At 62.6% G+C, this 57671-nt stretch carries 49 protein-coding genes and 1 tRNA gene (2 of these 50 only partly in view); 26 read left to right on the plus strand and 24 right to left on the minus strand.

The window, feature by feature from the left end:
• The 7 genes from HJC04_RS09325 to HJC04_RS09355 all read left to right on the plus strand — a co-directional run.
• Nucleotides 1–716 carry the 3' portion of a sugar ABC transporter substrate-binding protein gene (locus HJC04_RS09325; protein ID WP_184460047.1) on the plus strand. Its footprint begins 304 nt before the window's first position, so only the last 716 of its 1020 coding nucleotides appear in the window; its start codon lies off the left edge, out of view; it ends in the stop codon at nucleotides 714–716.
• 151 nt (nucleotides 717–867) lie between these two features.
• A complete protein-coding gene (locus HJC04_RS09330; protein WP_210629379.1) occupies nucleotides 868–1932 on the plus strand; it encodes an ABC transporter permease in 1065 nt (354 codons plus the stop codon).
• Between the two features lie 2 nt (nucleotides 1933–1934).
• Nucleotides 1935–2717: an ATP-binding cassette domain-containing protein gene (locus HJC04_RS09335; RefSeq protein WP_210631700.1), complete on the plus strand. Its 783-nt coding sequence runs from the start codon at nucleotides 1935–1937 to the stop codon at nucleotides 2715–2717.
• A complete protein-coding gene (locus HJC04_RS09340; protein ID WP_210629378.1) occupies nucleotides 2714–3346 on the plus strand; it encodes a nucleoside triphosphate hydrolase in 633 nt (210 codons plus the stop codon). Before HJC04_RS09335 ends, HJC04_RS09340 begins: the two co-directional genes overlap by 4 nt.
• Nucleotides 3347–3505: 159 nt before the next feature.
• Nucleotides 3506–4546, plus strand: coding sequence for a dihydroorotase (pyrC, locus tag HJC04_RS09345; RefSeq protein WP_210629377.1), 1041 nt, complete (start codon nucleotides 3506–3508; stop codon nucleotides 4544–4546).
• 184 nt (nucleotides 4547–4730) lie between these two features.
• Nucleotides 4731–5909 (plus strand): GGDEF domain-containing protein, encoded by a 1179-nt coding sequence (locus HJC04_RS09350; protein WP_221145853.1) that lies wholly within the window; start codon nucleotides 4731–4733, stop codon nucleotides 5907–5909.
• A 187-nt stretch (nucleotides 5910–6096) separates the two neighbouring features.
• The gene (locus HJC04_RS09355) at nucleotides 6097–6633 is read left to right on the plus strand and encodes a glyoxalase superfamily protein (RefSeq protein WP_210629375.1); all 537 of its coding nucleotides are present in this window, start codon (nucleotides 6097–6099) and stop codon (nucleotides 6631–6633) included.
• A 268-nt stretch (nucleotides 6634–6901) separates the two neighbouring features.
• On the opposite strand, the gene HJC04_RS09360 is transcribed toward HJC04_RS09355, so the two are convergent.
• Complete coding sequence (locus HJC04_RS09360) at nucleotides 6902–7384, minus strand: DUF1772 domain-containing protein (protein WP_210629374.1); 483 nt, start codon at nucleotides 7382–7384, stop codon at nucleotides 6902–6904.
• A gap of 96 nt (nucleotides 7385–7480) precedes the next feature.
• Between HJC04_RS09360 and HJC04_RS09365 the strand changes: the two genes are divergently transcribed.
• The 3 genes from HJC04_RS09365 (at nucleotide 7481) to HJC04_RS09375 (ending at nucleotide 9885) form a co-directional block, all read left to right on the plus strand.
• Nucleotides 7481–8137: a TetR/AcrR family transcriptional regulator gene (locus HJC04_RS09365; RefSeq protein ID WP_221145855.1), complete on the plus strand. Its 657-nt coding sequence runs from the start codon at nucleotides 7481–7483 to the stop codon at nucleotides 8135–8137.
• 69 nt (nucleotides 8138–8206) lie between these two features.
• The gene (locus tag HJC04_RS09370; RefSeq protein WP_210629372.1) at nucleotides 8207–8896 is read left to right on the plus strand and encodes an orotate phosphoribosyltransferase; all 690 of its coding nucleotides are present in this window, start codon (nucleotides 8207–8209) and stop codon (nucleotides 8894–8896) included.
• Nucleotides 8897–8958: 62 nt separating this feature from the next.
• Nucleotides 8959–9885 carry a carbohydrate kinase gene (locus HJC04_RS09375; protein ID WP_210629371.1) on the plus strand — a complete coding sequence of 309 codons (927 nt, stop codon included), beginning with the start codon at nucleotides 8959–8961 and terminating at the stop codon, nucleotides 9883–9885.
• Nucleotides 9886–10063: 178 nt separating this feature from the next.
• On the opposite strand, the gene otsA is transcribed toward HJC04_RS09375, so the two are convergent.
• From otsA to HJC04_RS09390, 3 genes are all read right to left on the minus strand, one after another.
• The gene (gene otsA / locus HJC04_RS09380; RefSeq protein ID WP_221145857.1) at nucleotides 10064–11479 is read right to left on the minus strand and encodes an alpha,alpha-trehalose-phosphate synthase (UDP-forming); all 1416 of its coding nucleotides are present in this window, start codon (nucleotides 11477–11479) and stop codon (nucleotides 10064–10066) included.
• A gap of 646 nt (nucleotides 11480–12125) precedes the next feature.
• Nucleotides 12126–13751 carry a glucose-6-phosphate isomerase gene (gene pgi / locus HJC04_RS09385; protein WP_210629369.1) on the minus strand — a complete coding sequence of 542 codons (1626 nt, stop codon included), beginning with the start codon at nucleotides 13749–13751 and terminating at the stop codon, nucleotides 12126–12128.
• A gap of 136 nt (nucleotides 13752–13887) precedes the next feature.
• On the minus strand, nucleotides 13888–15588 hold the full coding sequence (locus HJC04_RS09390; RefSeq protein WP_221145859.1) for a long-chain fatty acid--CoA ligase: 1701 nt from the start codon (nucleotides 15586–15588) through the stop codon (nucleotides 13888–13890).
• A gap of 259 nt (nucleotides 15589–15847) precedes the next feature.
• Here HJC04_RS09390 and HJC04_RS09395 point away from each other — a divergent pair, with 259 nt between their 5' ends.
• Complete coding sequence (locus tag HJC04_RS09395) at nucleotides 15848–16240, plus strand: PRC-barrel domain-containing protein (RefSeq protein WP_037143114.1); 393 nt, start codon at nucleotides 15848–15850, stop codon at nucleotides 16238–16240.
• 149 nt (nucleotides 16241–16389) lie between these two features.
• Here the strand turns inward: HJC04_RS09395 and HJC04_RS09400 are convergent, their stop codons facing one another.
• The 6 genes from HJC04_RS09400 to HJC04_RS09425 form a co-directional block, all read right to left on the minus strand.
• A complete protein-coding gene (locus HJC04_RS09400) occupies nucleotides 16390–18843 on the minus strand; it encodes a glycoside hydrolase family 2 protein (protein ID WP_221145861.1) in 2454 nt (817 codons plus the stop codon).
• 65 nt (nucleotides 18844–18908) lie between these two features.
• Complete coding sequence (locus tag HJC04_RS09405; protein WP_210629366.1) at nucleotides 18909–19304, minus strand: VOC family protein; 396 nt, start codon at nucleotides 19302–19304, stop codon at nucleotides 18909–18911.
• A 47-nt stretch (nucleotides 19305–19351) separates the two neighbouring features.
• Nucleotides 19352–20101 carry an ABC transporter permease gene (locus tag HJC04_RS09410; RefSeq protein WP_210629365.1) on the minus strand — a complete coding sequence of 250 codons (750 nt, stop codon included), beginning with the start codon at nucleotides 20099–20101 and terminating at the stop codon, nucleotides 19352–19354.
• Nucleotides 20098–21042 carry an ABC transporter ATP-binding protein gene (locus HJC04_RS09415; protein WP_221145863.1) on the minus strand — a complete coding sequence of 315 codons (945 nt, stop codon included), beginning with the start codon at nucleotides 21040–21042 and terminating at the stop codon, nucleotides 20098–20100. The genes HJC04_RS09410 and HJC04_RS09415 overlap by 4 nt, the downstream gene beginning before the upstream one ends.
• On the minus strand, nucleotides 21039–22205 hold the full coding sequence (locus HJC04_RS09420; RefSeq protein WP_210629363.1) for an ABC transporter permease: 1167 nt from the start codon (nucleotides 22203–22205) through the stop codon (nucleotides 21039–21041). The genes HJC04_RS09415 and HJC04_RS09420 overlap by 4 nt, the downstream gene beginning before the upstream one ends.
• A gap of 71 nt (nucleotides 22206–22276) precedes the next feature.
• The gene (locus HJC04_RS09425) at nucleotides 22277–23185 is read right to left on the minus strand and encodes an ABC transporter substrate-binding protein (RefSeq protein WP_210629362.1); all 909 of its coding nucleotides are present in this window, start codon (nucleotides 23183–23185) and stop codon (nucleotides 22277–22279) included.
• 412 nt (nucleotides 23186–23597) lie between these two features.
• Between HJC04_RS09425 and HJC04_RS09430 the strand changes: the two genes are divergently transcribed.
• Nucleotides 23598–24836: a LysR family transcriptional regulator gene (locus HJC04_RS09430; protein WP_221145865.1), complete on the plus strand. Its 1239-nt coding sequence runs from the start codon at nucleotides 23598–23600 to the stop codon at nucleotides 24834–24836.
• On the plus strand, nucleotides 24833–25558 hold the full coding sequence (locus HJC04_RS09435; RefSeq protein ID WP_210629360.1) for a copper homeostasis protein CutC: 726 nt from the start codon (nucleotides 24833–24835) through the stop codon (nucleotides 25556–25558). The genes HJC04_RS09430 and HJC04_RS09435 overlap by 4 nt, the downstream gene beginning before the upstream one ends.
• A 308-nt stretch (nucleotides 25559–25866) precedes the next feature.
• Here HJC04_RS09435 and HJC04_RS09440 read toward each other — a convergent pair whose 3' ends face one another.
• From HJC04_RS09440 to HJC04_RS09470, 7 genes are all read right to left on the minus strand, one after another.
• On the minus strand, nucleotides 25867–26886 hold the full coding sequence (locus HJC04_RS09440) for a zinc-binding alcohol dehydrogenase family protein (protein WP_210629359.1): 1020 nt from the start codon (nucleotides 26884–26886) through the stop codon (nucleotides 25867–25869).
• Between the two features lie 264 nt (nucleotides 26887–27150).
• Nucleotides 27151–28125, minus strand: coding sequence for an ABC transporter permease (locus tag HJC04_RS09445; RefSeq protein ID WP_210629358.1), 975 nt, complete (start codon nucleotides 28123–28125; stop codon nucleotides 27151–27153).
• Between the two features lie 75 nt (nucleotides 28126–28200).
• Nucleotides 28201–29754 (minus strand): sugar ABC transporter ATP-binding protein, encoded by a 1554-nt coding sequence (locus HJC04_RS09450; RefSeq protein ID WP_210629357.1) that lies wholly within the window; start codon nucleotides 29752–29754, stop codon nucleotides 28201–28203.
• A 103-nt stretch (nucleotides 29755–29857) separates the two neighbouring features.
• The gene (locus HJC04_RS09455) at nucleotides 29858–30847 is read right to left on the minus strand and encodes an ABC transporter substrate-binding protein (protein WP_210629356.1); all 990 of its coding nucleotides are present in this window, start codon (nucleotides 30845–30847) and stop codon (nucleotides 29858–29860) included.
• 208 nt (nucleotides 30848–31055) lie between these two features.
• Nucleotides 31056–31502, minus strand: a complete 447-nt coding sequence (locus HJC04_RS09460; RefSeq protein ID WP_210629355.1) for an RbsD/FucU family protein — start codon at nucleotides 31500–31502, stop codon at nucleotides 31056–31058.
• A gap of 10 nt (nucleotides 31503–31512) precedes the next feature.
• Nucleotides 31513–32532, minus strand: a complete 1020-nt coding sequence (locus tag HJC04_RS09465) for an aldo/keto reductase (protein WP_221145875.1) — start codon at nucleotides 32530–32532, stop codon at nucleotides 31513–31515.
• A 46-nt stretch (nucleotides 32533–32578) separates the two neighbouring features.
• Nucleotides 32579–34081: a UxaA family hydrolase gene (locus HJC04_RS09470; protein ID WP_210629353.1), complete on the minus strand. Its 1503-nt coding sequence runs from the start codon at nucleotides 34079–34081 to the stop codon at nucleotides 32579–32581.
• 236 nt (nucleotides 34082–34317) lie between these two features.
• On the opposite strand from HJC04_RS09470, the gene HJC04_RS09475 reads away from it, so the two are divergent.
• The 3 genes from HJC04_RS09475 to HJC04_RS09485 all read left to right on the plus strand — a co-directional run bounded on the left by HJC04_RS09475 (nucleotide 34318) and on the right by HJC04_RS09485 (nucleotide 38546).
• Nucleotides 34318–35217: a GntR family transcriptional regulator gene (locus HJC04_RS09475; RefSeq protein WP_210629352.1), complete on the plus strand. Its 900-nt coding sequence runs from the start codon at nucleotides 34318–34320 to the stop codon at nucleotides 35215–35217.
• 162 nt (nucleotides 35218–35379) lie between these two features.
• Entirely contained in the window at nucleotides 35380–36504 is a 1125-nt protein-coding gene (locus tag HJC04_RS09480) for a hypothetical protein (protein WP_221145877.1), read from the plus strand.
• A 92-nt stretch (nucleotides 36505–36596) separates the two neighbouring features.
• The gene (locus HJC04_RS09485; RefSeq protein WP_221145878.1) at nucleotides 36597–38546 is read left to right on the plus strand and encodes an ABC transporter ATP-binding protein/permease; all 1950 of its coding nucleotides are present in this window, start codon (nucleotides 36597–36599) and stop codon (nucleotides 38544–38546) included.
• A 229-nt stretch (nucleotides 38547–38775) separates the two neighbouring features.
• Here HJC04_RS09485 and HJC04_RS09490 read toward each other — a convergent pair whose 3' ends face one another.
• Both HJC04_RS09490 and HJC04_RS09495 read right to left on the minus strand, forming a co-directional pair.
• Complete coding sequence (locus HJC04_RS09490; protein ID WP_221145879.1) at nucleotides 38776–40266, minus strand: MDR family MFS transporter; 1491 nt, start codon at nucleotides 40264–40266, stop codon at nucleotides 38776–38778.
• Between the two features lie 232 nt (nucleotides 40267–40498).
• On the minus strand, nucleotides 40499–40855 hold the full coding sequence (locus HJC04_RS09495) for a hypothetical protein (RefSeq protein WP_259668834.1): 357 nt from the start codon (nucleotides 40853–40855) through the stop codon (nucleotides 40499–40501).
• Between the two features lie 230 nt (nucleotides 40856–41085).
• On the opposite strand from HJC04_RS09495, the gene HJC04_RS09500 reads away from it, so the two are divergent.
• The gene (locus HJC04_RS09500; RefSeq protein WP_210629347.1) at nucleotides 41086–42222 is read left to right on the plus strand and encodes an acyltransferase; all 1137 of its coding nucleotides are present in this window, start codon (nucleotides 41086–41088) and stop codon (nucleotides 42220–42222) included.
• A gap of 1001 nt (nucleotides 42223–43223) precedes the next feature.
• Here the strand turns inward: HJC04_RS09500 and HJC04_RS09505 are convergent.
• From HJC04_RS09505 to HJC04_RS09515, 3 genes are all read right to left on the minus strand, one after another.
• Nucleotides 43224–43697, minus strand: coding sequence for a hypothetical protein (locus HJC04_RS09505; RefSeq protein ID WP_221145880.1), 474 nt, complete (start codon nucleotides 43695–43697; stop codon nucleotides 43224–43226).
• Nucleotides 43698–43900: 203 nt separating this feature from the next.
• A tRNA-Thr gene (locus HJC04_RS09510) sits at nucleotides 43901–43976 on the minus strand.
• A gap of 118 nt (nucleotides 43977–44094) precedes the next feature.
• A complete protein-coding gene (locus HJC04_RS09515; RefSeq protein WP_221145881.1) occupies nucleotides 44095–45054 on the minus strand; it encodes a nitronate monooxygenase family protein in 960 nt (319 codons plus the stop codon).
• Nucleotides 45055–45336: 282 nt separating this feature from the next.
• Here HJC04_RS09515 and HJC04_RS09520 point away from each other — a divergent pair, with 282 nt between their 5' ends.
• The gene (locus HJC04_RS09520) at nucleotides 45337–46536 is read left to right on the plus strand and encodes a regulator (RefSeq protein ID WP_221145882.1); all 1200 of its coding nucleotides are present in this window, start codon (nucleotides 45337–45339) and stop codon (nucleotides 46534–46536) included.
• Between the two features lie 13 nt (nucleotides 46537–46549).
• On the opposite strand, the gene ppk2 is transcribed toward HJC04_RS09520, so the two are convergent.
• Nucleotides 46550–47431, minus strand: a complete 882-nt coding sequence (gene ppk2, locus HJC04_RS09525; RefSeq protein ID WP_210629330.1) for a polyphosphate kinase 2 — start codon at nucleotides 47429–47431, stop codon at nucleotides 46550–46552.
• A 238-nt stretch (nucleotides 47432–47669) separates the two neighbouring features.
• Between ppk2 and phoR the strand changes: the two genes are divergently transcribed.
• The 7 genes from phoR (at nucleotide 47670) to phoB (ending at nucleotide 55671) form a co-directional block, all read left to right on the plus strand.
• Entirely contained in the window at nucleotides 47670–48890 is a 1221-nt protein-coding gene (gene phoR / locus HJC04_RS09530) for a phosphate regulon sensor histidine kinase PhoR (protein ID WP_221146026.1), read from the plus strand.
• Nucleotides 48891–49236: 346 nt separating this feature from the next.
• Complete coding sequence (locus HJC04_RS09535) at nucleotides 49237–50271, plus strand: substrate-binding domain-containing protein (RefSeq protein ID WP_221122729.1); 1035 nt, start codon at nucleotides 49237–49239, stop codon at nucleotides 50269–50271.
• A 167-nt stretch (nucleotides 50272–50438) separates the two neighbouring features.
• Nucleotides 50439–51920, plus strand: a complete 1482-nt coding sequence (pstC, locus tag HJC04_RS09540) for a phosphate ABC transporter permease subunit PstC (protein ID WP_221145883.1) — start codon at nucleotides 50439–50441, stop codon at nucleotides 51918–51920.
• Nucleotides 51917–53239 carry a phosphate ABC transporter permease PstA gene (gene pstA / locus HJC04_RS09545; RefSeq protein ID WP_210629327.1) on the plus strand — a complete coding sequence of 441 codons (1323 nt, stop codon included), beginning with the start codon at nucleotides 51917–51919 and terminating at the stop codon, nucleotides 53237–53239. The genes pstC and pstA overlap by 4 nt, the downstream gene beginning before the upstream one ends.
• A gap of 15 nt (nucleotides 53240–53254) precedes the next feature.
• On the plus strand, nucleotides 53255–54070 hold the full coding sequence (gene pstB, locus HJC04_RS09550) for a phosphate ABC transporter ATP-binding protein PstB (RefSeq protein ID WP_085776826.1): 816 nt from the start codon (nucleotides 53255–53257) through the stop codon (nucleotides 54068–54070).
• Nucleotides 54071–54113: 43 nt separating this feature from the next.
• Nucleotides 54114–54827, plus strand: a complete 714-nt coding sequence (phoU, locus tag HJC04_RS09555; protein ID WP_096764942.1) for a phosphate signaling complex protein PhoU — start codon at nucleotides 54114–54116, stop codon at nucleotides 54825–54827.
• 160 nt (nucleotides 54828–54987) lie between these two features.
• Entirely contained in the window at nucleotides 54988–55671 is a 684-nt protein-coding gene (gene phoB / locus HJC04_RS09560; protein WP_004672768.1) for a phosphate regulon transcriptional regulator PhoB, read from the plus strand.
• Nucleotides 55672–55964: 293 nt separating this feature from the next.
• Here phoB and HJC04_RS09565 read toward each other — a convergent pair whose 3' ends face one another.
• Nucleotides 55965–56498: a GcrA family cell cycle regulator gene (locus HJC04_RS09565; protein ID WP_210629326.1), complete on the minus strand. Its 534-nt coding sequence runs from the start codon at nucleotides 56496–56498 to the stop codon at nucleotides 55965–55967.
• Nucleotides 56499–56921: 423 nt separating this feature from the next.
• Between HJC04_RS09565 and HJC04_RS09570 the strand changes: the two genes are divergently transcribed.
• On the plus strand, nucleotides 56922–57671 hold the 5' portion of the coding sequence (locus tag HJC04_RS09570) for an aspartate aminotransferase family protein (RefSeq protein ID WP_221145885.1). It continues 450 nt past the right edge of the window; only the first 750 of its 1200 coding nucleotides appear in the window; the start codon lies at nucleotides 56922–56924; its stop codon lies beyond the right edge, outside the window.

Here is a 57671-nt window from a genome sequence, read left to right on the forward strand (position 1 = left end):
AGAAGGCCCGCGACGCCGGCCTGCTGGTGATCGCGCTCGACACGCCGCTCGAGCCGGCCGATGCCGCCGACGCCACCTTCGCCACCGACAACCTGCTCGCCGGCAAGCTGATCGGCCAGTGGGCCAAGGAAACGCTCGGCGACAAAGCCAAGGACGCCAAGGTCGGCTTCCTCGACCTGACGCCGTCGCAGCCGACGGTCGACGTCCTGCGTGACCAGGGCTTCATGATGGGCTTCGGCATCGATCCGAAGAACCCGGACAAGATCGGCGACGAAGACGACAAGCGCATCGTCGGCCATGACGTGACGAACGGCAACGAGGAAGGCGGCCGCAAGGCCATGGAAAACCTTCTGCAGAAGGATCCGAGCATCAACGTCATCCACACGATCAACGAGCCGGCCGCTGTCGGCGCCTACCAGGCGCTGAAGGCCGTCGGCATGGAAAAGAACGTGCTGATCGTCTCGGTCGACGGCGGCTGCCCGGGCGTCAAGTCGGTCAAGGAAGGCGTCATCGGCGCCACCTCGCAGCAATATCCGCTGCTGATGGCATCGCTCGGCATCGAGGCGATCAAGAAGTTCGCCGACTCGGGTGAAAAGCCGAAGCCGACCGAAGGCAAGTCCTTCTTCGACACCGGCGTCTCGCTCGTGACCGACAAGCCGGTTTCCGGCCTCAAGTCGATCGACACCAAGGAAGGCACCGACAAGTGCTGGGGCTGAGCCCGATCTATTGAAAGAGCAGACGGCCGGGGCTTGATCCCCGGCCGTTTTGGACGGACGATGTGCCGTCGCCCACCGGCTAAGCAACGAACGGATGAACAGGGGTGACGGCCTCCGCGCGGGTTCGGCGCGCGGATGCGGAGGAGGAACCATGACCGGAGCACAGGAATTCGAACGCGTCCTCGACGGCAGCGACAAGAACGTCGCCTCCTTCGAGCACCAGGGCGTCCCGCTGATCAAGCGTGCCCAGCATTTTCTGCACTCGACACCGGCCGCCGTGCCGCTGATCGTATTGGTGCTGGCGATCATCATCTTCGGGATAGCGCTCGGCGGACGTTTCTTCTCGTCCTATACGCTGACGCTGATCCTGCAGCAGATCGCCATCGTCGGCATTCTTGGCGCCGCCCAGACGCTGGTCATCCTGACGGCCGGCATCGATCTTTCGATCGGCGTCATCATGGTGATCTCGGCCGTCATCATGGGCAATGTCGCCATCACCTACGGCATACCGACGCCGATCGCGGTGATTGGAGGCCTGCTGGTCGGCGGCCTGTGCGGCCTGCTGAACGGCTTCCTCGTCGCCTTCATGAAGCTGCCGCCCTTCATCGTCACGCTCGGCACCTGGAATATCGTCATGGCGACGAATTTTATCTATTCCGCCAATGAGACGATCCGCGACACCGATGTCGACGAACAGGCGCCGCTGCTGCATCTTTTCGCCGCGAGCTTCAAGGTAGGCAGCGCCGTGCTCACCCTCGGCGTTATTGCCATGGTGCTGCTCGTGCTGCTGCTCTGGTATGTGCTCAACCACACCGCCTGGGGCCGGCATGTCTATGCGGTCGGCGACGATCCGGAAGCCGCCAAGCTCTCCGGTATCCAGACGAAGAGGGTGCTGCTCACCGTCTATACACTGTCGGGCGTCATCGCCGCCTTCGCTGCCTGGGTCTCGATTGGCCGCAACGGCTCGATTTCGCCGTCCTCGGCGGTGACCGATTATAACCTCCAGGCGATCACCGCCACCGTGATCGGCGGCATCTCGCTCTTCGGCGGCCGCGGTTCCATTCTCGGCACGCTATTCGGGGCCATGATCGTCGGCGTCGTGTCGATGGGCCTCAACATGCTCGGCGCCGATCCGCAATGGAAAGTCCTTTTGACCGGCGTGCTGATCATCGCCGCCGTCGCCATCGATCAGTGGATCAGAAAGGTTTCGGTATGACCATGGCTGTCGAACCCATTCTCACCGCCCGCGGCCTCGTCAAGCGTTATGGACGCGTGACCGCGCTCGACAATGCCGATTTCGACCTCTACCCGGGTGAAATCCTTGCCGTCATCGGCGATAACGGCGCCGGCAAGTCGTCGCTCATCAAGGCCATTTCAGGTGCGGTCACCCCCGACGAGGGCGTGATTACGCTCGAAGGCCGGCAGGTGCAGTTCCGCTCACCGATGGAGGCGCGCGAAGCCGGCATCGAAACCGTCTACCAGAACCTTGCTCTGTCGCCAGCGCTGTCGATCGCCGACAACATGTTCCTCGGCCGCGAGATCCGCAAAAAGGGTCCGCTCGGCTCGCTGTTCCGCATGCTCGACCGGCCGGCCATGGAAAAGCTGGCGCGCAACAAGCTCTCCGAACTCGGCCTGATGACCATCCAGAACATCAACCAGGCGGTGGAGACGCTGTCCGGCGGTCAGCGCCAGGGTGTCGCCGTCGCCCGCGCCGCAGCCTTCGGCTCGAAGGTCATCATCATGGACGAACCGACGGCCGCGCTCGGCGTCAAGGAAAGCCGGCGCGTGCTGGAGCTGATCCTCGACGTGCGCGCCCGCGGCCTGCCGATCGTGCTGATCTCGCACAATATGCCGCATGTCTTCGAGGTCGCCGACCGGATCCATATCCACCGTCTCGGCCGGCGCCTGACGGTGATCAATCCGAAGGAGTACACCATGTCCGACGCCGTCGCCTTCATGACCGGCGCCAAGGCGGTGCCGACGGAGCCCGTTGCGGCATGAGCGTACGCATCGACGACATCGCCGGCGAGGTGCTTTCCCGCGCCGGCGATGCCAAGCGTTTCCTGATCGCCGTCGCCGGGCCGCCGGGGGCGGGTAAATCGACCATGGCCGACAATCTGGCGGCGGCGCTGAAAGCCAAGGGCGAAAGCGCCGCAGTCCTGCCGATGGACGGCTTCCACATGGACAATGCCATCCTGATCGAGCGCGGCCTCTTGGCGCGCAAGGGCATTCCCGAGACCTTCGATGTCAGAGGCTTCCTCGATATCATCCGCGCCGTCCGCCGGGCCGACCAGGAGGTTCTGGCGCCGGTCTTCGACCGTTCCCGGGAACTCGCCATCGCCTCGGCCCGGCCGATCGATCCCAAGGACCGTTTCATCATCGTCGAGGGCAATTATCTGCTCTTCACGCAGGGCAAATGGGCCGAGCTCGACGGCATCTTCGATTTTTCGATCATGCTGGCGCCGCCGATCGCGGTGCTCGAGGAGCGGCTCTGGGCACGCTGGCGCGGTTACAACCTCGATGAGGAGGCCGCCAGCGCCAAGGTTTACGGCAACGACCTACCGAACGGCCGGCTGATCCTCGAAAATCGCCGCCCGGCCGATGTGACGCTGGAGATCGCGCTGGCATAATGTCGCGGCGATCGGCTTGACGACCATGCCGGCCGAACTTGTGCAGCGGTGGGATGGCGACATGCAGGAAATTGCGTTGGAGCGCCTCGCATGAATCAATTTCAATGCGACGCGCTTTAGTGCTATCAGGCCGCAGACGCATCGCTTCGGAGGCCTGCCATGCAATCGATCACCATCCGCCGTCCCGACGACTGGCACCTGCATCTGCGCGACGGCGCCATGCTGGAAGGCGTGATCGCCGATACGAGCCGCACCTTCGCCCGCGCCATCATCATGCCCAATCTGGTGCCGCCGGTCGTCACCACCGCGGATGCGAAGGCCTATCGCGAGCGCATCCTCAAGGCGTTGCCGGACGGCCACCGCTTTCAGCCGCTGATGACGCTTTATCTGACCGAACACACCAGCCCCGACGATGTGGCGGAGGGTGCGAAGAGCGGCCTCATCACCGCCGTCAAGCTTTATCCCGCCGGCGCCACCACCAATTCGCATGGCGGCGTGCGTGACATGGAGAAGGCGATGCCGGTGCTGGAGCGCATGGCTGCGATCGGTCTGCCGCTCTGCGTCCATGGCGAGGTGACGACGCCCGATGTCGATATTTTCGACCGTGAGGCCGTCTTCATCGACACCGTGCTCGATCCGCTGCGCCGGCGCCTGCCCGAATTGAGGGTGACGATGGAGCATGTGACGACCGCAGACGGCATCGATTACATCAAGGCGGCCAAATCAAACCTCGCCGGCTCGATCACCACCCACCATCTGATCATCAACCGCAACACGATCCTCGTCGGCGGCATCCGCCCGCATTATTACTGTCTGCCGGTCGCCAAGCGCGAGAACCACCGGCTGGCGCTGCGCGCCGCCGCCGTCAGCGGCGACAAACGCTTCTTCCTCGGCACCGATTCCGCCCCGCATGTCGATCCGCTGAAGGAATGCGCCTGCGGCTGCGCCGGCATCTACACCTCGATCAATACGATGAGCTGCCTTGCCCATGTCTTCGAGGAGGAGGGTGCGCTCGACAGGCTCGAAGCCTTCGCCTCGCTGAACGGGCCGGCCTGGTACGGGCTTCAGCCGAACGAGGAACGGATCACGCTGTCGAAGCAGGCCGAGCCGGTCGTCTTTCCCGCCAAGATAGAAACCGGCGCCGGCCCGGTAACGGTCTTCGATCCGATGTTTCCCCTGCATTGGCAGGTAGTGACGTAGGAGGTGCTTCCGCCTTTTTCTATTTTAAATAGAATATTCATGTTAAGTGGCGCGCAGACGTTAGACGCCTAACATTTTCATTGTGCAATGCATCATTTGTTAACGGGTGCATAAGACATTTCTCTCCGCGGAACCCCACGTTGCCAATTATCTGGCGCGCCACCGCTGCGGAGACTGAAGAAGCATGATGCTTGACTACAACTCCCTTTTGCTGGCGCTCGGCGTCTCCGCGGCCTGCCTTGCCGTCACATTGATGGGAAGCTGGCTGGTGCGCCGGGCCGAAACCGTGCTGCTCACCGCCACCATCGGTCTGGTCCTCGTCGTCAGCGGCATTTTCGTCTACAGCGCCTATGTGAGCAGGCCTGATACAGGCTTCGCCATTGGCAGTTTCATGCTGTTCCATGCCGGCTTCGCCACCATCTGGGGCGCGGGCAAACAGTTCCTTACCGGCCGCCTGTCGATCGTTGCCACTGCCATCCGGGCCCTGGCGGCGATGACCTTCTCGATCGTGCCGATGGTTGCCGGATATGACGGTCTTGCCTTCATCGCCGACAATCTCGCCATCGCCCTGCTGCTCTTTGCCACCGCCCGGCAATATTGGCTCGCCCGCGCCGAAGCCCCGGCGCCGCTGCTCGGCATCGCGGCGCTCTATACGCTGACGGCAATTTCCTTCGTTCTCTGCGCCGCCGTGCTGATTGCCGATGGCAAGCTGGTGCTCGGCAAGGCGCCCAGCAACTGGGCGGAGGATCTGAGCCTTGCCGTCTGCATCGCCGGCATGACCGGCATCGGCGCGCTGTCGCTGGCGCTGCATCAATGGCGGCTCGCCGCCCGCCATCGCCTCGAGGCGATCACCGATCCGCTGACCGGCCTGCTCAACCGCCGCGCCGTCTTCGACGAGTACGGCACGCGCCCAATGGGATCGACCACCGCCATCATCGTCTTCGATATCGACCATTTCAAATCCGTCAACGACCGCTATGGCCATGCGAGCGGCGACCGCGTGATCACCGTCTTCGCCGAGGAACTCGCCGCCAATTGCCGCCCCGGTGATACCGCCGCGAGGCTCGGGGGCGAAGAATTTGCGCTGGTGCTGAAACAGGTCATGCCAGGCCGGGCCGAACTGACGGCTGAGCGGATCCGCAGGGCCTTCGAGGCGCGAGAGATTCCGATCGACGGTGAGGTGTTGAGATGCACAGTGAGCGTCGGCGTTGCGCCCGGCCGCTCGCAGCCACTGGATTTCGACACCATGCTGAGTGCCGCCGATAAGGCGCTTTACGCCGCCAAGCGCGCCGGCCGCAACCGCGTCGAGCTTGCCGCCCACCTGCAGGCGGTGCCCCTCGAGGCATCGCGCACGGCGTCTTGATCCGGGACGACGCGTCTCATACGATCGCCCTTGGCCGGATGCGGCCAGCCGCCCGCGACGCATCAGCGTTATGGTGAATGCATCCAGAGATATCCTTCACATCCCTTGCCGTTTGGCGATCGATGGCGAACGGGTCAGCAGACGCGGGCACTGATCGTCCTGTTTGCCGCCGACGGAAGGATTCACTATGCGCGATTTTCGCGATGCCAAGCTCATGGCAAAGACATTGCGGCAAGCCCTTGCCGACCGCAATATTTCTCTCACCCACAGCGAGACGCTCGAAATCGTCGCCCGGCAATTCGGGCTCGAGCAATGGAATATCCTCTCGGCCAAGATCGATGCGGCGGGTTCAGGCCGCGCCGCCATCGGCATCGAGCCGCCGATGCCGATCTTCCGTATCTTCTCGGTCGAAAAGGCGATGGAATTCTATTGCGGTTTCCTCGGCTTCACGCTCGACTGGGAACATCGCTTCGGCGAAAACTTCCCGCTCTATTGCCAGGTGTCGCGTGAGGGTATGGCGCTGCACTTGAGCGAACATTCCGGCGACGCCAGCCCCGGCGCCAAGGCCTTCGTCCGCGTCGCCAATGTGCGCGCCTATCACGCCGAACTCATCGGCAAGGATTACCGCTATATGAAGCCCGGCGTCGAGGAAGCGCCCTGGGGGCTGGAGATGACCGTCATCGATCCCTTTAGTAATCGCATCGTCTTTTGCGAGCAGAAATAACCGAGGAGACAGTCGGTCAACTCCTCTTTCGGAATGCTCGAACTGTTTGAAGGCTGACCGTTGCAGAATGTATCTGTGGCGACGGTCACCACACGCGATGCCGTTGCCGCGAAGTCATGCCATATCCGCACCCTCATTCCTGTCCTCGGGCTTGACCCGAGCACAGGAATGAGGATGGGGTGAGCGTCCGTTTCCAAGGCGAAAGGAAGGCAGCGGCACCCTCCAACGTCCCTCATCCTCGAGGCTCTCGGATGAGGCCTGCGCCCTGCTAAATCATCATCAGCGCCCGCACAAAAGCGACCGAGGCAAGCAGCGAGGCGATGGTGCGTACATGGTTCCACCACGTCCAGTCCCGGAGATAGGCCGTCCAAAGCGCCGCCGCTTCCGCGCCGCCGCCGCTGACCTTTTCCAGTGCGTCGTTCATCGGCACGTTGAAGATGATCGTCGAGAGGAAGGAGGCAAAGACATAGAGGGCTGCACCCCCCAGCATCAGCGCGGACGCCCCGCCGCGCCAGTTGATCAGCGCCAGCACAGCAATGACCAGGCAGAGGATCGCCGTCGGTACGAACAGCGCCATGAAGGGCGAGCGGACGATCGTCACGTTGATCGAATTCATCGCGGCAATGCCCTGTTCCGCCGGAATGCGCGAGAAGGCGGTCATGATGAAGGTGGAGAAGGCGAAGAAGATGCCGGCGACCAAGCCGCTGCCGATCGCCGCGGCGACGAGGGAAAGAATGAGGACCATCTGCATGTCGAAACTCCTTCCTGATGAAACAAGAGAAACTCTCTTGTTTGTAAAATCGGATAAACTCTCTTATTTTCTTTGTCAACAGGCAAAGGAGAGAACATGTCGGGGCAGCCGGCGGCAACGCGCAGACGTCACCAGGACCATAGCGGCCAGCCGCGACGCATCCCGCGCCAGCAGCGCGGCCGCGAGCGTTTCGAAAAAATCCTCGCCGTCGCCGCCGAACTGATCGAAAGTCATGGCAGCGACGGCCTGAAGATGAGCGAGATCGTCGAAAAGGCGGGCCTTTCCTTCGGCGCCCTCTACCAGTATTTCCCCGACAAGAGCGCCATCATCCGGACATTGGCCGAACGCTTCAACGAGGAGGGCCGGCGCTGTGTCGAGGCGGAACTGGCGAAGGTCGTCGACGCCGCGGCCCTGCCAGGCGCGCTCGCCAGGATCGTCGACGAATATTACGCCTTCTTCCGCCGCGAGCCCGTGATGCGCGACATCTGGCACGCGACCCATACCGACAAGCTGCTGCAGCAGGTCGACGCCGAAGATATGGAATTCCATGCTCAGGCGTTTCTCGCCCTGCTCGTGCGCCTCTGGCCGGATCGGGACAGCAGCGAACTTCAGGCGATCGCCCGGCTGACGATGCAGCTGCTTGCCGCCGCCGTGCGTTATGCCGTTTCGCTGGATGCCGAGGAGGGGGCCCGAACGATCGCCCTGTTCAAGACGATGCAAGGGCCCGATATCGGCCGTCTCTTGCTGGAATAGCTCGCCTGCGTCTGGAAACGGTGGGCGCTTGCTGCTATTGCCGGAGACGCAAAACCGAAGGAGAGCCCGATGATCCAGACCGCATTTCCCGACCGCGCCCTGATGGCCGAACTGGTGGCCAAGATGCTCTGGGAGATCAAGGCGGTGCATTTCAATGCGGCCCAGCCTTACAAGCTCTCTTCCGGCATGGCGAGCCCGGTCTATATCGATTGCCGCAAGCTCTTGTCCTACCCGCGCATCCGTTCGACGGTGATGGATTTTGCCGCCAGCACGCTCTTGCGCGATGCCGGTTTTGAGCAGTTCGATTGCATCGCCGGCGGCGAGACCGCCGGCATTCCCTTCGCCGCCCTGCTCGCCGATCGCCTCGGCCTGCCGATGATCTATGTCCGCAAGCAGCCGAAGGGCCATGGCCGCAATGCCCAGATCGAAGGCAATATGCCGGACGGTTCGCGCGTGCTCGTCATCGAGGACCTGACGACGGCCGGCGGCAGCATGTTCAAGTTCATCGACGCCATTCGCGCCGCCGGCGGCATTGTCGATCACGGCATCGCGCTGTTCTTCTACGGCATTTTCGGCGACCAGCGTTTTGCCGACGGCAAGGTTAGGCTGCATCACATCGCCACTTGGCGCAGCGTCCTTGCGGTTGCCAGGGCAGAGAAGCTTTTCGACGACAAGACGCTTGCAGAGGTCGAGGCCTTCCTCGACGCGCCACTGGCATGGTCGGCGAGGAATGGTGGAGTCAGTGAGCTTTCGCTCTAATCGGTTGACAAAAGCTCACTTAAGCGCTTGATGAAGATAGAAATGCTGTTGGGAGGAATCCGATGATTTTGTGCTGCGGCGAAGCCCTGATTGACATGCTGCCGAGGGACACGACGCTTGGCGAAAAGGGCTTTGCGCCCTATGCCGGCGGCGCGATCTTCAACACCGCCATCGCGCTCGGCCGCCTCGGCATTCCCACCGCCTTCTTCACCGGCATTGCCGACGACATGATGGGCGAAATCCTGCTGGCGACGCTGAAGGCGAGCAACGTCGATTACAGCCCATGCGCCATCACCCCGCGGCCCTCGACGATCGCCTTCGTCAAGCTCGTCAACGGCCAGGCGACCTATGCCTTCTATGACGAAGGCACGGCCGGCCGGATGATCACCGAGGCCGACCTGCCGACGCTTGACGATGATTGCGAAGCACTGCATTTCGGCGCGATCAGCCTGATCCCGAGCCCCTGCGGCGAAACCTACGAAGCCTTGCTCGACCGCGAAGCCGCCCGCCGCGTGATTTCCCTCGACCCCAACATTCGCCCGGGCTTCATCAAGGACAAGCCGGCGCATATGGCCCGCATCCGGCGCATGGCGGCAAAGGCCGACATCGTCAAATTTTCCGACGAGGATCTCGACTGGTTCGGGCTCCAAGGTGACCACGACGCGCTCGCCGCCCATTGGCTCGCCCACGGCGCCAAGCTCGTCGTCATCACCAAGGGCGCCGAAGGCGCGTCCGGCTATACCAGGGATCGCAAGGTGACGGTGCCGAGTGAACGCGTTGCCGTCGTCGACACGGTCGGCGCCGGCGATACCTTCGACGCCGGCGTGCTGGCCTCGCTGAAGATGGACAATCTGCTGAGCAAAGAACAGGTCGCCTCGCTCGACGAACAGGCGGTGCGCAACGCCCTGACGCTCGGCGCCAAGGCGGCCGCCGTCACCGTCTCCCGCGCCGGCGCCAATCCGCCATGGGCGCATGAGATCGGGCTTTAAGGCTTAAGCGAGCATCGGCCCCTCATCCGCCGGCACCTTCCTCCCGCTTCCGGGGCGAAGGAAATGTGCCGCGACGTTCCGATTTCCTCTTCTCCCCGTGGGGAGAAGAGATATGCGGCAACGTTTCGATCCCCTCTTCTCCCGTCGGGGATCCGAAGGACCGGTCGGCACCGATCGATCAAGAAACGATCCGGGAGTCACCCCCCGGTTGAAGCTCTGGAGCGGTCACCAGATCCCGCAGGAAGGTTTCGCACCACAGTGAGACATCGTGCGAGAGCAGGTGTTCCATCATCATGCTCCAGCGGTCGCGGCGCTCCTCGAGCGACATGGCAAGGCCGCGGGCAAGCGCATTGGCGGTGCCCTCGACATCATAGGGATTGACCAGCAGCGCGCCCCTCAACTCCCGTGCCGCACCGGCGAAGCGCGACAGCACCAGAACGCCCGGGCGATCCGGATCCTGGGCGGCGACATATTCCTTGGCGACGAGGTTCATGCCGTCGCGCAACGGCGTCACCAGCCCGATCCTCGCCAGGCGGTAGAGGCCGGCGAGCACGTTGCGGCTGATCGATCGGTTGACATAGCGGATCGGTACCCAGTCGACCGTTCCGATGCCGCCGTTCACGCGGCCGGCCTGTTCGGCGACCATCTTCTGCATATGCTCGTATTCGGGGACCTCCGATCGCGATTTCGGCGTGACCTGCAGATAGGTGACCTTGTTCTGGTAGGCGGGATTGGTGGTCAGGAAGCGTTCGAACGCTTCCAGCCGCTGAATGATGCCCTTCGAATAATCGAGGCGGTCGACGCCGATGATCATATCCCGGCCTTCGATGCTGCGCCGGGTCTTTTGCACCATGATATTGTTTGCGGCTTTCTCGGCGAATTCGGCGAATCCAGCAGTCTCGATCCCGATCGGATAGGCGCCGGCCTTGAAAATCCGCCCGTGGGAAGCGAACAGCCCGTTTCCGAGGTCGTCGCCGATGCCCTCCCGTCTCAAGTAACCGGCGAAGTTCTGGAGGTCGTAATCGGTCTGGAAGCCGACGAGATCGTAATGGGAGAGGCCGCGCATGATCTCTTCATGAACGGGCATGGTGACGAGAATATCGGCCGGCGGCCAGGGAATGTGCAGGAAGAAGCCGATCCTGTTCTTCAGCCCCATTTGCCGCAGTTCGGCGGCCAGCGGAATCAGGTGGTAATCATGAACCCAGATGATGTCGTCCTTCTCGATCATCGGCGCCAGCCGGTGCGCGAAGAAACGGTTGACGCGGAAATAGCCGGCCATTTCCTTCCGGCCATATTCGGCGAGGTCGAGGCGGTAGTGACAGATCGGCCAGAGAACGCGGTTTGCAAAGCCGCGATAATATTCCTCGACATCGGTGTCGGTGAGATCGGTCAGCGCATAGGTGATGTTGCCCTTCTGCAGCAGCGAGAGCGGGCCAGGCTCCCTTTCTCCGCTCGACTCTCCCGACCATCCCATCCAGATGCCGCCGCGCGCCTGCAGGGCTGCCTGCAGCGCAACCGCGAGGCCGCCGGCCGCGGCACTGCCATCCTTGGCTGGCATGGGGACACGATTGGAAACGACGATAAGACGGCTCATGAGCTTCCTTTAGTGATGATGAAACGTGAAAACGCTCTGTGCCGGGCGCCTTGGAGAGCCTTATGGACGGGGCAGGGACGATCCGATGCTGGCGCCGCCATCGAAAGGACACGTCCGGACGCGAGTGGCCCATGTATAGGCTTCGGAAAACGGTGAAACGGGGTGTCGTCCCCGGTTTGATAGGCCATGTCGTCGGAAGTACCCTGCGCACAGATTTTGCTTGAATCTAGGGCGACGACGGTGGATTGAAAGAATTCTTTCTACAATTTTCTATTAGCGGAACGTTCAATCCGGTTTCGCACCAACAGCCCATCGACACCGATGCGCTGGCCTGGCCGATATCAGGTCATCATTTGCGGCCGCATGACGCTGTCGTCCGATCCGCCCCGGGCGCGTGAATTTCCTGGTAATGCTGAAGCCGGCCTCCGCTCCTTGCCAGCCGCCGGCACCGCCCTTCAGACCCGCTTGCGGGGCGAAGGGATATATACCGCGGCCTCGCGCCTCCCTCTTCTCACCGGCGAGGAGGATACGCCGCGACCTCTCCGTTCCCCTACTCCCTCGCCGGTTACGAGGCTCCGCAGGACGGGTCGAGACCAGTGGCTCGACCCCGAGGGTTAGGGTGAGGGGCGAGCCCGGCTTTCGAAACTTACTTCGCAAGCTTCGCCAGCGCCGCAACCAGCCCCTGGGTGGAGGAATCGTGGCTCGCCGCACTCTCTTTGCCCTCGACGACGGGCAGCAGGCCCGTTGCCAGTTCCTTGCCGAGTTCGACGCCCCACTGGTCGAAGGAGTTGATGCGGAAGAGCACGCCTTCGACGAAGACGCGATGTTCGTAGAGTGCGATCAGACGGCCGAGCGCATAGGGGGTCAGCTTGTCGTAGACGAAGGTGATCGACGGGCGGTTGCCCTGGAAGACGCGGTGCGGCGCGATGAAATCGGCCTTCTTGTCGTCCATGCCCTTGTCGGTCAGCTGCTTCTTGGCTTCCGCGAAGGTGCGGCCCTTCATCAGTGCTTCAGACTGGGCAAGCACGTTGGAGATCAAGAGCTGGTGTTGGTGGCGCAACTCCGACTCGAAGGCATTGGCGGCGATCATGAATTCGGCCGGGATGATGCTCGTGCCCTGATGGATGAGCTGGTAGAAGGCGTGCTGGCCATTGGTGCCGGGTTCGCCCCAGACGACCGGGCCGGAATTGCCCTCGACCGGCGTGCCGTCGATGGTGACGCCCTTGCCGTTCGATTCCATGTCGAGCTGCTGCAGATAGGCCGGGAAACGCGACAGGCGCTGGTCGTAGGGCAGGATGGCGCGGGTGGGATAGTTCAGCACATTGCGGTGGTAGAAGCCGATCAGGCCGAGCAGCATCGGCAGGTTTTCGGTAATCGGCGCCTTACGGAAGTGGTTGTCGACCGCATGCGCGCCGTCGAGGAACTTGCCGAAATTCTCAGGCCCGATCGCGATCATCAGCGGCAGGCCGATCGCCGACCAGATCGAGTAGCGGCCGCCGACCCAATCCCAGAAGCCGAAGACGCGGGCGCTGTCGATGCCGAAGGCGGCGACCTTGTCGAGCGCCGTCGAGACGGCGGCGAAGTGGTGCTGCACGGCCGATTCGCCGAGCGCCTTCGCGATGAAATTGCGCGCCGTCTGCGCATTGGTCATCGTCTCGACGGTCGTGAAGGTCTTCGAGGCGACGATGAACAGCGTCGTTTCCGGCTGCACCAGCTTCAGGATGTCGGCAATATGGGCACCGTCGATATTGGAGACGAAATGGGCGCGCGGGCCGTCATGGAAGGGGGCAAGCGCCAGCGTCGCCATGACGGGGCCAAGATCGGAGCCGCCGATGCCGATATTGATGACGTCGGTGATCGTCTTGCCGGTGACGCCCTTCAGCGTGCCGGAGCGGATGTCGTCGGCAAACTTGCCCATGGCGGCAAGCACGGCGTTGACGTCAGGCATGACATCCTTGCCGTCCACCAGAACAGGCGTATTCGACCGGTTGCGTAGCGCCGTGTGCAGGACGGCGCGGTCCTCGGTGAAGTTGATCGCCTTGCCGGAGAACATCTCCTCGCGCTTCTTCTCGACGCCGCCTTCTTCGGCAAGCCTGACCAAAAGCTTGAGGATCTCGTCGTTCACCGCCGTCTTGGAAAAGTCCATCAGCAGATCGTCGAGCGAGACGGAAAAGCGCGAAAAGCGCTGCGGATCGGCGGCGAAGGCGGCGCGGAGATCGGTCGCCTTGGTGGCATCAGCGGTGCTTTTCAGCTGTTCGACGATGGCGTTCATGGGAGGCTCCTTTTGAGGCGGAAAGGTTGCGGAAACTATTCGCTTTCTCAGGCGCAAATCAAGTTCAGCCGCCGCTCCAAATATGAAAAATCATCCGCGGCGAGCGGAGGGCTTTAATTTCATCAGATCGTCAAATTTAGCCGCGCAGGTCCTTGCGCAGGATCTTGCCGACAGGCGACTTCGGCAGTTCGGCGCGGAATTCGATGAAACGCGGGCGCTTGTAGTTGGTAAGATTGGCGATGCAATGGGCCCTCACCTCCGCCTCCGTCAGGGTCGGATCCTTTCTGACGACGAAGAGCTTGACCGCCTCGCCGGAATGCCCGTCCGGCACGCCGATCGCCGCCGCCTCCAGGATGCCGGCATGCATGGCGGCGACTTCCTCGATCTCGTTCGGATAGACGTTGAAGCCGGAAACGAGGATCATGTCCTTCTTGCGGTCGACGATCTTGGTGTAACCGCGCTCGTCCATGAAGCCCATGTCGCCCGAGCGGAAATAGCCGTCTGATGTCATCACCCGCGCCGTTTCCTCCGGCTTCTGCCAATAGCCGGCCATCACCTGCGGCCCGCGGATGCAGATCTCGCCGATTTCGCCTGTTGGCAGCGAACGGCCCTCCTCGTCGCGGATATCGAGTTCGGTCGAGGGAAGCGGCAGGCCGATCGAGCCGGTGAACTCGGGCGAATCGAAGCGGTTGGCGGTGGCGACAGGCGACGTCTCGGAAAGGCCGTAGCCCTCTGTCACCGCCGTGCCCGTTATCTTCAACCAGCGTTCGGCAACCGGGCGCTGGACGGCCATGCCCCCGCCAAGCGACATGATGAGAGAGGAGAAATCGAGCTTGGCGAATTCGGCGTTGTTCATCAGCGCGTTGAACAGCGTGTTAAGGCCGGGGAAGATATGAATGTTCGACCTTCCGAATTCCTTGACGAGGCCGGGAATATCGCGCGGGTTGGCGATCAGGATATTGTGGGCGCCGAGCGACATGCCCATCAGCGAATTCACCGTCAGCGCGAAGATGTGGTAGAGGGGCAGCGCGCAGAGGAAGTTCAGCACCTCCGGTTGTTTCTTGCGCTGGAAAGCCGATCGCAGCCAGAGCGACAGCTGCAGCTTGTTGGCGAGCAGGTTCTGATGCGTGAGCACCGCGCCCTTGGCAATGCCCGTTGTGCCGCCGGTATATTGCAGGAAGGCGATGTCGCCGCCCGCAAGCGTGACCGGGCGGAGACTTTTCCTTGCGCCTTCGCTGAGCACCTGACCGAAGCTCTTATGCTGAGGGATCGACCAGGAGGGAACGAGCTTCTTTACCTTGCGCACGACGAAATTGACCATCAGCCCCTTCGGCCCCAGCATTTCGCCGAGCGAGGTGACGACGACATGGCGCAGGTCGGTCTTGTTGAGGACCTGCTCGACGGTACGGGCGAAATTCTCCAGCACGAAGATCGCTTTGGCGCCGGAATCACGCAGCTGGTGTTCGAGTTCGCGCGGCGTATAGAGCGGATTGACGTTGACGACCACCAGGCCGGCCCGAAGGATCGCATAGGTGGCGACGGGGTTCTGCAGGACATTCGGCATCATCACCGCGACGCGGTCGCCTTTCTCGAGGCCGATGCTCTGCAGCCAGGCGGCGACCTTGCGCGTCTGGCTTTCGAGCTCGCGGTAGCTCATCGCCCTGCCCATGCTCGAAAAAACCGTCCGGTCGGCGTAACGGGCGCAGGATTTTTCCAAAAGCTCGGCAAGCGAGGCATATTCCAGCGGCGGCAGTTCGGCCGGAACCATATCGGGATAGGTGGCAAGCCAGGGCTTGTCCGCTTTTGCTCCGTTCGGATGGACGGAAATGCTGCTCATCGTGTCTCTCTCTCCCTTGCGGCCGCCGCGCCGGTCGAGCCCTGGTCGACCGGCTCTCATTGACCGGAAGCATCCTCCATCTTCCAGTCCGGCAGCTTATGCCATTGCCTGAACGGTTCAAGCCGAATGAAGCTATACTAACCTTGACGTAAACGTCAACAATCAGGCCCGGTGCGGTCATGGAAAGGCAGGGAACTTTGAGTCCGCGTTGGCGTTGACCTTTCATACCAACCATGAGGAAACACCAAAGGAGGTTCAAATGTTGAATCAGGACACCGACGCCAGCCGCCGTGACCCGAACGCCAAGGAAACGCATTCGCTGATCGCCAGCGACCGCGTCGAAGGCACCCGCGTCTATGGCGCCGATGGCCGGCATATCGGCTCGATCGAACGCCTGATCATCGGCAAGCGCGACGGCCGCGTCGCCTATGCCGTGCTAAGCTTCGGCGGCTTCCTGGGCATTGGTCATGACCACTATCCGTTGCCTTGGGAAAAGCTGAATTACGACACCCAGCTGGACGGCTACCGCATCGACCTGACCAAGGAGCAGATCGAAGGCGCACCCAGCTATTCGGACGATGACGACACCTGGTACAACGACAATGGCCGCCGGGTGTATGATTATTACGGCGTGCCGCCCTACTGGATGTAACCTCGTTCGATGGACCGAGCTGGAAGGGCCCCGTTGGCAGCGGGGCCTTTTGGTGTGTGGTGACCGTCGCCACGCCCCCTGTGCCAGGGTCGGCGCTCACCCTAACCCTCTCCCCGTAAAAACGGGGCGAGGGGACGGATGAGGGGCTTTCACCGACCCGCGAGTAGATCATTGGCCGATCGCAGCACCGTGCCGATAGCAATGTCATCAGCCTCAATCACCTTCGCCGTCCTCACGTCAAACACATGGCTCTCCCCCGGCAGCAGCGTCACCAGCATCGAATCGACGACCGCGTCCGGATCCAGCCGATCCGTCATCAGGCAGAGATCCTTGAGAAAATTCTCGGCCTTCACCTTGACCGCGTAACCATCCTCTATCGCAGTCACATCGACGCTCAGCCGCGGCGCCGGCAGGGCAAGGTCGATATCCTCGACGAAATAGTGAAACGCTCGCCGGTCGAGCATGTCGACGACAACGACCTCGTCCTTTGGTAAATCCGGCCTGACGACCTCCTCGGGCAGCGGAAACTCCCTGGCCTCGAAGCGGTCGCAGAGCAGCCGCCAGAATTCGAATTCCGCAAGCACGCTGCCATCGAGCCTCAGGCGTTTGCCGCTGATCTTGGCTCGCCAGAACAGCGTCCTCTCGTTGACCGCCACCGCTGCCAGTCCGCCGTCGCGCGGCTGGATCGTTAGCAGGCGCGGGTCATAGGCCGCCTTCAGCGCATACCAGAGCGGCTTGCGGCGTCCGGCCGAATCGAGGGCGGCCCAGGAGGTTACCGGCCAGCAGTCGTTGAACTGCCAGACCACCGCGCCCTTGCAGATTGCCCGGTGCGAGCGCATGTGCTCGATGCCGAAGCGGATGGCGCGCGCCTGGTTGAGCTGGGTGGCGAAGTGCCAGTCGTCCATCGTCCTTGGCACCGGCAGATGGCCGGCCAACCCGCGGATCAGCTTGTCATTGCCCTGCGTCGCCTTCTGGTGGTGGAAGACGCCGTTCGATTGCGGCGTCAGCGGCTGATCGTGGACGCTCTCTTCGATCGTCGCCCAATTGGCCGGCGCCTGCCAGCCGAATTCGGAGCAAAAACGCGGGATGTAGTTGCGGTAGACCTCGTAGCCGACATCGTTCCAGACGTCCCAGATATGTTTGCAGCCATGTCCGTCGGCATTCGGCTCGATCTCCATCGAGCCGGAATAGGGGCTGCCGGGATAATAGGGCCGGCGGGGATCGAGTTCGTCGCAGAGCTTCGGCAGCAGGTCGAGATAATAGCCGAGCCCCCAGCTCTCGCCCGCCTTGACGATCGGCCGCCAGCCCCATTCGTCGAAACCCCAGATATTCTCGTTATTGCCGTTCCAGAGGACCAGCGAAGCATGCGGCATCAGCCGCACGACATTGTCGCGCACCTCCGCCTCGACCTCGCTTCGAAGCGGCTCCTCCTCCGGATAGGCGGCGCAGGCAAAGAGGAAATCCTGCCAGACCAGCATGCCCATGCGGTCGCAGGCTTCGTAGAATTCGTCGCGCTCGAAGATGCCGCCGCCCCAGACGCGCAGCATATGAATATTGGCGCTCCTCGCCTCTTCGATCCGGGCAGCATAACGCTCGGGCGTCACCCGCGAGGGAAAACAATCGTCGGGGATCCAGTTGGCGCCGGCGATGAACAACGGCACGTCATTGATGACGAAGGTGAAGGCCGAACCGTACGCATCTGCAGCGGTATCGAGCCTGAGCGAACGGAAACCGAGCTCGCGCTCAAAGCTGTCGAGCCGATCGCCGCTGGCCTCATCGATCAGCGTAAGCGTCAGCGGATAGAGCGGCTGGGCGCCGAGATGATGCGGCCACCAGAGCTGCGGCGAGGGCAGCGTGATCTCGAACGAAACCTCGTCTTCGCTGGCGGCGATCGTAACCGACGTCGCCACATCGCCGATCTCGGCGACCAGCCGGAACGGCCTGGAATTGCTGTGGCGCGCCAGTCTTGCATGCACCGTCACCAGCCCGTCGCCGCCGGCAAGCGTGGCCGACGCCCGTGTCTCGGCGAGCCGCGCCCCATCCCAGCTCTCCAGCCTCACCGGCTTCCAGATGCCCGCCGTCACCAGCGTCGGCCCCCAGTCCCAGCCGAAATTGCAGGCCATCTTGCGCATCAGATTGCCCGGCCCCGGATAGTTGTTGGGCCGGTAGCCGTAATGTTTTTCCATCTCAGCGCCATAGGCGTAGGCGGAGCGGAAGGTGACGGAGAGTTCGTTGGCCCCGGCCTTCAGCAGACCTGAAACATCGAAGCGGTAGGTGCGGTGCATGTTGAATGTCCGGCCGATCTCTTCGCCGTTGAGGCTGATGACCGCGATCGTATCCAGCCCGTCGAAGACGAGTTCCTGCACTCTGCCATCGTCGGGCGTTGCCTCGAATCGGCAGCGATAGGTCCAGTCCGCCCTGCCGATCCAGTCATTGGTGATCTCGTTGACATCGATATAGGGATCGGGGATCAGCCGGCTGGCGAGAAGGTCGGTATGGACGCATCCCGGCACCGTCGCCGGCATCGCATCCGGCAGGTCGGGTCTTCCTGTATCGTTGCAGGTGAGCGTCCAGCCGGAATTGAGCGCGGTTTTCTCGATCATGGCGGGCTCCTGGTTATGCCGCTCGAAGCTGTGGGATTATGGTTGGATCGGAAGATCGCGCGCCGTCAGAGAAATCGGCCGTGGCGCTGCAGCACTTCGATCTTGTAGCCGTCGGGATCGCTGACGAAGAAGAATAGGCCGAACAACTTGCCGTCGCGGTTGAGCTCCACCAGCTCGCCCGGCTTGAGCCCCAGTTTCACCATGCGCTCGCGCTCGACGGCGACTTCTTCGACCGAGACGGCGAGATGGCCATAGCCTTTGCCGAGATCATAGGGTTCGGTGCGGCCCTTGTTGACGGTCAGCTCCAGCTCGAAGCCGGTCTCGGCATTGCTCAGATAGATCAGCGTGAAGGTGTCGAAATCGACACGGTCGGCAACCGAGAGACCGAAGGCCTTGCCGTAGAACTCGACCGAGCGCGCCTCGTCGAGAACGCGGATCATGGAGTGGATCATCTTCGCCAAGGCGGCCTCCCGTTCAATCGATCACCGCAGCCTTGGTAGCGGTCCTCTTACGCCGGGCGCAAGCCGATTCTTCGCGTGATCGCCGCTTCGACGAGGCCCATGGCGTCATAGATCAGTACCGCCATCAGCCCGACGATCAGCCCGCCCTGCAGGATGAAGGCGGTATTGTCCGATATCAGCCCGGCGATGATCACCTCGCCGAGACCCTTGGCGGCAACCGTCGAGCCGATCGTCGCCGTGCCGATATTGATCACGGTCGCGACCTTCAGCCCTTCGAGGATCAGCGGCAGCGCAAGCGGCAGCTCGACGCGCGTGAGCCGCTGCGTGCCGTTCATGCCCATGCCGTCGGCCGCGTCGAGCACCTGCGGCGACACCTGCTTCAGGCCGGCGACGGTGTTTTCGAAGATCGGCAGCAGGCCGTAGAGGAAGAGCGCGATCAGCGTTGGCATGGCGCCGAAGCCGGTGGCGGGCACGGCGAGCGCCAGAACGGCGACCGGCGGGAAGGTCTGGCCGGCATTGGCGATGGCGCGCGACAGCGGCAGGAAATCCGCGCCGCTTTCCCGCGTCACGAAGATGCCGCCGGCAACGGCGAGCACGGCGCTGCAGACGATCGATCCGATCACCAGTTGCAGATGTCCGAGCGCCAGCGAGACAAGGCTGTTCTGCGTATAGACAGCGGGCGCATTGTTGCTGGTCAGCGGCGTCAACAGGAAGGAAAGCCACTGGGTCCTGAAAAGCAGGATCAGCAGCAAGCCGAGTGCGGTTAGCCGGAAGAGATTGGCGACGACGAGTTTCATGCCTTGCGGCCCAGTTCGAGCAGCCTTGTCATCGAGATCGATCCCACCGGCGCCTTTTCGCCATCCTGCACCGCCGCCTCGTCGACCCCCTGCCAGATCATTTCGGCGAGCGCATCGCGAAGGCTGAGCGACTGCGGCAGGGCATAGGCGAGGCCGCTCTTGGCCGGCTCCATGCTCTCCTTCAGCGGCAGCAGCGACATCAGCCTCAGCGCCCGGTCGGAGGTGCCGGTCAGTTGCTGCACGAAGGGATCGGCCGGTTCGGTGAGGATCTTTTCCGGAGTCGAGCATTGCAACAGTCGGCCCTGGCTCATCACGGCGATCTGGTTGCCGAGATGGAAGGCCTCGTCCATGTCGTGGGTGACGAGGATGACGGTCGTGCCGAACTGCTTCTGGATCGCCAGGAGATCATCCTGCGCCTTTCCGCGGATGACGGGATCGAGCGCACCGAAGGGCTCGTCCATCAACAGCAGTTCCGGTTCGGCGGCGAGGGCGCGGGCGACGCCGACGCGCTGCTGCTGGCCGCCGGAAAGCTGATGCGGATATTTCTCGGCGAACTCGGCCGGATCGAGGTTGAAAAGCCCGAGCAGTTCCTCCACGCGGGCGGCTATGCGCCTGGAATCCCATTCGAGCAGCCGCGGCACTGTGGCGATATTCTGCGCCACGGTCCGGTGCGGAAACAGTCCGTGCCCCTGGATCGCATAACCGATCCGGCGGCGGAGCTCGGTCACCTCGACATCCATCACATTCTGGCCGTTGACGAAGATCTGGCCCTCGCTGATCGGCACCAGCCGGTTGATCATCCGCATCAGCGTCGATTTGCCCGAGCCCGACGTGCCGACGATGACGGTGATCTCGCCCTTTTCGACGTTCATCGAGACCTTGTCGACGACGGTGGCAGCACCATAGCGTTTGGTGACGTTCCTGATCTCGATCATGCTCATGCGGCAGGTCCCCGGATGCTGTCGATGACCGCATCGAGGATGACGGCCGATGAGAAGGCGAAGAAGACGGTCGGCACGGCGCCGAGCAGGACGAGGTCCATCGCCGTCTGGCCGAGCCCCTGGAAGATGAAGATGCCGAAACCGCCGCCGCCGATCAGCGCGGCAATCGTCACCATGCCGATTGCCTGCACCAGTACGATGCGGATGCCGGTGAGGATGACCGGAAAGGCAAGCGGCATGTCGATGCCAAAGAGGATCTGCCGGCGCGTCAGCCCCATGCCGGCGGCGGCATCGCGCACCGAGGGGTCGACGCCCTGCAGGCCGACGACGGTATTGGCGACGATCGGCAGCAGCGAATAGAGCACGAGTGCAATCAAGGCAGGCGCCGTGCCGATGCCGCGAATGCCGATGGCAGCAGCAAGCGGCACATGGGTGGCGAGATAGCCGAGCGGCAGCATCAACAGGCCGAAGAGCGCCAGGCTCGGGATCGTCTGGATCAGGCTTAGGCCCTGCAGCACGACGGCCCTGAGCTTCGGCACCCAGAAGCACAGAATGCCGAGCGGCAGGCCGAGAGTGATGGCGATAACGAGCGAGCCGAGCGCCAGCAGCAGATGTGAGAATGCCTCGGTCTCGAACTGTGCCGACCGCGTCGAGAATTCCTTCATGATCGAGAGGCTGTCCAGCAGGCCGGAGGCGAGAAAGGCGAAGAGCAGCGCCGCGTAGACGCCAAGCGCTGCCACCCGCATCCAGGGCGCCAGCCGGATCTTGACCAGCGCGTCCGATATGATGAGCCCGATCACCGCGAACAGCACCCAAAAGCCGCCGCCGGGCGTCATGCGCGCCACCGTGCTGCCGGGCGGCGTCGCCGCGGTCGAGACCAGGCCGATCGCAGCGATCAGTGCGGCAAGGCAAAGGGTGGCAATGACGAGCCGCGCCATGGCATTTCGGAGAAACAAGGTGGCGAGGGCGGTCAGGACGAGAAGGGCGGTCAGGATGATGACGGAGGGCTGGGGAAGAAGCTGCATCAGCAGCATCGGCTTGCCGGCGGCGATGCGGTTCGCCTTGACGTAGATGAAGGGCATCAGTGCCGTCGCCGCAATGCCGCCCGCCACCAGAACCACGCCGAGCCGATCCAGCCTGCGGACCGTTGAGCTTTCTTCCATCAATCCAACCCTGTCTGGCCGACCCTGTCGTCAGGGGAGGCTCCGCCCGCGACGGGGCGGAGCGGCAATGATTACTTCAGGAAGCCTTTTTCCTTGAGATAGGCTTCGGCAACAGACTTTGCCGGCTCGCCGTCCACCTGGATCTTGGCATTGAGCTTGCGCAACTCGTCGGCGCTCAGGCTCTTGAAGATCGGCGAGAGGATTTCCTCGATCTTCGGATTGGCCTTCAGCACCTCTTCGCGGATGATCGGGGTCGGCGCATAGACCTGCTGCACGTTCTTGTCGTCTTCGAGAACGGTGAGCTCGGCCGCTTCGATCGCGCCGTCGGTGCCGTAGACCATCGCGGTGTTGACGCCGTTCGTCTGGTCGGCGGCCGCCTTGATCGTCGCCGCGGTATCGCCGCCGGAAAGAACGACCATCTGGTCGGGCTTCAGCTGGAAGCCATAGGTGGTCTGAAAGGCGGGCAGCGCGCCGGCCGAATTGACGAATTCGGCGGAAGCCGCAAGCTTGGCAGCGCCGCCGCCGGCGACCCATTTGCCGAAGTCAGTCAGGCTCTTCAGCTTGTTCGGCTGGGCGACGTCATTGCGCACGGCGAGCGCCCAGGTGTTATTAGCCGGCGACGGCGTCAGCCAGACGATCTTGTTGGCCTCGTAGTCGAGCTTCTTCGCCAGCTCGTAACCCTGGTCGATGTTCTTCCAGGCGGCGTCATCGGCCTTGTTGAAGAAGAAGCCGGCATTGCCGGTATATTCTGGGTAGATGTCGATTTCGCCTGCGGTGATCGCCTTGCGCACCACCGGTGTGGCGCCGAGTGCGATACGGTCCTGCGTCTTGATGCCGTTGGCTTCGAGCGCCAGTGCGATGACGTTGCCGAGCAGCGTGCCTTCCGTGTCGATCTTCGACGAGACGACGACGTCGGCGGCCTGAACCGCGCCCGCTGCGAAGGCGGAGAGCGAAACGGCAAGTGCGAGTTTCTTCAGCATTGAATATCCCCTTTTAAACACCGTGATGAGGCCCAAGCCGGCAAGGCTTGCGCGCAGGAAATCCGCCGGCGAAGGCGGTAAGGCCGCCATCATCCGAATTGCGTGCGTCATGGAAATAGCGTGCCCGCCCGAAAAATCGATGCAAGCCCCCTCCAGTATTTGCGGTCGCGCCGACGATTATGACGGCGAACCTCTTTCCGCGCGCGGAAATGCATTCCCTTTTCCAAGGCCGGCGCGATTTGTTTTTGTCCCCTTGCGTGTTCCCACGATGGTCCGGTGCTCGTTTGCGGGAATTCCGCCGCCCGCCTTGTTATGAAGGTGACGATAGCCCCGCTCTCCCGGGGCAGGGATATCTTTTTTCGCGAACACGTCATATCGTCCGGTTCTTCCAGCGCTTTCCGGAGCCCGCCTTTTGCATCTCGGCGCCCTGTTCATAACGCACCACGTCCTGACCTCAGGTTCAGTCCGCGAGACCGCGCGCCGCTTCCAGCTGTCGCCGTCCACCGTGTCTGCGGCAATCCGTAATGCCGAGACCGAACTGGCGATGAAACTGACGGAACGCGCTTCCGGCGAACTGGTGATGCTGATCGCCGCCGGCGGGTTGCTCGAAGGCCTGCAGCCGATTACCGTCGCGATCGGCGAACTCGGCAAATTTGCAGGCCACGACGCCAGCGGGACGGCCGAGGCCTGGGCGTCGCGCATCCCCGTCAAGGTGGTTGCGATCGAGCGCTTTCTCGAGGTGGCCGACCAGGGCAGCATCAACCGCGCTGCCCGCCGCCTTCACTTGGGGCAACCGCAGCTTTCGCTGCAGCTCGCCAATTTGGAGCGATTTCTCGGCCGCCGCCTGTTCGAGCGGCAGGCGCAGGGCTCGGTGCTGACGGAGGAGGGCAGGCGCGCCTACCAGATCTTCATGGCGATCAGCCAGGCATGGAACGATCTGAAATCGGCCGCCGACGAGCGCTACCGCCGCACCGCGCGGTCGCTGCGCATCGGCTCGATCATCCCGACGGGATCGGAAAGCTGGGTGGCGCGCTGCCTGGGCCTGCTGGTCTCCGAATGGAATGCGCGCCGCAGCAACAACGCGATTTCGCTGGTCTCGATGACCGCCGACGACCTGCGCGAGGCGCTGAAGAGCGGCCGCATCGACGTCGCCGTCCTGGATTCGGTCTTCGGCCTGGAACATTTCCGGCATCGCGAATTGCTGCAGACCGACATGGTGGCGATCGCGCCGCCGCAAAGCACCCAAACCACAGTCGCCGAACTCGTCGCCGCGCATGCGATCTGCACGCCGAGCCCGCGCACCGGTCTCGGCCACGCCGCCATGGCCTTCAGCGAAGCGAGCGCACCCGACCGGCGCTTGCGCAGCCGGGATATCACCGCGGCGGATTCGCTGCCTGTCATCGTCGATCTCGTCGCCAATCACGGCTACGTCTCCTTCCTCGGCCGTGTCAGCGCCATGCCGATCGCCGACAAGGTGCGCATCGTCGATCTCGACGAGCATCTGCCGATGTCCTATCACGTCGCCTTCAACCATCGAAAAGCCGCTGCCGATGCCTGCGAGATGATCATCGCGGCGGCCGCCAAAATCACCTCGGAATCTGCCGCGCCCATCACAAAGCAGGTCGACGGGGCCAGGGAGACGGCAGCGTGACGATTTTACTGGAAGTCTGCGTCGACAGCGCCGCGGGCCTTGCCGCCGCAATCGAAGGCGGCGCCGGCCGCATCGAGCTGTGCTCGGCGCTGGAGCTCGGCGGTCTGACGCCGCTGCCGAGCCTGATGCGGATCGCCGCCCGGGCGCCGATTCCGGTCTATGCCATGATCCGCCCGCACGCCGGCCCCTTCATTTTCGACAGCGTCGACGAGGAGGCGATGATGCTCGATATCGACGCGGTGCGCGCAGCCGGCCTCGCCGGCGTCGTCATCGGCGCCAACCGCCCGGACGGCACGCTCGACCTGCCGCTGCTCCACCGTCTGAAGGCGCATGCCGCCGGCCTAGGCTCGACGCTGCACCGCGCTTTCGACCTGGTGCCGGATGCCGATCAGGCGCTGGAACAGGCGATCGAACTCGGCGTTGAGCGCATCCTGACCTCCGGCTGCGCGCCGAAGGCGGCCGACGGCCTCGATACGCTGAAGCGTCTTTCAGAGAAAGCGGCCGGCCGCATCTCGATCATGCCTGGCAGCGGCGTCCGCCCTGCCAATGTCGGCGAAATTCTCCGTGCGACCGGAGCCCGAGAGGTCCACGGCTCCTGCAGCTCGCCGGTCGAAAGCCGCGATCCGCGTGCGGTGGCTTTTGGTTTCGAGGCGAAAAGTGCGAACCGGACGGATGCCGCGGCGGTTAGGGAGATGAGCAGGGCGATTGCGGCGGTGTGTTAGCGGTTTCTGCACTGTTGACGACAAACGGTTGCAGTTTGGAACGCGAATGGAGCGCCTGCGGCCATGGGTCCTCGGGTCAAGCCCGAGCACGATGGAGAGTGGGGGAGCCTGTGCGGCAGGTACCGCAAACCCAGTGGCTTTTGCAGTTACCGTGTTTGCCTAGGCGAGTTCCACCCAAAACCGCTCGCATTTTGCTGGAATTCCTCCGGACGTCCCGCCTCTCGCTGCAGCCGCCTCATACTCCGTCCTACTCGGGCTTGACCCGAGTATCCACGCGCAGCACTCCGCGCGCATGATACACGTCCTACCTACCCACCAACCCTGATCACCGCCTTGATCAGCCCGCTCTTCTCATGCGCCCAGCGGGCCACATCGCGCGGCGCGTCGGCGAGTGTCGTGCGGTGGGTGATCAGCTTGTCGACCGGCACCAGCCCTTTGGCGATCGAATCCGCCACGTGCTCGAAATCGGCGCGAGTGGCATTGCGGCTACCGATCAGCATCATCTCGCGCTTGTGGAACTCCGGATCGGAGAAGCGGATGTCGTCCTTGACGACGCTGACCAGCACCAGCGCGCCGCCGTGGGCGACGAAGGAGAAGGCTTTCTCCATCGACGGGCCGTAACCTGTGGCGTCGAAGACCACGTCGAAGCCGTCGCCATTGGTCTTTTCCTTGACGGCCTCGGCCGTCGCCTCGTTGGCGACGATGCCGGAGGTGAAGCCGAAGCGTTCGGCGGCCATCTGCAGCCGTTCGGCGCTGGTATCGAGCAGCGTCACGTCATGGCCGGCGATGCGCGAGAAGATCGCAGCGCCGAGCCCGATCGGCCCGGCGCCGATGACGAGCGAGCGCGCGCCGGCGCCGGCGAGCGAGCGGCGCACCGCATGGGCGCCGATCGCCAGAAATTCCGTCGTCGCCGCCGCTTCGAGGCTGAGGCCCTTGGCGGGATAGAGATTGCCTGCCGGAACGGAGATCTCCTCGCAGAAGGCGCCATCGGTATGGACGCCGAGGACCTTGATGTTGGTGCAGCAGTTCGGCTTGCCCTTGATGCAGGCGACACATTGACCGCAGGAGAGATAGGGGTTGACGATGACAGGCGTGCCGGCCGTAAGCGCCACGCCGTCGCCGGCCTCGATCACCGTCGCCGAGATCTCATGCCCCATCACCCGGGGATATTCGAGGAAAGGGTGCTTGCCCTCGTAGATGTGATAATCCGTGCCGCAGATGCCGACATGGCTGACGGCCAGCCGCACCCATCCGGGCGCCGGTGCGGAAGGTGATGGGCGTTCGACGATGTCGAGTACGCCGGGTTCGCGGCAAACAACTGCTTTCATGACGGGTCTCGCATTCTTCGTTCTTTACTCTGTGTCGTGCCAACTGCTGTTCGGTTCGGGCGGATAGCTGCCCCTCACCCTAGCCTTACCAGGGTCGAGCCACTCGTCTCGACCCGTCCTGCGGACCCCCGCTTGCGGGGCGAGGGGACGTGCCCAGCGAGACATTGGCGAGGGACCGAGAGGTTGCGGCCTGGTCCCTTCTCCCCGCGAGCGGGGAGAAGGTGGCGGCAGCCGGATGAGGGGCAGGCCGCTCTCTCTCGCTGCTCAGCTGCTCTTGCGGCGGCGCAACTGGTCGAAGAACACGATCACGATGATCAGCAGTCCGGTGATGATGCGCTGCCAGAAGGAGTTGACGTTCAGAAGGTTGGCGCCGTTGTTGATGGTGGCGAGAATGAAGGCGCCGATCAGCGGGCCGTGCACGGAGCCGACCGCGCCGAACAGGCTGGTGCCGCCGATGACCGAGGATGCGATCGCCTGCAGTTCCCAGCCGTCGGCTTGCGTCGCATTGCCGATCGCGATGCGCGAGGCGAGCAGCACGCCGACGAAGGCGGCAAAGCCGGCCGAGAGGATATAGGCGAGATAGATCATGCCCTTGACGTTGACGCCGGAAAGGCGCGCGGCTTCCGCATTCGAGCCGACCGCGAAGAGATAGCGGCCCCAGCGGCTGAGATGCAGGAAGACGAAGGAAGGCACCGCCACCAGGATGACCATCCAGAACAGACTGGGAATGCCGAGGAAATCGGCACGGGCGAAATTGCTGAAGCTCTCGTCGGTGATGCTGATCGTCGAACCGTTGGTGATCAGCAGGCCGATGCCGCGCAGCGATGTCAGCGTTGCCAGCGTGATGATGAACGGCGGCAGGCCCATATGGACGATGCCGAAGCCGTGGAAGGCGCCGATCGCCACACCGATGGCGAGCGTCAGCACGATCGCCGCCCAGAGCGGCACGCCGGCCTGCAGCAGCCAGGCGATGATGACCGTGCAGAAGCCGACGATGGCGCCGACCGACAGGTCGATGCCGGCGGTGATAATGACGAAGGTCTGGCCGAGCGCCAGAATCGCCGTCATCGCCCCCTGACGCAGCAGGTTCGAGATGTTGAGCGGCGTCCAGAAGCTGGCGGTGACGAAGCCGAGCACGACCCAGAGGAAGATCAAGAGCCCGATCAGCGTCAGGCCGAACAGGATATTCATTTTCCGGCGCGGCGGCGGCGCGACGATTTCGGTGGGGGTGGCAGTCATGAATTTTCTCCCTCTTAGAGCCTTTCCGTTTTTCTCCGAACCGCGGAAATGCTCTATCTCTTTGTTGTCTCGTGCTCAGACGCCGATCGCTTCGCTGAGCACTTCTTCATGCGTCGCCGCGTGGAAATCATGGCTGGCGACGATCCTGCCGCCGCGGAAGACGTGCAGCCGGTCGGCCAGTTCGTAGACCTCTGGCAGATAGGAGGAGATGAGGATGATGCCCGCCCCCTCCTTCAGAAGCTTGGCGAACAGCCGGTAGATTTCCGCCTTGGTGCCGACGTCGACGCCGACGGTTGGTTCGTCGAAGATGAACAGCCTGGCGCCGTGGCTCAGCCACTTGCCGATGACGATCTTCTGCTGGTTACCGCCCGACATGCTGGAGGCCGGAACGCGCCGGCTCGGCGTCTTGATGCTGAGATTGCGGATCTGATTGTCGGCATTCGCCGATTCCCGCGCATGGTTGATGACCGGCCCGTGGCTGAGGCGCCCGAAGACCGGCAGGTTGATATTGAGGCCGATCGACTGATTGAGGCAGAGCCCCTGGTCGCGCCGGCTTTCCGGCGCCAGCGCAATGCCGAGCTCCATGGCCGTGCGTTCGTTCCGGATGTCGACGCGCTTGCCCATCCAGTGGATTTCGCCGGCGCTTTTCGGCTGGCGCCCATAAAGGCCCAGCGCGAATTCGCTGCGTCCGGCGCCGATCAGGCCATAGAGGCCGACGATCTGTCCTGATTTGACGCTGAGCGACACGTCCTCGAAACCCGGACCCGAAAGCCCTTTGACCTCGACGATCGTCTCGCCGAAGGCGATCTCTTCCTTGTGGTAGATCTGCTCGATCGAGCGGTTGATCATCAAAGCGATCAGCTCGGCATCATTGGTCTCGCCGATCAGCCGCGTGCCGACATGCGTGCCGTCGCGCAGCACCGAGACCCGGTCGGCCAGTTCGAAGACCTCCTCCATGCGGTGGCTGATATAGACGATGGTCACGCCTTCGCCCTGCAGGCGGCGGATCAGCTTGAACAGCTGCGCCGATTCCTGGCGTGTCAGATAGGCGGTGGGTTCGTCGAAGATCAGGAATTGCGTGCCGCGCATCGCCGCGCGCGCCGTTGCCACCAGCTGCTGCTGGCCGATCGTCAGCGAACTTAGAAGCGCGCCGGCCGGCAGGCCGAAGCCAAGATCGTCGAGTACCGCCTGCGCCATCTTTTCCATCTGCTTCTTGCGCATCAGGCCATAGCGGTTGACCTCGTCGCCGAGGAAGAGGTTGGCGGCGACCGTCAGGTGCGGGCAGAGCACCACTTCCTGGTGGACGGCATTGATGCCGCGGGCGATCGCCTCGTTCGGCGTCGACAGTCCGACGGGATGGCCGCACCACAGCACCTCGCCGGCCGTGCGGGTGATGACGCCGGTGAGCAATTTGATCAGGGTGGATTTGCCGGCGCCGTTTTCGCCGACGATGGCGTGGATCTCTCCGGCCAGGAAGGTCAGCGTCGCCGGTTTCAGCGCCTGCACATGACCGTAATTCTTCTGCAGGCCCTTGAGTTCGAGGATAGGCGATCCGGCGGGAATGCGATTGGCTTCTTTCAGCGTGGCGCTGTCATCGTGGCGATGACTGACCTCTTCCAGTCCGATCATGGACCTCTCCTCCTCTTGTCGCGTCTGCTCCATCCCTGCTGAACCATACCATGGATGGAAAAGGCCGCGCCGGTTTTTGAGCCGGCGCGGCCCGTCTGTCGTCTTACTTGATCTTCGGGTTCAGGAGCGCGTCGATCTTCGGATCGGCCATGTTCGCCTTGGTGACGAGGTTTGCGCCGGTGTCGACATTCTCAGGAACCTTTTCGCCCTTGGAGACGGCAAGCGCGGTCTTGATGCCGTCATAGCCCATGCGATAGGGGTCCTGAACGACGAGGCCGGCAATCGCACCGTCCTTGAGGAAACCGACCGTCTTGTCGTCACTGTCGAAGCCGATGACCTTGATCTTGTCGCCGAGCTTGTTTTCGGCGATCGCCTGGCCGACGCCCTGCGCGAGGATTAGGTTCGAGGCGAAGACGCCGACGAGCTTCGGGTTGGCCGTGATCAGGTCGGTCATCATGTTGAGGCCGGTGGTTGCTTGGCCGTCACCATACTTGTCGGCGATGACCTTCAGACCCGGATGCTTGGTCTTGATCTGATCGAGGAAGCCTTCGCGGCGCTGTTCCAGTGAGCCGACGCCGGGAAGATTGGTCAGGATGACGATGTCGCCTTCTTCCTTGCCGGTCATCTCCTTGATGGCGGCGGCAAGACCGTCGGCGGCGATGCGGCCGCCCTGGACGTTGTCGGTCGTCAGGAACGAGCTGAACGCCTTGGAGTCGGCACCGGAGTCGATGCCGATGATCGGAACCGACTTGGCGGCTTCGTCGATCGGCTTGCCGAGCGCCTTGAATTCGGTCGGCGAGATGACGATGGCGGCCGGCTTGCCGGCAACGGCATTCTCCAGAATGCTGATCTGGCCGTTGATGTCGGATTCTGCCTGGGCGCCGAGTTCCGGCACGTTGACGCCGAGATCCTTGCCGGCCTTGCGGGCGCCGGCCAGAACGATCTGCCAGTAGAAGGACGTCGTGTCCTTGACGATGATCGGGATCGTCACGTCGGCGGCAAAGGACGTGACCGGCATCGCTGTGGCGATGACGGCGGCACCCGCGAGCGCGGTAAAGGCGCGGCGGGACAGCAGGGATTTCACGATGCTCATAAAAGTTCTCCTCTCAGGATGCGTTCTCCTCCAATAAACCGGACCGCTGAACGCTGGCGGAGGGTTTTTATCGATAAAAAACATTTGCAGACAGAAGCTAGCCGAGGCGCAATCAAATTGCAAGGGCGTCAATCCAGCTTTTTTGCTACGGAAAACTCCTTCCAAGCATCTGATTTTATTCCAATACTGCGATAACCTAAAATAGCTATCAGGTGAAATCGACCTCGTGCGGATGCACGACGCCCTTTTTCAAAATCAGGTTGCCATACAGCCGGAATTCGGTTGTCGCCACGATATAGGCGGCCTTGCGCGCCATCGCATAAAAGGCGAAACGCTCCACCGGCACGATCGAAAACTCGCCGGCGCGCTGGGCGACGATTTCCTGAAATTCGGCGCAGACCTCGGGCACGGCCTGCGGGTCGCCGACTACCTCCATCCGCCAGGCAGTCTCGGGTACGAAAGTGTCGAGCGGCATATGTGTCAGGATCGCCTCGGCCATCGCGGTGGCGCTGACGCCGTCGGCGCGGATGACCGGTGGGCCCATCGAGCCCGCGGGGAAATTGGCGTCTGCGATGACGATGTCGTCGCCATGCCCCATCGTCTTCAGCGCATGAAGCAGATCGGGCCCGAGCAGCGGATGAATACCTCTCAGCATGTTGTCTCCCTCAGACCCGGACCGCTTCGGCGCCGAGCGGCGGCGCAGTGAGCGTATAGGGTTCGAATTCGTCGTAGATCTCGTCGGCTAGCGGCGGCTCGACTGTCTCCATGTTGCGCGTCAGGCTCGACGGTTTTGCCGTGCCGATCAGCACCGAGGCGACGATCGGGTCGCGCAGTGGAAATTGCATGGCGGCGGCCGCGAGCGGCACGCCGTGACGCTTGGCGATTGCCTCCATGGCGCCGACCTTGGCAAGAACGTCCGCATCGGCCGGCATATAGTCGAAATGTGAGCCCGGCACCGGGCCTGTAGCGAGGATGCCGGAGTTGAAGACGCCGCCGACGACGAGCGATGTGCCCTTCTGCCGGCAGAGCGGCAGAAGTTCGGCGACCGCCGAACGGTCGAGCAGCGTATAACGGCCGGCAAGCAGGATGCAGTCGAGATCGGCATGGCGCATGACGTCGAGGCAGACCGGCACCTCGTTGACGCCGAGGCCGAAGGCAGAGATGGCGCCCGATGACTTGAGCGCGTCCAGCGCCTTGATGCCGGAATCGAGAAGCTGCTTCTGGTAGACCGCGTTCTTCGCCGCGCCATGCGTATAGACGCCGATATCATGCACGTAGAGAATGTCGATGCGGTTGAGGCCGAGGCGCGCATAGCTGAACTCGACCGAGCGCATGATGCCGTCATAGGAATAGTCGTAATCGGCGTCGAAGGAGAGCGGATTGACATAGCTATAGTCGGGAACGGTACCCGTCGGCACCGGCCTCAGCAGCCGGCCGACCTTGGTGGAAAGCACGTAGGCGCCATCCGGCTGATCGCGCAGGAAATCGCCAACGCGCCGTTCCGCAAGGCCGAGGCCGTACCAGGGAGCGACATCGAAATAGCGGATGCCGCTGTCCCAGGCTGCCCGTAGCGTCTCCATCGCCTGATCGCGCGGGCAGTCGCGGTAGAGACCACCCAGGGGAGCTGCGCCGTAGCTGATCTCGGTCACCTCAAGCCCGGTCTTGCCAATCCGTCTCGTCTTCATCATGCCCCCCGGGAATTGCGTAAAAACAAAAGCTTAGCATCGCAATCTAGAGCGTAGCGCCGAGATGCCAAGGCACGAATTCGTTATCGCCGTAACCGAAGATCTCGCTCTTGGTCTTCTTGCCGGAGGCCGTGTCGACGATCAGATCGAAGATCTCGCGGCCCTTGCCGCTGATCGTCGCGTCGCCGGTGGCGATCGTGCCGCAATCGATGTCCATGTCCTCTTCCATCGAGGCATAGAGCGCCGAATTGCTGGACAGCTTCAGCGACGGCGCCGGCCGGCAGCCGAAGCAGCTGCCGCGGCCGGTGGTAAAGGCGATCATATTTGCCCCGCCCGCCACCTGTCCGGTCGCTGAAACCGGATCGTAGCCGGGCGTGTCCATGAAGACGAGGCCGGGCGCGGTCACCCGCTCGGCATAGCCATAGACCGCCGTCAGCGGCGAGCGGCCGCCCTTGGCCACGGCGCCGAGCGACTTTTCCAGGATGGTGGTGAGCCCGCCGCGCTTGTTGCCGGGCGACGGATTGTTGTCGAGCGAGGCGCCGTGCAGCGCGACGTAATCTTCCCACCAGGCGATTTTCTCGTCGAGTTTTCGCGCCACCTCGTCGCTGACGGCGCGGCTGCGCAGCAGATGTTCGGCGCCATAGATTTCCGAGGTCTCCGACAGGATCGCCGTGCCGCCGGCCGCCGCCAGCAGATCGGCGGCGACACCGAGCGCCGGATTGGCGGTGATGCCGGAAAAGCCATCCGAGCCGCCGCATTGCAGGCCGATGATGATCTCGCCGATCGAAATCGGCATGCGCTTCTCCCTGCCGACATCGGCGGCGATCTCGCGCAGCACGCCCATGGCGCGCTCGACCGCGCGGCGCGAACCGCCGGCATCCTGAATGTTGAAGTGGCGCTTCGAGGCGCCCGCACCGCTCTGGCCGTAAAGCGTCAGCTGGTTGACCTCACAGCCGAGGCCGATCATCAACACGCCGCCGAAATTGACATGCCTGGTATAGCCGGCAAGTGTGCGGTGCAGCACGTTCATGCCGTCGCCGGTCGAGCTCATGCCGCAGCCCTGGTCGTGCACGATCGGCACGAAACCGTCGATGCCGTCGTAATGCGGCAGGATCGTCCGGTTCGCCTCGTCGGCGATTGCCCGGCAGACGGTGGTGGAACAGTTCACGCTGGCGATGATGCCGATATAGTTGCGCGTCGCCGCCCGCCCATCGGCGCGGCGATAGCCCATGAAGGTGCGCGCCTTGTCCTCTGCGGTTGCTTCTGCCGGCGCCGAATTGGCGGTGGCGGCCAGACGGTCGTTTTCAAAATGCAGATTATGGCTGTGCACATGGTCACCGGCCTTGACCTCGGCGGTGGTGCGGCCGATCGCCTGCCCGTATTTCACCACGGCGGAGCCAAGCGGAATATCCGCGATCGCCACCTTGTGGCCCGGCTCGATCTTCTGGCGGGCTGCAATGCCGGCAACCGTCGAACCCTCGGCGATGGCGGCCGTTGCGACCGCGACATTGTCGCCGGCCGACAGGATGATCCAAGGCTGTTTGTCCAATCTCTTCTCCCTGAAGGAAACGCTCGCTGCATCGGCGAATGCGATTGATTTTGTTTTTTATCTACAATAAACATTTTCAAGTCAACGGGAATATTGATCCTGTGGACGAGGGAGGCAATGCGCCGCAGACGATCGGAAATACGCTAATGGTTTTTTCAACAAGCTCCGGTCGGGCGCCGTTTCGCTGTTGAAGCGGAACGGCAATCCCGGCACGCGGGCGGAAAGCGGGGGATCTGATGGCAAGGCAGAATACGGTCTTCAAGGAAGCCTACAACAGGTATGCCGCGGCCCTGCGCACGGATACGGCGCTGCCGTCGGAACCGGAGATCGCAGCCCAGCTCGGCGTCAGCCGTTCAACCGCGCGCGCCATCCTCACCCGCCTCAGCGATGAAGGCATCATCCGCTGGAACAAACGTCAGAAGATCGTGCTGCGCGAGCCCACCGACCGCGACCTGTTTCCTTCCGAAGAGACGGATTCGCTGCACGACATCATCGAGCGCAGCTTCATGCGGCGCATCCTGGCCGACGATGCCGCACCCGGCATGCAGATCAACGAGCTGGAGCTTGCCCGCGAGATCGGCACCGGCACAACGAGCGTGCGTGAATTCCTGATCCGCTTCTCCCGCTTCGGACTGATCGAAAAGCGGCCGAACAGCCATTGGACGCTGAAGGGCTTCACCCGCGAATTCGCGCTCGAGCTTGCCGATGTCCGCGAAATGTTCGAGCTGCACTCCGCCGCCGAATTCGGCAGGCTTTCGCGCGAAAATCAGGCCTGGATCGATCTGGCCGCCATGCGCGAGGAGCATCTTTCCATGCTTGCCGACATCAACCAGCGCTTCAAGGACTTCTCGGTCCTCGACGAGCGCTTCCACCTGTTGATCCACCGCGCCTCGAAGAACCGCTTCATTGCCGATTTCTACGATGCGATCGCCATCATCTTCCACTATCACTACCAGTGGAACAAGACGGCCGCCCGCGAGCGCAACGAACGCGCCATCCACGAACATCTGGATTATATCGCCGCACTGGAATCCGGCGACCAGGCAGCGATCGGAAAAGCCTGCCGCGTCCACCTGCGCTCCGCCCGTCAGACCCTGCTGCAATCTCTGCCGCAGAATGTGAGCGAAAACGCCTGAGCCGAGGAGGGCTGCTCCGGTGCCGTGCCGCAGCCAAGTCGGCAAACGTCTGGGTTGATGCGAATGCTCCGTTACAGCTATTGAAATAGCTCTTTGATGCGCATGGTCGATCTCCGCCGTCGGCGATGAGCGATGGTCATGAATGGAGAGCAAGTTTCACCAATGGAAAACACCTCTGCACCCTCCACCGCTGCCGAATGGAAGCTGGCCGAATTCTTGAGCACCTATCGCTATTGGGCGGTCTTTTTGTCGTCGCTTCTTGTGGCGATGGCCGGACAAGGGTTGAGCACGGTCTTCCCCGTGATCTCGCAGATGGCGGGAAGCAGCGCGCAGACAATCGGCATTTTCTATTTCGGCTCCACCCTTGGCTGGGTGGTCGGCGCCTTCCTGGCCTTTGTCGTTGCGAGCCGCCATGGTCGGTCGGCTTTGATTTCGCCAGTTCTCGTCTGCGCGGTCGTAGCCGTCTGTTTGCTGCCGACGCCTGCGCTCTGGGCATCGCCGGTATTTCTGTTTTTGTTCGGCCTGGTGGTCGGTGCGATGCGGGCTGTCTATCCTCTGGCGGCCGCGATATTCCTGGTGGGTGGGCGGCCGGGCAAGATCGACTTCGGCTGCGTCCTGACGCTGATGTCGACGACGATCCTGATTTCAGCCTTTGCACCGGCCGTCGCCTCGTGGTTGTACGGGTTCGATCTCGGCGCCGTGCCCGTTGTTTCAGCTTTTCTGGCCTGCCTGCTCCTCGCCGTCATAGTGCTGGTGCCGGCTGGAAACCTCGCCTTCGATGAACCGCCGCGTCCTCGGCACAAACCGCTTGCACCGCGGCGGCGATCACCCCTCTTGGTCGCCATCATCCTGGTCGCACCGCTGATCCTTATTTTCCTGACGGTGCTCGGGCTCAATCTGCTGCAGGCGGGTGATTTCGAGGTCGCCCGTTCTCCGGTCGCGCTGCTTTTGGCGCTTCTGGTCCTCGGCATCGCGCTGGCCGCCTTCGTCTACCTTGCCTATTGGGTCTATCGCATCCACGGGGAGCTTGCGGGCGCCGCACGGTCGCAGCGCCTGATCACGCCGCTTGCGGCCATGCTGATCGCCATCCTCGTGCCGCTCGGATTGCCGGTTCTTGTCATGACCCTTGGCGACCTGCTGAGTGAGCGGGCCCGCGACAGAGGCCAGGGAAATCCGATCTCGATTGCCTGGCTCGGCATCTGGAGTTTCATCCTTCCGCCGATCGCCATCGCAATGGTCCAGAAGGCGGCGAACGACAGCTATGTCCTGGGTGCAAGCAGGACCTAACGGCGACAGTAAGGCAGTGGCCCTTCGGCGCCGCCGACGCCGTGTCCCGCACCGCCATGAAACCTTCTGATTTGTACGCCGTTATGGTGCTCATGACCGACGTTACACTCAAACCGAAATCGGTCGATGGCACCGAGCAGGACGGTGCCGAAAAGACGCGCCAGGAGAAGGCATCGACTGTCGAGGTCGAGCCGCCGCAAGATGTCATCGAACCAAGTCAGAAGCTCACGCCCGAGGAGGCCGAGCAGGCGCGCAAGCGATATTTGCTGAGGCGTTTCTGGATCAGCGCCCGCCGCTACTGGGGCAGCAGTGGCGACAAGCTCGCCTGGCCGTGCTCGATCGGTCTGTTGACGATGATCTGCATGAATGTCGGCTTCCAATATGGGATCAATCGCTGGAACCGCGGGATCTTCGACGCCATAGAGCGACACGACGCCGGCACCGTCTATTATCTCAGCGCCGTCTTCGTGCCGCTTGTGCTCGGAAGCGTCGCCCTCGTCACCGCACAAGTCTATGTTCGCATGATGATCCAGCGTCGCTGGCGCTCCTGGCTGACGAAGGCGGTGATCACGCGCTGGCTGGCCAACGGTCGTTATTATCAGTTGAACCTTATCGACGGCGACCACAAGAATCCCGAGGCGCGCCTCTCGGAGGATTTGCGGATCGCGACCGAAGCACCGGTCGATTTCGTCGCCGGCGTCATTGCCGCCTTTCTGTCGGCCTCGACCTTCATCGTCGTGCTGTGGACGATCGGCGGGGCGCTCACGCTGCCGGTCGCGGGGTCGACCATCACCATCCCCGGTTTTCTCGTCGTCACCGCGGTCCTCTATGCCGTGATCACCTCGACCGTGATCGCGGTCATCGGCCGCCATTTCGTCCAGGTCTCGGAGGTCAAGAACCAGGTCGAGGCCGAACTCCGCTACACGCTGACCCGTGTGCGCGAAAACGGCGAGAGCATCGCATTGCTCGGCGGCGAGGAAGAGGAGCGTAGCGACCTCGACAAGACATTTTCCAATGTGCTCAAGCAATGGGCGCTGCTTGCCCGCCAGCACATGCGAACGACCTTCGTCTCGCACGGGTCGATGCTGATTGCTCCTGTTGTGCCGCTCCTGCTGTGCGCGCCAAAATTTCTCGCAGGCGGCATGACGCTTGGCGAGGTCATGCAGGCGGCCTCCGCCTTCGCCATCGTTCAGACGGCCTTCGGTTGGCTGGTCGATAACTACCCGCGCCTTGCCGACTGGAACGCCTGCGCCCGACGCGTCGCCTCGCTGATGATGTCGCTCGACGGCCTCGAGCGCGCCGAACAGAGCGACGTTCTGGGACGCATCAGGCACGGTGAAACCAAGGACAATGCGATCCTGAACTTGAACGATCTCGCGGTGTCTCTCGACGACGGCACCGCGGTGGTCAAGGAAGCCCAGGTCGAGATCGCACCGGGCGAGCGGGTGCTCGTGGCAGGCGAATCCGGCTCGGGCAAGAGTACGCTGGTGCGCGCCATTGCCGGTCTTTGGCCCTGGGGTCACGGCAGCGTCGATTTCCACGGCGACCGGCGCTTGTTCATGTTGCCGCAGCGGCCTTATATCCCGTCCGGGACGCTTCGCCGCGCGGTGGCCTACCCCCGCGCCGCCGACAGCTGGACGCCGGAGGAAATCAAGGCGGCCCTTGCCAAGGTGGGGCTGGATTATCTGAGCGAGAAGATCGAGGAAGACGCGCCCTGGGACCAGATCCTGTCCGGCGGCGAAAAGCAGCGGCTCGCCTTCGCACGGCTGCTGCTGCATACCCCCGATATCATCGTGCTCGACGAAGCGACCTCGGCACTCGACGAGAAGAGCCAGGACAGGATGATGGAGATGGTGATCGATGAATTGCCGGCGGCAACCATCATCAGCGTTGCGCATCGCGCCGAGCTGGAAGCCTTCCACAGCCGCAAGATCACCTTGGAACGGCGCGAGGGCGGCGCAAAGCTCGTCAGCGATATTGATCTCGTCCCACGCAAGGGAAGACGAAACCTGATCCTGCGGGTTTTGGACAACCGCCGCTAAAGCTATTTCAGGAGAAGGACGAAGCGGTTTCCGTAGTTACGTGGATACCGGCGACGTCATCCTCGGCCTTGTGCCGAGGATCTGAGCACGTCGAACAAGTACCTGACAATAAATGGTTCTCGTGAAATCGCGGTGCTCAGATGCTCGGCACAAGGCAGCACAAGGCCGAGCATGACGGAGGAAACGTTGTCAACAAACTGCCAGGCGCTCCCCGTGAGGAGCAACCGTGTCAATGCGAGGCCGCCTCGCTTGCCGCCGCCGGCTCTTCGCGTGCCTGGCGGTGGCCGACTGGGATCAGCCAGGTGGTGAAGAAGGTCAGCACCGCGACGACGACCACGCCCCAGAAGCTCCAGTGCAGGGCCGCGTCGAAGATGCCGCGGATCGCCGGATCGGCGGCGAGCGCCGAGAGGCCGGTCGGCTGGTTCAGCGCCTTGTGAAGGGCGGCCGCCGTTTCACCGCTCGCATAATGGCTGATGCCGGCATTGAGGATGGCGCCGAGCACGGTGGCGCCGAGCGTATTGCCGAGGCTGCGGGCGAAGATGATCGAGGCCGTGGCGCTGCCGCGCATCGACCATTCGACGCTGTCCTGCACCAGCACGATGCTCGTCAGGCTGATCAGGCCCATGCCGAAGCCCATGAAGAAGGAGCCGGCGCCGGCCAGAAGCGGCGAGCCTTCGGGCGTCAGGAACAACAGGAAGCAGGCACCGAACGGAAACATCAGGCTGCCGACGCGCAGTGTGCGGCGAATGCCGAAGGCCCGGTAAAAGCGGCTGGAGAGCATCACTGCCAAGGGCCAGCCGACGATGAGCATGGTGAGCGTGAAGCCGGCGACAACAGGAGAGCGGCCGAGCACGCCCTGCACGTAAATCGGCAGGATGGTGGAAAGCCCGATCAGCGCCATGCCGGCAAGCAGCGTCGCCGCATTGCTGGTCGCGATCAGCCGGCGGCTCCAGAGCGCGATCGAAATGATCGGTTCCGGCGCCCGCCTCTCCTGGGCGAGGAAGAAGAGCCCCGCGACGACGAAGACGGCGAAGAGCGACAGCAGGATCCAGGCGCCTGCATCGGTTTCCGTCAGCATGACGAGCAGGGCGACGATCGAAATCGAAAACAGCACGGATCCGAGATAATCGATCCTCGCCTGCTTGTGCGCGACGTCCTCCTTCAGGAAAATCATGAAGGCGATGATCGAGACGATGCCGATCGGCAGGTTGATCCAGAAGATCCAGGCCCAGGAGAAGGTGTCGACGATGATGCCGCCGGCAAGCGGCCCGACGACGGCCGATGTCGCCCAGACGGTCGCCATCGCCCCCTGCACGCGGCCGCGTTCCTCGAGCTTGAAGAGATCGCCGATGATGGTCATCGTCACCGGCTGGATTGCGCCGGCGCCGAGCCCTTGCAGCAGCCGGAACAGCACCAGCGACATCATCGACCAGGCAAAGCCGCAGAGCAGAGAGCCGGCGAGGAAGATCAGGATGCCGCCGATCAGCACCGGCTTGCGTCCGAAAATATCGGAAAGCTTGCCGTAGATGACCGTCGTCGTCGACTGCGCCAGCAGGAAGGCCGAAAACACCCAGCTGTAATAGGAAAAGCCGCCGAGTTGGCCGACGATGCGCGGCATCGCCGTCGCCACGATCGTCGCCTCGATGGCAACCATGAATGTCGCCACCATGATGGTCGCGACGACAAGCACGCGGTTCGAGCGGTGCGCTGCATTCGACATGACGGTCCTCTTCGGGTGCTCCGCGGACGCCGGAGATATCGGCAGGCTGGCTGGGTGTGGCGATCGCCATGTGCGGAGGGATGCTGCTTTTGTACGACCGGAACGCCGGCCGGTAAAGCAATTCTCTTAGGCGGTTGTCATTTTGCGCGACGTCAGTGGCGGCAGGTGAAATGAAGGCCCGGCGCCATCACGACCGGACCTAAATCCGTCGGCAGGCTGGCGCTCGCCATTCTCACTGCTGGCAGGCCTCGCTGAGCGAGCCGCTGCCGTCGGTGCAGCCTGGCGTCTGCTGGAGATCCGGATTGACTCCGCCCGGATTGATCGTACCGCGGCCGCTGTTGAGATCGACGCCGCCATTGCCGGTGGTGCTGCCTGTCGTGCCGGGATCGGTGCCGACGGACCCCGTGCCCGCCGAGCCCGTGCCGGCGGAGCCGGTACCAGCCGAACCCGCGCCTGTATTGCCCGAGCCGCCGATAATGGGCGCCACCGAAAGCCGCCCGCTGGAATTCGCCCCACCGGCTGTCTGGGCCAGAGCCGAGCCGGCAAGACCGATCGAAAGGAGGGATATTGCGATGAGTTTACAGGACATGGTCTTCTCCATCCTTGTTGTCTCAAGGGGAAACCGGTTCGGCAGCGGCATGTTCCTTCCAATATTTCGCAGTCGAATGGACGCAAATGGGCAGCCTGACGCCGCCAGCCCTTCATCGACTGTCAACCCGCGCAAGTTGTGCCGAAGCCCATAAAAATTTACTCAACACTATCCGGTTGCCGTCGAAGATGCTAACCCTGCCCGCGGATACGAATGGATAGAGGTATCTCATGGACGCGATGAAAGGCGGCAGACGCATTGAATGTCTGGATGGTTTGCGTGGTTTGGCAGCGCTATGGGTGCTGATCGGCCATGCCCACATCCTGACGGGGTTCAAGGTGCCTGTTATCGGAGATCCGGAGCTCGGGGTCGACCTGTTCATCATGCTCTCCGGCTTCCTGATGGTGTTTCACTATCAGCGGCGGAAGGGCAGGGAGCCATGGGAGAGCCCGCAGACATGGGCGGTGTTCTGGGCGCGTCGCTTCTTCCGCATCGCACCGCTCTACTACGTCATGCTGGTGATTGCTCTCATCGCCGGGTCCGAGATCTATCAGGCAAGGATGGTCATCGATGCGTTCAACGGCAATCCGCCGCAAGCCGCATCCCGCTATCTGGACGATGGCCTGACCAACTACCTGATGCATCTCTCCTTCCTGTTCGGCTTGTCGCCGGCCCATGCCTTCCGCACGGCGCTGCCCGATTGGAGCATCGGCCTGGAAATGCAGTTTTATGCGGCTTTGCCCTTCATCATGATCGTCCTCGGGCGGCTCGGCTGGCTGAAGGGCATGCTCGTCACCGTCGGCTTGGCGGTCATTGCCGCCTGGGTGATCCATCACCTGGGCTTTCGCTTCCCGATGCCGTCGTTTCTGCCGATGAAAATGCACATCTTCGCCGCCGGCATGCTTCTCGCGGGTGCATTATGGATGTCGCAGGGCAGAGCTTACCTGGCTTTTGCGATTTCGGCTCTGCTGGTCCTCATCCCTGTCGGCGGCGACGTGACTGTGCTGCACGAAACTGTGCGCGTCGGGATCGTGGCGCTGTTCTTTGTCCTGGTGCACGCCGATCGGTTTCCGGGTTCCGCCGGCCATTATTCGCGCGCGGTCAATGCGGTGCTCGGCAACAGCTTCTTTCGAAATCTCGGGGAACTTTCCTTCGGCGCCTATCTCATTCACCTGCTGATCATGCAGCCGGTGATCGCCTGGCTGATCGGCAATACCGACCTCAGCAATCCCGCTCGCTGGCTGGCGACGTTGATTGTCACCATCCCCGCCGTCTATGCCCTATCCTTCGTAGGCTACAAGTTTATCGAGTTGCCCGGTCAGACCGTCGGCAGGCGTCTGACACAACCGAGGCAGGTGGCGACCTAGACCCGCGACACCTTCCCTGCAATGCGACGGCGGGTGTGACCGGAACCCGCCGTTCCAGCCGTGACCTCATGGAATAGCATTGGCACTAGCGCTCGCTTAACTGATCAGTCGCTTGACCACGTCATCGATCGTCTCTCTGACGGGATAATACCTGGGGCCTCCATGGTTTTGGAGCGCTGAAACATAGATGTGTGTGGTGTTCGGGAACGGTCGAACGGCAACAACGTGCTCAGGATTGATGAAGATGAGGGTCTCGTTCGGCCCTGCATAGTGGAACGACACCAGCTTCATCCAGCATTCTCCCGACAGCCATTCCGCCATTGAACGAGAAAACGCGCCGTTGGTTTCACAGCGCTCTATGGATTTGTCACGGCTGCGGGGCTCCACCCAAAAGCGCGAAGGTGGGGCCGCACGACGACTGCCAATAGGGGTGTAGCAGGGCAGAAGACTGCCGCGTGCGGCCCGCCAGGAAAACAACAGCGTCCTGCGAAAGTTCCGACAAAGTTTGACTTGAACAGCTGTACAAGAAAAGCGTGTCTTTGGGCGCTAAAGGGAAGATCATCTACAGAGTTTTGACTGAAGCTGAGAGAAAAAGTTGGATCGCGCAGGCTACAAAGGGGTGCGCGCGGAGACAGGAGACTCCCTCTGCGCGATCCAGGCGGAACAACGTCCCTCCGGTCACAGCAGTTCCGGTACTGTAGCGTACACAGATAATATTATTCCGCCAGTAAAAAGCCGCGATAAAACCCATGGGGCAATTGGCATCGGAGGAAAGCGCGAATGAAACGCTACATTCAGATTATTTTACACTCGGCCAGGTTGGCGCCAATCTTTAAGACGTATGCCGACAGGCGACGCCCTAAGCTTGCAACTTCTATCTTCGGTATAATGCCCAGCAGTTCGCCTATGAATTCTCGCGCTGTTACTCACGGTCTGACGCAGATCCTCGTGTTTTTCAAGGCCGACGAAAGTTTATCGGCAGTACCGAGACAGCCATCGTTTCATTCGCCATCGATCATTTTGAACTTTCGCGCCGCCCGAGGGCAGAGCATCGTGAACTGCTCGATCAGCGGCGGCATGCCTGAGGCGCACGACACATCTGCATCCTCTGGCAATGGGAAAGTGACGCGCAGCGGTTCTCCGCCAGCAGGAAAGAAGGACAGGGTGCCCTTGCGGCAATTGGCGGTGGAACGGTAAGTGTCCTTCCCATTTTCTTTCATGTACATCGCCACGCACTGCTCTACAGTCAATTTCCCTCCATGTGCGGTTGTCTCGCCTCCCGGGTCTCGCTCGCAATATTCCTGGAGGTTGGCCTGATTGACGTTCCCTTCCATAACCGCAGTGCTCGAATCGGTCCCGGTCCTGCTGACCAGCGTTCCGTTCCATCCGCTACATGAGGCCAGAGGGAAATCCTTGGCTTGGGCGGGCGACATGGTAAGGGTGAAAAGTACGGTACTCAGAAGCGATATCCTCATAGATCCTCCTAATTGCTGGGCTGCTCGCGCTCGATCGACATCGGTCGCTCATGCGAGCGCAAGTGGCAGTCCGACCGTCTTGGGAGAAGAAGCCCACCACCTGCTGAAGCTTGCCTGGAGAGCGTTCAGGCGAAGCTGAAGGTGAACGCAGGTTATTAAAAGAGGCTTATAATGGAGACTGTTAGCATGCGGTGGAAGAAAAATGGTGCCGCTTACGTGACTCGAACACGTGACCCCATCATTACGAATGATGTGCTCTACCGACTGAGCTAAAGCGGCATTTGGCGGCCGAAGCGTGCGGCCTGCGATTTGCATGGCGCTGATACAGGCATTGTCTGAAGATTTCAAGCACCCTGTCATGCCTTTGGCAAAAAAGAGGGCGGGGTGTGGAAGATCCTCAGAGCGCCAGCCGGGCGCGGGCGGCCTTGTATTCAGCTTCCAGCCGGTCGACGAGATTTGCCACCGGCTCCACCGCCTTGACGGCGCCGATGCCCTGGCCGCTGCCCCATATGTTCTTCCAGGCCTTGGCGCCGCCGGTCGCCTGCTCGAAATCCATCTTCGAGGGGTCGGCGACGGGCAGGTTGTCGGGGTCCATGCCGGCGGCGATGATCGACGGTTTGAGATAGTTGCCGTGCACGCCGGTGAAATAGTTGGAGTAGACGATGTCGGCTGCCGCGCCGTCGACGATCGCCTGCTTGTAAGCCTCGCTAGCGCGCGCCTCTTGCGTTGCGATGAAGGGCGAGCCGATATAGGCCATGTCGGCGCCCATCGCTTCGGCGGCCAGGATCGCGCCGCCGGTCGCGATCGCGCCGGCAAGCAGCAGCGGCCCGTCGAACCACTCGCGGATTTCCTGGACAAGGGCGAAGGGCGACAGCGTGCCGGCATGGCCGCCGGCGCCTGATGCCACGGCGATCAGCCCGTCCGCACCCTTGCGGATCGCCGAATGGGCGTGGCGGTTGTTGATAATGTCGTGCAGCACGATGCCGCCATAGGAATGCACGGCGGCATTGACCTCGGGCACGGCGCCGAGCGAGGAGATCACGATCGGCACCTTGTATTTGACGCAGAGCGACAGGTCGTGCTCCAGCCGCTTGTTCGACATGTGGACGATCTGGTTGACGGCAAAGGGCGCGGCCGGCCGCTCCGGATGGGCGGCGTCGTGGCGGGCGAGTTCCTCGGTGATCTCGGCCAGCCATTCGTCGAGCTGGCTCTCCGGCCGGGCGTTCAGCGCCGGAAAGGCGCCGACGACGCCCGCCTTGCATTGCGCCAGGGTCAGCGCCGGATGCGAGATGATGAAGAGCGGCGAGCCGATCACCGGCAGTCTGAGTTTGTCCTTGAGGATGGGGGGCAGGGCCATGATTCACCGCGCATTGACGTTTACGAAAACGTCAATCTCATAACAGAGAAGAAAAGCTGATAAAAGAGCGGCCGCCACGCCTTCGTCGATTTCAGGCGGATATATCAGGCGCGCATGAAGAAGAGGGCAAGGCCCGGGGCCGCGAAAGCTGGCGATATCGCCGCCGATCAGCGGCCGGCGGGGCTGCAAGGCTTGCGGTTTGCCGCGCTTGCCGCTACCGAATTTTGATAGAGAACGGCAGGGACGGCAGTCCGATGCCGGGTTCGAAGTGAAGGACTTGACGTGAGCGGATTAGAAACGGCCATCAGAACAGCGCTCGAAAATGCCGATCGCGACAATCCGGAGGTTCGAGCGAGGATCTACCAGTCGGCCCGCCAGGCGTTGGAAGCCGGCCTGCGCAAGCAGGATATCACCGATGCCGATGCCGTCGCCCATCATCGCCATCGCCTGGAAACCACCATCCACGCTATTGAAAGCGAGGAGCGCGACCGTCTTCACCCGCGCCAGAGACCGCCTGAAGTGCCGGTGCCGCCGGTCGTCGACATGCCGGCGCCGCCGGCTCATCGAGGGGATGTGGCCGATATCGACAGCCTGATCGACAGCCCGGTGGCGGCGGGCGAGACCCGTGGCCCGGACGTGATCATGCACCGCGGCGACGAGTCGCGCCTTGACGACGTGCATGCGAGCACCGCCGATCATCTCTCCGCCGCCCCGCTGGGCGACGAGCGGCTGCAGCGCGGCCAGCGCGCCGCCAACATGGATTTCCGTCCGGAGCGGGCGGCCGGCCGCCGCAAACCGCGCAAGTTCTTTTCGAGGCTTCTCGTCTGGTGTGTGCTGCTCGCCTTCATCGGCATCGGCGCCTGGTGGGCCTATACGTCGGGCCTGCTCCTGACGGCGGCCGAGCGCGACACCAGCGTCGCCAATCCGCCGGCCAGCACCCAGCCGGAGGATTTCACCGGCAATGACGACAGCGCCGGCAATGCCGCCAGCCACACCGATCAGCCGGTGACCATCGATCCGCAGAACAGTTTTTCGGCCGATTGGATCCCGGTGTTCAAGCCCGACGAGGCCGACAAGATCACAAGCGGCCCGCGGGCGCGCACCGAAAACATCACCGAGAATGACGGCCCGGCAGTGCGGCTGATTTCCGAAAGCGGTGCGGCTGACGGCAATATCTCGGTCAGTGTTCCCGCCTCGGTGCTGCAGCAGCTTGCCGGCAAATCCTCGACCATCGCGCTGACGCTGCAATCGACCACCGACGAGCCGACGCAGGTTACGGTCGAATGCAATTTCCAGTCGCTCGGCAACTGTGCCCGCCATCGCTTCAGCGTCACCCGCGAAAAGTCGGATGCGCTGCTGCAGGTGAGATTCGACCGCTCGCTGGCGCCGAATTCGCCCGGCACGCTTGTCATCAACAGCGATCTCGACGGCAAGGCGCGCGGCATCAACCTGTTCGCAATCCGCATCCTGCCGGGGCAGTGAGGCGGCAACTGACCTATTTCAGGAAGCCGGGGCCCGAGCCGATGATCTGCTCGTCGCGCTCGCCGAGCGCCGCTTTGTCCTTGCCGTCATAGTCCATCCTGTGGAGCATGTGCCGGATAAGCTGCAGATGCGCACGCCGCTTGTCATTGGCGCGGATGACGGTCCATGGCGCGAATTCCGTATGGGTTTCCTTCAGCATGCGGTCGCGCTTTTCGCTGTAATCGCCCCATTTGGTCAGGGCCGCGATATCCATCGATGAAAGCTTCCAGACTTTCAGCGGATCGTGCCTGCGATCGTGGAAACGCTTGAGCTGCATCTCGCGGCCGATATCGAGATAGAATTTGAAGAAGAAGATGCCCTCATGGGCAATGATCTTTTCGAGCTGCGGCGCCTGGTTGAGGAAAGCTTCATATTGCTGCGGCGTGCAGAAGCCCATGACCGGTTCGACGCCGGCGCGGTTGTACCAGGAGCGGTCGAACAGCACGAATTCGCCTGCGGTCGGGAACTGCGCGACATAACGCTGGAAATACCATTGCCCCTGCTCGCGCTCGGTTGGCTTGGCGAGCGCGACGGCGCGCGCAAGGCGCGGGTTCATATGCGCCGAGGAGGCCGAAATGGCGCCGCCCTTACCGGCCGCGTCGCGCCCCTCGAACAGCGCCATCACCCGTTTGCCGGTCGCCTGCAGCCAGAACTGCACCTTGACGAGTTCCACCTGCAGCTTTGTAAGCTGCTCCAGATAGTCCTCCTCGTTGAGCTTCTTCTTATAGGGAAACCCGCCGGACTCCAGCGCGTGTTCCTCCACCCAGTCCGGCAGGACCGGATCGTCGACGTCGAAGACGCACTTCCTGCCGTGGATATCAAGCTCCACCGCCCTGCTTCCGACAGTCTCGCTCATACGCCCCTCCTGGGCTGGTGTCCTCTTGCCGTAGGCGAACATATTTGCCGTTGAAAATCAAATCTTTCGCTTTTGGCCGGTGATTTTTCCCGCGTTTGCCCGGCAGTCATTCGCTTGAGCGGCGCCAGCCGAAAACTTCTGTCATGAATTGCCGCTATCAGGCAGAGTTCAATATAAAGAAACGAATCGACGCCGCGAGGCCCAGTTGCAAGACGAAACCCCCTGGAGAAAAAGCCTGCTGGCGCGCATCCGGCGCGAACGGCCGGTGCTGCTCGCGGCCATCCTCAGCGCGCTCGCCGCCCTTGCCGCCGGGATGAACAAATGGGTCGTGCTCGTTCTCCTGCTCGTCATGATCTTGACCGCGCTGTTCAACGAGGCGCCAGTCCTCAAGGCGGAACCCGTCGAGCCGATGGAGGCGGAGCCGCAAGCGCCGCCAAGCCGCCTGCCTGATGTTGCCGCCACGCTTGCCGGGCTCGATATTCCCGCCATGGTGCTGTCGCACGACGCCTCGGTGCTGTTCCAGAACCGCGCCGCCGAAAAGGCCTTCGGCGAGGTGGCGCTCGGCGCCCATATATCGGCCCGGCTGCGCTCGCCCGGCGTGCTCGACATGGTGCGCGAAACCATCGCCACCAATGCGCCGAACCAGATCGAGCATGCCGAGCGGCTGCCGTCCGAGCGCGTCTATATCGTCCGCAGCGCGCCCGTCGAGTTCCAGGCCGACGGAGAGCGGGAGCGGTTTTTCATCCTGTCCTTCCGCGATATATCGGAGGTCCGCCGCATCGACCGCATGCGATCGGATTTCGTCGCCAATGCCAGCCACGAGCTGCGCACGCCGCTTGCCTCGCTGCGCGGCTTCATCGAGACGATCCAGGGCCCGGCGAAGAACGACCAGAAGGCGCAGGCGCAGTTTCTGGGCATCATGCTCGATCAGACCACCCGCATGAGCCGGCTGGTCGATGACCTGCTGTCGCTCTCCCGCCTGGAGCTGAAATCGCACCTCGCGCCGGATGAGAAGGTCGACCTGGTGCCGCTGCTCGACCATGTCCGCGACTCGCTGGTGCCGCTCGCCAGGGATGTCGGCGTCGAGATCGACCTGCATCTGCCCGACGGCAAGGTGGAAGTGCTGGGAGACCGTGACGAGCTTGTCCAGGTCTTCGAGAACCTGATGGAGAATGCCTGCAAATATGGCCAGGAAGGCAAGATCGTCGATGTCTGGCTGAAGAACGGCGCCGGTGGCCCCGTGGAGGTCAGCATCGTCGACAAGGGGCCGGGCATCCCGGCCGAGCACGTGCCGCGTCTGACGGAACGCTTCTATCGCGTCAGCATCGAGGACAGCCGCTCGAAGAAAGGCACCGGCCTTGGCCTTGCCATCGTCAAACATATCCTCACCCGCCACCGCGCCCGGCTGATCGTCAAGTCCGAGGTTGGCAAAGGCACCGATTTTACGGTGCGCTTCTAAGGCGCAATCTCTCGTGGTCCCCTCTCCCCGCAATGACGGGAGAGGGGACGTGCCCTGTCGAGGGTGGGACGGAGACAGGATGCCTTTCCGCAACCGCCGGATCACGTGTTGTAAACTTACAATGCATGGTCGAACCGCGATCCAAACTTTGCCATCCGTCGACACGTTCAGGCGGGATCCATAAATTTTATCGTTGTAAAACAGCGATTTAACCTGTCACAAATGTTTCACGGGTTTGACATAAAAGGACGGTGCTTACAGCGTTAAGAGAGTCCCGCCGATGAAAAAAGGCACTGCGAGGGCCTCTCAGGCCGCACTCACACAAGCCCAATGCGGGAGATTTCTAATGAACACCTTCAAGCTCACCGTTGCCGCGCTCGCTGCAACTGCCGCCTTCGCTGGCGCAGCCGTCGCTCGCGACCAGATCCAGATCGCTGGTTCGTCCACCGTCCTGCCTTACGCCAAGATCGTTGCCGAATCCTTCGGCGAGACCTTCACCAACTTCAAGACGCCGGTCGTCGAATCCGGCGGCACGGGCGCTGGCCTGAAGGAATTCTGCAAGGGCGTCGGCGAAGACACCATCGACATCGCCAACGCTTCGCGTCCGATCAACAAGAACGAGGCCGAAGCCTGCAAGGCCGCCGGCGTAACCGACATCCAGGAAGTCAAGATCGGTTATGACGGCATCGTCTTCGCAACCGACTCGTCCAACCCTGATGTCGCTTACGTTCCGGCCGACATCTACAAGGCACTCGCTGCCCAGGTCGTCGTCGACGGCAAGCTCGTCGCCAACCCCTACAAGAAGTGGTCGGAAGTCAATCCGAAGCTCCCGGCCGTTGACATCGCCGCCTATATCCCGGGCGAAAAGCACGGCACGCGCGAAGTCTTCGAACAGAACGTTCTTGCCGCCGGCTGCAAGGCTTCGGGCGCTCTCGACGTCATCGCCAAGGAAATCTCCGACAAGGCCGCCCAGACCAAGGCTTGCGTCGCGGTCCGCAAGGACGGCGCTGCGGTCGACATCGACGGCGACTATCCGGAAACCCTCGCACGCATCGCGGCCAACAAGACCGGCGTCGGCGTATTCGGCCTTTCCTTCTATGAAAACAACGCCGACAAGCTGAAGGTCGCCAGCGTGAACGGTATCGTTCCGTCCACCGAAACGATCGCCAACGGCACCTACCCGGTTTCCCGCCCGCTGTTCTTCTATGTCAAGAAGGCACATCTCGGCGCTGTTCCGGGCCTGAAGGAATACGTCAGCTTCTTCGTATCCGACCAGATGATCGGCCCTGACGGCCCGCTGGCTGAATACGGCCTCGTTGCCGCTCCGGATGCCGAGCGCGACGCGATCCGCAAGGACGTCGAAGCTGGTAAGTCCATGTAATGACTTTGCCGGCGCGGTGCTTCAAAGCCCGCGCCGGCATCGTTTATGGCCCTGTGTCCCGGTCTTTCCGCGGCAGGGTTGAATTCCTTCTCCATGATTGGAAGCCGAAGGCAGGCTGATGAAGCCGCCCGCGCTTTTTGGGGGCCACGGGCCTGGGGACGTAACGAATGAGCACATCCGTCATACTTCTGTGCCTTGTGGCGATCGGCGCCGTCGCCTATCTGGTCGCGCGCGGCCGTGCCGCAGCCCTTGCCGGAGGCAGGTCCTCCGCACTGCATTCCCGGCCGGCCTATTACGGCGCCTATGCCGCGATCTGGACGGTTCTTCCCGCCCTCGTCGTCCTCTGCGTCTGGCTCTCCGTCGGCCCCGGCGTCATCCAGTCCTCGGTGCGCGGCACTTTCCCTGCCGAGGTCAAGGCGCAGGCCGCGGTCGAACAGGATCTGAGCTATTCGATGGTGGCGACGGTCGCGCGCGGCCTGACGATGCTGACATCGGACGAAGCCGCCGCGGTGGCAAACGATCCGGCCGCCCTGCAGGCCAAGCTCAGCGAAAAGGGCGTGCCGCTCGCCGGCCAGCCGCAGCCATACATGGTCGAGGCCGCCAAGACGCTCAATTCCATGAGCATGACGAGCCGCCTCGCCATGACCGCGATCGTCTTCATTCTGGCCGTTGCCGGCGCCTTTTATGCGCTGCGCGCCATCGCGCCGCGCTTCCGCGCCCGCAACCGCGTCGAGCGCGTCATGCTTTGGGGCCTGCTGCTCGCCTCCTCGATCGCCATCCTGACGACGGTCGGCATCGTGCTGTCGATGCTGTCGGAAGCGGTTCGCTTCTTTGCCGTCGTTCCCGCCGGCGATTTCTTTTTCGGCACTGTCTGGGATCCGCGCTTTGCCGGCGCCGGCAGCTCGTCCTTCGGCCAGTTCGGCCTGATCCCGCTCCTGCTCGGCACGCTTTATATCGGCCTGGTCGCCATGCTGGTAGCCGTGCCGGTCGGTCTCTTCGCCGCCATCTACATGGCCGAATACGCCTCGCCGAAGGTGCGCGGCGTCTCCAAGCCGCTGCTCGAAGTGCTCGCCGGCATCCCGACGATTGTCTACGGCTTCTTCGCCCTCGTCACCGTCGGCCCCTTCCTGCGCGATTTCTCCGCGCAGATCAGCGGCCTGCTCTCCGGCAACTATTCGAACTTCATCCAGGCACAGAGCGTTCTGACCGCCGGTATCGTCATGGGCATCATGCTGATCCCCTACGTTTCCTCGCTGTCGGACGACATCATCACCGCCGTACCGCGGGCGCTGCGCGACGGTTCGCTCGGTCTCGGCGCCACACGCTCCGAAACCATCAAGAAGGTGGTCCTGCCGGCGGCACTTCCCGGCATCGTCGGCGCGCTGCTGATGACCGCCTCGCGCGCCATCGGCGAAACCATGATCGTCGTGCTGGCCGCAGGTGTTGCCGCCCGCATTCAGATCAACCCCTTCGAGCCGATGACCACGGTGACCGTCAAGATCGTCAATCAGCTGACAGGCGACCTCGAGTTCACCTCGCCGCAGACGCTGGTCGCCTTTGCGCTTGGCATCACGCTGTTCTGCATCACGCTTAGCCTCAACATCTATGCGCTCTACATCGTGCGCAAATATCGGGAGCAGTACGAATGACGAACATTGTTTCTCCCGCCGTCGGTGTCACCGTTTCCAAGGCGCCTGCCCGCCGTGACATCGGCATCAAGCGCCGCTATGCCGCCGAGCGCCGGTTCCAGGCCTACGGCATCGCCGCCATTGCCTTCGGCCTCATCTTTCTCTTCGTCCTGCTGTGGACGGTGATCGGCAAAGGCTACACCGCCTTCCAGCAGACGACGATCACCCTGCCGATCGAATTCGCCGAAAAGACGATCGATCCGAACGGCAAGCGGGCGACCGATCCTTCGGTGCTGATCGCCGCCAACTATCCGGTTCTGCTGCGTGACGCGATCGTCAAGCAGCTGAACATCAATGCATCGAGCCGTCCGGATGTGCGCGATGCAACCGCCATGCTCTCCAAGAGCGCGCCGATCCAGCTGCGCGATCTGGTCGTCGCCGATCCCTCGATCATCGGCAAGACGGTCAATGTCACCCTGCTCGCTGATGCCAATATTGACAGTGCCAACAAGGGCCAGATCGATCTTTCCGTCGATGAGAAGAACCGCAAGGTCAACGACAAGCAGGTCAACTGGATGAACCAGATGAAGGCGGGCGGCGTTCTCCAGAAGCAATTCAACAGCGGCCTCTTCGTCAACGGCAATTCCAGCCGCCCGGAGGCCGCCGGCCTCGGCGTTGCCCTCATCGGCTCGCTTTACTTGATGCTGATCGTGCTCGTTCTGTCGCTGCCGATCGGCGTCGCCGCCTCGATCTATCTCGAGGAGTTTGCGCCGAAGAACAGGCTGACGGACCTGATCGAGGTCAACATCAACAATCTCGCCGCCGTCCCGTCGATCGTCTACGGTCTGCTCGGCCTTTCCGTCTTCATCAACTTCATCGGCCTGCCGCGCTCGGCTTCGCTGGTCGGTGGCCTGGTGCTGACGCTGATGACCCTGCCGACGATCATCATCGCCACCCGCGCGGCTCTGCGCGCCGTGCCGCCTTCGATCCGCGCCGCAGCGCTCGGCCTCGGCGCCTCGAAGATGCAGATGGTGTTCCACCATGTCCTGCCGCTTGCCATGCCCGGCATCCTCACCGGCACGATCATCGGCCTGGCGCACGCGCTTGGCGAAACCGCGCCGCTGCTCTTGATCGGCATGGTCGCCTTCGTCGCCAATGCGCCCACGACACCGCTCGAGCCCTCGACGGCCTTGCCCGTGCAGGTCTATATGTGGGCGAACGAGGCCGAACGTGCCTTCGTGGAGCGTACTTCGGGTGCCATCATCGTCCTGCTCCTGTTCCTGATCGTCATGAACATGGGCGCCATCCTCTTGCGTCGTCGCTTCGAGCGCCGCTGGTAAACGGAGTTAAACATCATGAACATGCTGACGGAAGCTGCAGTTGAAAAGGCGCTGGATCAGAAGATGAGCAACGTCCCGTATAAAATGATTGGACAGGATGTCTCCGTATATTACGGCGAGAAGCGCGCGCTTTTCGACGTGAACCTGAACATCCGCGAAAACACCGTAACCGCCCTGATCGGCCCCTCGGGCTGCGGCAAGTCGACCTTCCTGCGAAGCCTCAACCGCATGAACGACACGATCGAAGGCTGCCGCGTCACCGGCAAGATCACGCTCGACAGCGACGACATCTATGATCCGGATATCGACGTGGTCGAACTTCGCGCCCGCGTCGGCATGGTTTTCCAGAAGCCGAACCCGTTCCCGAAGTCGATCTACGAAAACGTCTCCTACGGCCCGCGCATCCACGGTCTCGCCAAGTCGAAGGCCGATCTCGACCAGATCGTCGAGAGCAGCCTGCAGCGCGCCGGCCTGTGGAACGAGGTCAAGGACCGCGTGCACGAATCCGGCACCGGCCTCTCCGGCGGTCAGCAGCAGCGCCTGTGCATTGCCCGCGCCGTCGCCGTCAGCCCGGAGGTCATCCTGATGGACGAACCCTGCTCGGCCCTTGATCCGATTGCCACCGCCAAGGTCGAGGAGCTGATCCACGAGTTGCGCGAGAACTACACGATCGTCATCGTCACCCACTCCATGCAGCAGGCCGCGCGTGTTTCGCAGCGCACCGCCATGTTCCACCTCGGCAACCTCGTCGAGGAGAACGACACCGACAAGATGTTCACCAACCCCGACGATCCACGCACCCAGGATTACATCATGGGTCGCTTCGGCTGATCCCGGCGACACGAAGCTTTCCGTTATTCGAGGACAAAGCCCCATGGCATCGACACATATTTATTCCGCCTATGATGATGATCTGAAGTTCCTCTCCAGGCGGATTTCCGAAATGGGCGGCCTGGCCGAACAGATGGTCGCGGAATCCGTCCGGGCGCTGGTCAACGGCGATACGGCGCTGGCGCAAAAGGTCATTTCCGACGATGTGATCCTCGATCACACCGAACGCGAGATTGGCGACAAGGCGATCGTCACCATCGCCCGCCGTCAGCCGATGGCCTCGGACCTGCGCGAGATCATGGGTTCGATCCGCATCGCCGCCGATCTCGAACGCGTCGGCGACCTCGGCAAGAACACCGCCAAGCGCGTCATCGCCGTGCAGAGCACAGGCGTGCCGCGCAAGCTCGCCCGCGGCCTCGAGCACCTCTCCGAGCTGGCGCTCGTCCAGCTCAAGGAAGTGCTCGACGTCTATACGACACGCGCCGCCGACAAGGCGACCGCCATCCGCGAACGCGACAACGAGATCGACGCGATGTACACCTCGCTGTTCCGCGAGCTCTTGACCTACATGATGGAAGATCCGCGCAACATCACGAGCTGCACGCATCTGCTCTTTTGCGCCAAGAACATCGAGCGCATCGGCGACCATGCCACCAACATCGCCGAGACGATTTACTACATGGCGACGGGCGCCCAGCCGGAAGGCGATCGTCCGAAGGATGACAGTGCCAACACCGTCGGCGCCGCGACGGAATAATTGTTCCGAACGAGCCGCCCGGGCCAGCCGCCCGGACCAGTCACTTGCGTGCGCGCCCGTTCGGGGCGCGCAAAGAGGTCGCAGCCAATTTCTGAATTTGCGCAGGACGCCTGCTTAAATCGTCCCGGTTTAAGGCTTGTGCGCGAGGAGACGGACACGCATGATCCCGAGAGTCGCAGTTGTTGAAGACGAGGAAGCGCTGAGCGTGCTTCTTCGCTATAATCTTGAGGCGGAAGGCTTTGAGGTCGATACCATCCTGCGCGGCGACGAGGCCGAGATCAGGCTTCAGGAGCGCACGCCCGACCTTCTCATCCTCGACTGGATGCTGCCCGGCGTCTCCGGCATCGAACTCTGCCGGCGCCTGCGCATGCGGCCGGAAACCGAGCGGCTGCCGATCATCATGCTGACGGCGCGCGGCGAGGAGAGCGAGCGTGTGCGCGGACTGTCCACCGGCGCCGACGATTACGTCGTCAAGCCCTTCTCGACCCCCGAGCTCGTCGCCCGCGTCAAGGCGATGCTGCGTCGGGCCCGTCCCGAGGTGCTGTCCTCGGTGCTGAAATGCGGCGATATCGAGCTCGACCGCGAAACCCATCGTGTCCACCGCAAGAGCCGCGAAGTCCGCCTCGGCCCGACCGAATTCCGGCTGCTGGAATTCCTGATGTCGTCGCCGGGCCGGGTCTTTTCCCGTTCGCAGCTGCTGGACGGCGTCTGGGGCCACGACATCTATGTCGACGAACGCACCGTCGACGTCCATGTCGGCCGCCTGCGCAAGGCGCTGAATTTCTCCAATATGCAGGACGTCATCCGCACCGTCCGCGGCGCCGGTTATTCGATGGAGGCCTGAAGGCTGAGGGAGTGTGGGGTTGGCGTTCCCGCCAAACGCACGGCAGTACGGCTTGTGAGGCCCGCCTTGTCGTCCATCGTCGCCGCTGCGGAGCCAGCGTCGTTGCGCCGGCGAGGCTTATGCGTCTCGGCACCACCTTTCCATCGCGCCTGCAAAGCCGACTTGTCCCGGCGCCACCTCTCCTCCGTCAAGCCCTGGCATGACGGAGTGTGGGGGTTGCTAAACGCAAAGGTCACTTCCCACTCGAATAAGAAACGGCGGCCCGTTTTTTATGTCTGGCTATACCGGTCCGCTCAGCTGACCCGCGCCGCCGCCCGGCGGCGTTCGTTGATCGGCTGATAGGCAAGCTTCTGATGATAGCTGCAATAGGGCGAATTGTCCGGGGATTCGCAGCCGCAGAAATGGAAATCTTCCTTGAGCGGATCGCCGACCGGCCACTTGCAGGTGCGTTCGGTGAGCTCCGTCAGGCCGAGGCGGCGGGAAATCGGCACCACCACGTTGCCCTTCGGCACATATTCCATTTCCTCGACTGTATCGATCTCGATCTCTTCCTTCAGCAGGGTTGCGCCCTGCTGGCGGGTCACGGTGCGGGTGGCGATCCGGGAGGCGTAGTTCGGCGCGCGCGGCGCGGATGTCTGGCGCTTCGGCGTGCGCGCCGCGGTGGCCGTGCCGCCGGCCTTGGCGCGGCCGGGAAGGCTGAGCCTGTGCACCTTGCCGATAACGGCGTTTCGGCTGACCCCGCCAAGCTGCGCAGCAATCTGGCTGGCGCTCAGTCCTTCGGCCCAAAGCTTCTTGAGTTTCTCGACCCGCTCGTCTGTCCAGTTCATGCCCTGTCTCCACCTTTTGCGTTGGTGATGGCAGAATCCCTCACCGTTGTCCCGGAAGCCTCCGAAACAAGAAACGCTTGATCAATTTTGGTGACTAGTTCCGCCGCATGCAGTCTAGTAATTGAACTTTAACCTAGTGTGAGGCTGACTCCGTGACAAGAGTCGCGGGAATCCGGATGAATCGAATTTCAAGTTTTTCCCCAACTTGCTGCCTCTGCGTGTCATTTCTGCAATAATGCCTGTTGAAGGCCGAAAGTGCCCCTGTACAAGCTTGCGGCATACGCTAAGGCCGCAGTTTTGTTGACATTGCAGCGCGAAAAGGAAATAGTACCGCTCGCCGCCGAAAGGCGGCATTTTTGATTTTTCGGACCTGGTTTTGTTAGCCGGAATCCGCGCATGACAACATTGAACGGGAGACCCGCGATGGCTGAAGCCGCGCCGCTTTACGACACCTATTCTCGTGCCCCGCTGCGGTTCGAGCGAGGCGAGGGCGTATGGCTGATCGCCGAGAGCGGCGAGCGTTATCTCGATTTCGGCGCCGGGGTCGCCGTCACCTCCGTCGGCCACGGCAACCCGCATGTGGTCGCGGCGCTGAAGGAGCAGGCCGACAAGGTCTGGCACCTCTCCAATATCTATGAAATTCCCGGCCAGGAGCGCCTGGCCAAACGCCTGACCGACGCCACCTTCGCCGACAAGGTGTTCTTCACCAATTCGGGCGCCGAGGCGCTCGAATGCGCCATCAAGACGGCGCGCCGCTATCAGTTTTCCAAGGGCCATCCCGAGAGGTTCCATATCATCACCTTCGAAGGCGCTTTCCACGGCCGCACGCTGGCGACGATCGCCGCCGGCGGCCAGGAGAAATATCTCGAAGGTTTCGGCCCCAAGGCGCCGGGTTTCGATCAGGTGCCGTTCGGCGACATCGATGCCGTGCGTGCCGCCATTACCGATGCGACGGCCGCAATCCTGATCGAGCCGGTGCAGGGCGAGGGCGGCGTGCGTCCCGCCACCAGCGAATTCATGAAGGCGCTGCGCCGGATCTGCGACGAAAATGGCCTGCTGCTGATCCTCGACGAGGTGCAGACGGGCGTCGGCCGTACCGGCAAGCTGTTTGCCCATGAATGGTCCGGCATCACGCCTGATATCATGGCCGTCGCCAAGGGCATCGGCGGCGGC

Source organism: Rhizobium sp. NLR8a (assembly GCF_019685235.1).
Taxonomy (GTDB): domain Bacteria; phylum Pseudomonadota; class Alphaproteobacteria; order Rhizobiales; family Rhizobiaceae; genus Rhizobium.

Coding starts and splice junctions, on each gene's coding strand:
- HJC04_RS09505 (WP_221145880.1), bottom strand. CDS start 43,697: ATGAGGATATCGCTTCTGAGTACCGTACTTTTCACCCTTACCATGTCG.
- HJC04_RS09455 (WP_210629356.1), bottom strand. CDS start 30,847: ATGAGCATCGTGAAATCCCTGCTGTCCCGCCGCGCCTTTACCGCGCTC.
- HJC04_RS09535 (WP_221122729.1), top strand. CDS start 49,237: ATGAACACCTTCAAGCTCACCGTTGCCGCGCTCGCTGCAACTGCCGCC.
- HJC04_RS09475 (WP_210629352.1), top strand. CDS start 34,318: ATGGCAAGGCAGAATACGGTCTTCAAGGAAGCCTACAACAGGTATGCC.
- HJC04_RS09415 (WP_221145863.1), bottom strand. CDS start 21,042: ATGAGCATGATCGAGATCAGGAACGTCACCAAACGCTATGGTGCTGCC.
- HJC04_RS09410 (WP_210629365.1), bottom strand. CDS start 20,101: ATGAAACTCGTCGTCGCCAATCTCTTCCGGCTAACCGCACTCGGCTTG.
- ppk2 (WP_210629330.1), bottom strand. CDS start 47,431: ATGAGCGAGACTGTCGGAAGCAGGGCGGTGGAGCTTGATATCCACGGC.
- HJC04_RS09350 (WP_221145853.1), top strand. CDS start 4,731: ATGATGCTTGACTACAACTCCCTTTTGCTGGCGCTCGGCGTCTCCGCG.
- pstB (WP_085776826.1), top strand. CDS start 53,255: ATGAACATGCTGACGGAAGCTGCAGTTGAAAAGGCGCTGGATCAGAAG.
- HJC04_RS09340 (WP_210629378.1), top strand. CDS start 2,714: ATGAGCGTACGCATCGACGACATCGCCGGCGAGGTGCTTTCCCGCGCC.
- pgi (WP_210629369.1), bottom strand. CDS start 13,751: ATGAACGCCATCGTCGAACAGCTGAAAAGCACCGCTGATGCCACCAAG.
- HJC04_RS09440 (WP_210629359.1), bottom strand. CDS start 26,886: ATGAAAGCAGTTGTTTGCCGCGAACCCGGCGTACTCGACATCGTCGAA.
- HJC04_RS09395 (WP_037143114.1), top strand. CDS start 15,848: ATGTTGAATCAGGACACCGACGCCAGCCGCCGTGACCCGAACGCCAAG.
- HJC04_RS09485 (WP_221145878.1), top strand. CDS start 36,597: ATGACCGACGTTACACTCAAACCGAAATCGGTCGATGGCACCGAGCAG.
- phoB (WP_004672768.1), top strand. CDS start 54,988: ATGATCCCGAGAGTCGCAGTTGTTGAAGACGAGGAAGCGCTGAGCGTG.
- HJC04_RS09425 (WP_210629362.1), bottom strand. CDS start 23,185: ATGCTGAAGAAACTCGCACTTGCCGTTTCGCTCTCCGCCTTCGCAGCG.
- HJC04_RS09355 (WP_210629375.1), top strand. CDS start 6,097: ATGCGCGATTTTCGCGATGCCAAGCTCATGGCAAAGACATTGCGGCAA.
- HJC04_RS09365 (WP_221145855.1), top strand. CDS start 7,481: ATGTCGGGGCAGCCGGCGGCAACGCGCAGACGTCACCAGGACCATAGC.
- HJC04_RS09390 (WP_221145859.1), bottom strand. CDS start 15,588: ATGAGCAGCATTTCCGTCCATCCGAACGGAGCAAAAGCGGACAAGCCC.
- HJC04_RS09465 (WP_221145875.1), bottom strand. CDS start 32,532: ATGAAGACGAGACGGATTGGCAAGACCGGGCTTGAGGTGACCGAGATC.
- HJC04_RS09420 (WP_210629363.1), bottom strand. CDS start 22,205: ATGGAAGAAAGCTCAACGGTCCGCAGGCTGGATCGGCTCGGCGTGGTT.
- HJC04_RS09445 (WP_210629358.1), bottom strand. CDS start 28,125: ATGACTGCCACCCCCACCGAAATCGTCGCGCCGCCGCCGCGCCGGAAA.
- HJC04_RS09500 (WP_210629347.1), top strand. CDS start 41,086: ATGGACGCGATGAAAGGCGGCAGACGCATTGAATGTCTGGATGGTTTG.
- HJC04_RS09370 (WP_210629372.1), top strand. CDS start 8,207: ATGATCCAGACCGCATTTCCCGACCGCGCCCTGATGGCCGAACTGGTG.
- HJC04_RS09565 (WP_210629326.1), bottom strand. CDS start 56,498: ATGAACTGGACAGACGAGCGGGTCGAGAAACTCAAGAAGCTTTGGGCC.
- phoU (WP_096764942.1), top strand. CDS start 54,114: ATGGCATCGACACATATTTATTCCGCCTATGATGATGATCTGAAGTTC.
- HJC04_RS09335 (WP_210631700.1), top strand. CDS start 1,935: ATGGCTGTCGAACCCATTCTCACCGCCCGCGGCCTCGTCAAGCGTTAT.
- HJC04_RS09330 (WP_210629379.1), top strand. CDS start 868: ATGACCGGAGCACAGGAATTCGAACGCGTCCTCGACGGCAGCGACAAG.
- otsA (WP_221145857.1), bottom strand. CDS start 11,479: ATGAGCCGTCTTATCGTCGTTTCCAATCGTGTCCCCATGCCAGCCAAG.
- pstA (WP_210629327.1), top strand. CDS start 51,917: ATGACGAACATTGTTTCTCCCGCCGTCGGTGTCACCGTTTCCAAGGCG.
- HJC04_RS09360 (WP_210629374.1), bottom strand. CDS start 7,384: ATGCAGATGGTCCTCATTCTTTCCCTCGTCGCCGCGGCGATCGGCAGC.
- HJC04_RS09480 (WP_221145877.1), top strand. CDS start 35,380: ATGGAAAACACCTCTGCACCCTCCACCGCTGCCGAATGGAAGCTGGCC.
- HJC04_RS09375 (WP_210629371.1), top strand. CDS start 8,959: ATGATTTTGTGCTGCGGCGAAGCCCTGATTGACATGCTGCCGAGGGAC.
- HJC04_RS09495 (WP_259668834.1), bottom strand. CDS start 40,855: ATGTCCTGTAAACTCATCGCAATATCCCTCCTTTCGATCGGTCTTGCC.
- pyrC (WP_210629377.1), top strand. CDS start 3,506: ATGCAATCGATCACCATCCGCCGTCCCGACGACTGGCACCTGCATCTG.
- HJC04_RS09460 (WP_210629355.1), bottom strand. CDS start 31,502: ATGCTGAGAGGTATTCATCCGCTGCTCGGGCCCGATCTGCTTCATGCG.
- pstC (WP_221145883.1), top strand. CDS start 50,439: ATGAGCACATCCGTCATACTTCTGTGCCTTGTGGCGATCGGCGCCGTC.
- HJC04_RS09450 (WP_210629357.1), bottom strand. CDS start 29,754: ATGATCGGACTGGAAGAGGTCAGTCATCGCCACGATGACAGCGCCACG.
- HJC04_RS09400 (WP_221145861.1), bottom strand. CDS start 18,843: ATGATCGAGAAAACCGCGCTCAATTCCGGCTGGACGCTCACCTGCAAC.
- HJC04_RS09515 (WP_221145881.1), bottom strand. CDS start 45,054: ATGGCCCTGCCCCCCATCCTCAAGGACAAACTCAGACTGCCGGTGATC.
- HJC04_RS09490 (WP_221145879.1), bottom strand. CDS start 40,266: ATGTCGAATGCAGCGCACCGCTCGAACCGCGTGCTTGTCGTCGCGACC.